Source organism: Nocardioides sp. NPDC059952 (assembly GCF_042730435.1).
In the GTDB taxonomy this organism is placed as follows: Bacteria; Actinomycetota; Actinomycetes; order Propionibacteriales; family Nocardioidaceae; genus Nocardioides.
Window position 1 is genome coordinate 8,485 of sequence record NZ_JBHWLY010000030.1, and the last position, 56,667, is coordinate 65,151.

51 protein-coding genes (1 of these 51 only partly in view) are annotated in these 56,667 nt (G+C 70.4%); 26 read left to right on the plus strand and 25 right to left on the minus strand.

Going from position 1 to position 56,667, the window contains the following annotated elements; all coding sequences use genetic code 11:
• Positions 1 to 123: 123 nt before the first annotated feature.
• Together ACFV9G_RS15310 and ACFV9G_RS15315 are read right to left on the minus strand one after the other, a co-directional pair.
• Positions 124 to 1,002: an acyl-CoA thioesterase gene (locus ACFV9G_RS15310; RefSeq protein WP_378728326.1), complete on the minus strand. Its 879-nt coding sequence runs from the start codon at positions 1,000 to 1,002 to the stop codon at positions 124 to 126.
• Between the two features lie 15 nt (positions 1,003 to 1,017).
• Positions 1,018 to 1,977 (minus strand): proteasome assembly chaperone family protein, encoded by a 960-nt coding sequence (locus ACFV9G_RS15315; RefSeq protein ID WP_378728327.1) that lies wholly within the window; start codon positions 1,975 to 1,977, stop codon positions 1,018 to 1,020.
• A gap of 310 nt (positions 1,978 to 2,287) precedes the next feature.
• Between ACFV9G_RS15315 and ACFV9G_RS15320 the strand changes: the two genes are divergently transcribed.
• A complete protein-coding gene (locus ACFV9G_RS15320) occupies positions 2,288 to 3,487 on the plus strand; it encodes an acetyl-CoA C-acyltransferase (RefSeq protein ID WP_357337854.1) in 1,200 nt (399 codons plus the stop codon).
• Between the two features lies 1 nt (position 3,488).
• Positions 3,489 to 5,582 carry a 3-hydroxyacyl-CoA dehydrogenase NAD-binding domain-containing protein gene (locus tag ACFV9G_RS15325; RefSeq protein ID WP_378728328.1) on the plus strand — a complete coding sequence of 698 codons (2,094 nt, stop codon included), beginning with the start codon at positions 3,489 to 3,491 and terminating at the stop codon, positions 5,580 to 5,582.
• 89 nt (positions 5,583 to 5,671) lie between these two features.
• Here the strand turns inward: ACFV9G_RS15325 and ACFV9G_RS15330 are convergent, their stop codons facing one another.
• The 9 genes from ACFV9G_RS15330 to ACFV9G_RS15370 form a co-directional block, all read right to left on the minus strand.
• Complete coding sequence (locus ACFV9G_RS15330; protein ID WP_378728329.1) at positions 5,672 to 5,893, minus strand: hypothetical protein; 222 nt, start codon at positions 5,891 to 5,893, stop codon at positions 5,672 to 5,674.
• Positions 5,894 to 6,039: 146 nt separating this feature from the next.
• Entirely contained in the window at positions 6,040 to 7,938 is a 1,899-nt protein-coding gene (dxs, locus tag ACFV9G_RS15335; RefSeq protein WP_378728330.1) for a 1-deoxy-D-xylulose-5-phosphate synthase, read from the minus strand.
• 11 nt (positions 7,939 to 7,949) lie between these two features.
• On the minus strand, positions 7,950 to 8,402 hold the full coding sequence (locus tag ACFV9G_RS15340; protein ID WP_378728331.1) for an NUDIX domain-containing protein: 453 nt from the start codon (positions 8,400 to 8,402) through the stop codon (positions 7,950 to 7,952).
• A gap of 52 nt (positions 8,403 to 8,454) precedes the next feature.
• Positions 8,455 to 8,802, minus strand: a complete 348-nt coding sequence (locus ACFV9G_RS15345) for a type II toxin-antitoxin system PemK/MazF family toxin (protein ID WP_378728332.1) — start codon at positions 8,800 to 8,802, stop codon at positions 8,455 to 8,457.
• Positions 8,803 to 8,819: 17 nt separating this feature from the next.
• On the minus strand, positions 8,820 to 9,815 hold the full coding sequence (locus ACFV9G_RS15350) for a zinc-binding dehydrogenase (RefSeq protein ID WP_378728333.1): 996 nt from the start codon (positions 9,813 to 9,815) through the stop codon (positions 8,820 to 8,822).
• Positions 9,815 to 10,684, minus strand: coding sequence for a phosphonate ABC transporter, permease protein PhnE (gene phnE, locus ACFV9G_RS15355; protein ID WP_378728334.1), 870 nt, complete (start codon positions 10,682 to 10,684; stop codon positions 9,815 to 9,817). Before phnE ends, ACFV9G_RS15350 begins: the two co-directional genes overlap by 1 nt.
• The gene (locus ACFV9G_RS15360; protein WP_378728335.1) at positions 10,681 to 11,478 is read right to left on the minus strand and encodes a phosphonate ABC transporter ATP-binding protein; all 798 of its coding nucleotides are present in this window, start codon (positions 11,476 to 11,478) and stop codon (positions 10,681 to 10,683) included. Before ACFV9G_RS15360 ends, phnE begins: the two co-directional genes overlap by 4 nt.
• A gap of 79 nt (positions 11,479 to 11,557) precedes the next feature.
• A complete protein-coding gene (locus tag ACFV9G_RS15365) occupies positions 11,558 to 12,502 on the minus strand; it encodes a phosphate/phosphite/phosphonate ABC transporter substrate-binding protein (RefSeq protein ID WP_378728336.1) in 945 nt (314 codons plus the stop codon).
• 18 nt (positions 12,503 to 12,520) lie between these two features.
• Positions 12,521 to 13,678 (minus strand): TIGR03364 family FAD-dependent oxidoreductase, encoded by a 1,158-nt coding sequence (locus tag ACFV9G_RS15370; RefSeq protein WP_378728338.1) that lies wholly within the window; start codon positions 13,676 to 13,678, stop codon positions 12,521 to 12,523.
• A 168-nt stretch (positions 13,679 to 13,846) separates the two neighbouring features.
• Between ACFV9G_RS15370 and ACFV9G_RS15375 the strand changes: the two genes are divergently transcribed.
• Genes ACFV9G_RS15375 through ACFV9G_RS15385 form a run of 3 tightly spaced genes read left to right on the plus strand, consistent with a single transcriptional unit; the run spans position 13,847 to position 15,551 of the window.
• Positions 13,847 to 14,605 (plus strand): GntR family transcriptional regulator, encoded by a 759-nt coding sequence (locus ACFV9G_RS15375; protein WP_378728339.1) that lies wholly within the window; start codon positions 13,847 to 13,849, stop codon positions 14,603 to 14,605.
• Complete coding sequence (locus tag ACFV9G_RS15380; RefSeq protein ID WP_378728340.1) at positions 14,602 to 15,294, plus strand: phosphonatase-like hydrolase; 693 nt, start codon at positions 14,602 to 14,604, stop codon at positions 15,292 to 15,294. Before ACFV9G_RS15375 ends, ACFV9G_RS15380 begins: the two co-directional genes overlap by 4 nt.
• A 47-nt stretch (positions 15,295 to 15,341) precedes the next feature.
• Complete coding sequence (locus ACFV9G_RS15385) at positions 15,342 to 15,551, plus strand: hypothetical protein (protein ID WP_378728342.1); 210 nt, start codon at positions 15,342 to 15,344, stop codon at positions 15,549 to 15,551.
• Between the two features lie 10 nt (positions 15,552 to 15,561).
• Here the strand turns inward: ACFV9G_RS15385 and ACFV9G_RS15390 are convergent, their stop codons facing one another.
• Both ACFV9G_RS15390 and ACFV9G_RS15395 read right to left on the minus strand, forming a co-directional pair.
• Entirely contained in the window at positions 15,562 to 16,212 is a 651-nt protein-coding gene (locus tag ACFV9G_RS15390) for a PucR family transcriptional regulator (protein ID WP_378728343.1), read from the minus strand.
• Positions 16,209 to 16,781 carry a hypothetical protein gene (locus ACFV9G_RS15395; RefSeq protein WP_378728344.1) on the minus strand — a complete coding sequence of 191 codons (573 nt, stop codon included), beginning with the start codon at positions 16,779 to 16,781 and terminating at the stop codon, positions 16,209 to 16,211. Before ACFV9G_RS15395 ends, ACFV9G_RS15390 begins: the two co-directional genes overlap by 4 nt.
• Positions 16,782 to 16,929: 148 nt before the next feature.
• Between ACFV9G_RS15395 and ACFV9G_RS15400 the strand changes: the two genes are divergently transcribed.
• The 4 genes from ACFV9G_RS15400 to ACFV9G_RS15415 all read left to right on the plus strand — a co-directional run bounded on the left by ACFV9G_RS15400 (position 16,930) and on the right by ACFV9G_RS15415 (position 22,738).
• Positions 16,930 to 18,249 (plus strand): MFS transporter, encoded by a 1,320-nt coding sequence (locus ACFV9G_RS15400; protein ID WP_378728345.1) that lies wholly within the window; start codon positions 16,930 to 16,932, stop codon positions 18,247 to 18,249.
• On the plus strand, positions 18,246 to 19,736 hold the full coding sequence (locus ACFV9G_RS15405; protein WP_378728346.1) for a long-chain fatty acid--CoA ligase: 1,491 nt from the start codon (positions 18,246 to 18,248) through the stop codon (positions 19,734 to 19,736). The genes ACFV9G_RS15400 and ACFV9G_RS15405 overlap by 4 nt, the downstream gene beginning before the upstream one ends.
• A gap of 179 nt (positions 19,737 to 19,915) precedes the next feature.
• Positions 19,916 to 22,237 (plus strand): molybdopterin cofactor-binding domain-containing protein, encoded by a 2,322-nt coding sequence (locus ACFV9G_RS15410; RefSeq protein ID WP_378728347.1) that lies wholly within the window; start codon positions 19,916 to 19,918, stop codon positions 22,235 to 22,237.
• Positions 22,238 to 22,246: 9 nt separating this feature from the next.
• Entirely contained in the window at positions 22,247 to 22,738 is a 492-nt protein-coding gene (locus ACFV9G_RS15415; RefSeq protein WP_378728348.1) for a (2Fe-2S)-binding protein, read from the plus strand.
• Positions 22,739 to 22,747: 9 nt separating this feature from the next.
• On the opposite strand, the gene ACFV9G_RS15420 is transcribed toward ACFV9G_RS15415, so the two are convergent.
• Positions 22,748 to 26,977 (minus strand): BTAD domain-containing putative transcriptional regulator, encoded by a 4,230-nt coding sequence (locus ACFV9G_RS15420; protein ID WP_378728350.1) that lies wholly within the window; start codon positions 26,975 to 26,977, stop codon positions 22,748 to 22,750.
• Positions 26,978 to 27,119: 142 nt separating this feature from the next.
• Here ACFV9G_RS15420 and ACFV9G_RS15425 point away from each other — a divergent pair, with 142 nt between their 5' ends.
• A complete protein-coding gene (locus tag ACFV9G_RS15425; RefSeq protein WP_378728351.1) occupies positions 27,120 to 27,380 on the plus strand; it encodes a hypothetical protein in 261 nt (86 codons plus the stop codon).
• A 20-nt stretch (positions 27,381 to 27,400) separates the two neighbouring features.
• Here ACFV9G_RS15425 and ACFV9G_RS15430 read toward each other — a convergent pair whose 3' ends face one another.
• Positions 27,401 to 27,706 carry an MTH1187 family thiamine-binding protein gene (locus ACFV9G_RS15430; RefSeq protein ID WP_378728352.1) on the minus strand — a complete coding sequence of 102 codons (306 nt, stop codon included), beginning with the start codon at positions 27,704 to 27,706 and terminating at the stop codon, positions 27,401 to 27,403.
• Positions 27,707 to 27,793: 87 nt separating this feature from the next.
• Here ACFV9G_RS15430 and ACFV9G_RS15435 point away from each other — a divergent pair, with 87 nt between their 5' ends.
• On the plus strand, positions 27,794 to 28,021 hold the full coding sequence (locus tag ACFV9G_RS15435; RefSeq protein WP_378728353.1) for a hypothetical protein: 228 nt from the start codon (positions 27,794 to 27,796) through the stop codon (positions 28,019 to 28,021).
• Positions 28,018 to 28,704, plus strand: a complete 687-nt coding sequence (locus ACFV9G_RS15440; protein WP_378728354.1) for a hypothetical protein — start codon at positions 28,018 to 28,020, stop codon at positions 28,702 to 28,704. The genes ACFV9G_RS15435 and ACFV9G_RS15440 overlap by 4 nt, the downstream gene beginning before the upstream one ends.
• Before the next feature lie 376 nt (positions 28,705 to 29,080).
• Here the strand turns inward: ACFV9G_RS15440 and acnA are convergent, their stop codons facing one another.
• A complete protein-coding gene (gene acnA / locus ACFV9G_RS15445; RefSeq protein ID WP_378728355.1) occupies positions 29,081 to 31,768 on the minus strand; it encodes an aconitate hydratase AcnA in 2,688 nt (895 codons plus the stop codon).
• Between the two features lie 286 nt (positions 31,769 to 32,054).
• Between acnA and ACFV9G_RS15450 the strand changes: the two genes are divergently transcribed.
• Together ACFV9G_RS15450 and ACFV9G_RS15455 are read left to right on the plus strand one after the other, a co-directional pair.
• Positions 32,055 to 32,426 (plus strand): hypothetical protein, encoded by a 372-nt coding sequence (locus ACFV9G_RS15450; protein WP_378728356.1) that lies wholly within the window; start codon positions 32,055 to 32,057, stop codon positions 32,424 to 32,426.
• The gene (locus ACFV9G_RS15455) at positions 32,413 to 32,838 is read left to right on the plus strand and encodes a hypothetical protein (RefSeq protein WP_378728357.1); all 426 of its coding nucleotides are present in this window, start codon (positions 32,413 to 32,415) and stop codon (positions 32,836 to 32,838) included. The genes ACFV9G_RS15450 and ACFV9G_RS15455 overlap by 14 nt, the downstream gene beginning before the upstream one ends.
• Here ACFV9G_RS15455 and ACFV9G_RS15460 read toward each other — a convergent pair.
• Entirely contained in the window at positions 32,835 to 33,653 is an 819-nt protein-coding gene (locus ACFV9G_RS15460) for an arylamine N-acetyltransferase (RefSeq protein WP_378728358.1), read from the minus strand. The genes ACFV9G_RS15455 and ACFV9G_RS15460 overlap by 4 nt on opposite strands.
• A 101-nt stretch (positions 33,654 to 33,754) precedes the next feature.
• Between ACFV9G_RS15460 and ACFV9G_RS15465 the strand changes: the two genes are divergently transcribed.
• Positions 33,755 to 34,732 carry a TAXI family TRAP transporter solute-binding subunit gene (locus ACFV9G_RS15465; protein ID WP_378728360.1) on the plus strand — a complete coding sequence of 326 codons (978 nt, stop codon included), beginning with the start codon at positions 33,755 to 33,757 and terminating at the stop codon, positions 34,730 to 34,732.
• On the opposite strand, the gene ACFV9G_RS15470 is transcribed toward ACFV9G_RS15465, so the two are convergent.
• Complete coding sequence (locus ACFV9G_RS15470) at positions 34,671 to 36,083, minus strand: ATP-binding protein (RefSeq protein WP_378728361.1); 1,413 nt, start codon at positions 36,081 to 36,083, stop codon at positions 34,671 to 34,673. The two genes, ACFV9G_RS15465 and ACFV9G_RS15470, sit on opposite strands and share 62 nt — an antisense overlap.
• 9 nt (positions 36,084 to 36,092) lie before the next feature.
• On the minus strand, positions 36,093 to 36,746 hold the full coding sequence (locus tag ACFV9G_RS15475; RefSeq protein ID WP_378728362.1) for a response regulator transcription factor: 654 nt from the start codon (positions 36,744 to 36,746) through the stop codon (positions 36,093 to 36,095).
• A gap of 116 nt (positions 36,747 to 36,862) precedes the next feature.
• On the opposite strand from ACFV9G_RS15475, the gene ACFV9G_RS15480 reads away from it, so the two are divergent.
• The 7 genes from ACFV9G_RS15480 to ACFV9G_RS15510 all read left to right on the plus strand — a co-directional run bounded on the left by ACFV9G_RS15480 (position 36,863) and on the right by ACFV9G_RS15510 (position 45,358).
• Positions 36,863 to 39,004, plus strand: a complete 2,142-nt coding sequence (locus ACFV9G_RS15480) for a TRAP transporter permease (protein WP_378728363.1) — start codon at positions 36,863 to 36,865, stop codon at positions 39,002 to 39,004.
• Between the two features lie 26 nt (positions 39,005 to 39,030).
• Positions 39,031 to 40,020 (plus strand): TAXI family TRAP transporter solute-binding subunit, encoded by a 990-nt coding sequence (locus tag ACFV9G_RS15485; protein WP_378728364.1) that lies wholly within the window; start codon positions 39,031 to 39,033, stop codon positions 40,018 to 40,020.
• 107 nt (positions 40,021 to 40,127) lie between these two features.
• Entirely contained in the window at positions 40,128 to 41,306 is a 1,179-nt protein-coding gene (locus ACFV9G_RS15490; protein WP_378728365.1) for an acyl-CoA dehydrogenase family protein, read from the plus strand.
• Entirely contained in the window at positions 41,303 to 42,427 is a 1,125-nt protein-coding gene (locus ACFV9G_RS15495) for a CaiB/BaiF CoA transferase family protein (RefSeq protein ID WP_378728366.1), read from the plus strand. Before ACFV9G_RS15490 ends, ACFV9G_RS15495 begins: the two co-directional genes overlap by 4 nt.
• Positions 42,424 to 43,638: an L-2-hydroxyglutarate oxidase gene (gene lhgO / locus ACFV9G_RS15500; RefSeq protein ID WP_378728367.1), complete on the plus strand. Its 1,215-nt coding sequence runs from the start codon at positions 42,424 to 42,426 to the stop codon at positions 43,636 to 43,638. Before ACFV9G_RS15495 ends, lhgO begins: the two co-directional genes overlap by 4 nt.
• On the plus strand, positions 43,635 to 44,570 hold the full coding sequence (locus ACFV9G_RS15505) for a dihydrodipicolinate synthase family protein (protein ID WP_378728369.1): 936 nt from the start codon (positions 43,635 to 43,637) through the stop codon (positions 44,568 to 44,570). The genes lhgO and ACFV9G_RS15505 overlap by 4 nt, the downstream gene beginning before the upstream one ends.
• Before the next feature lie 2 nt (positions 44,571 to 44,572).
• Positions 44,573 to 45,358 carry an SDR family oxidoreductase gene (locus tag ACFV9G_RS15510; protein ID WP_378728370.1) on the plus strand — a complete coding sequence of 262 codons (786 nt, stop codon included), beginning with the start codon at positions 44,573 to 44,575 and terminating at the stop codon, positions 45,356 to 45,358.
• Here ACFV9G_RS15510 and ACFV9G_RS15515 read toward each other — a convergent pair.
• Together ACFV9G_RS15515 and ACFV9G_RS15520 are read right to left on the minus strand one after the other, a co-directional pair.
• Positions 45,309 to 46,541 (minus strand): class I SAM-dependent RNA methyltransferase, encoded by a 1,233-nt coding sequence (locus ACFV9G_RS15515; protein WP_378728371.1) that lies wholly within the window; start codon positions 46,539 to 46,541, stop codon positions 45,309 to 45,311. The genes ACFV9G_RS15510 and ACFV9G_RS15515 overlap by 50 nt on opposite strands.
• Positions 46,538 to 48,553, minus strand: a complete 2,016-nt coding sequence (locus ACFV9G_RS15520; RefSeq protein ID WP_378728372.1) for an APC family permease — start codon at positions 48,551 to 48,553, stop codon at positions 46,538 to 46,540. Before ACFV9G_RS15520 ends, ACFV9G_RS15515 begins: the two co-directional genes overlap by 4 nt.
• Positions 48,554 to 48,674: 121 nt before the next feature.
• Here ACFV9G_RS15520 and ACFV9G_RS15525 point away from each other — a divergent pair, with 121 nt between their 5' ends.
• The 4 genes from ACFV9G_RS15525 to ACFV9G_RS15540 are packed head-to-tail and all read left to right on the plus strand — an operon-like array spanning position 48,675 to position 53,546.
• Positions 48,675 to 49,337: a potassium channel family protein gene (locus tag ACFV9G_RS15525; protein WP_378728373.1), complete on the plus strand. Its 663-nt coding sequence runs from the start codon at positions 48,675 to 48,677 to the stop codon at positions 49,335 to 49,337.
• A gap of 2 nt (positions 49,338 to 49,339) precedes the next feature.
• Positions 49,340 to 50,011: a TrkA family potassium uptake protein gene (locus ACFV9G_RS15530; RefSeq protein WP_091041412.1), complete on the plus strand. Its 672-nt coding sequence runs from the start codon at positions 49,340 to 49,342 to the stop codon at positions 50,009 to 50,011.
• Between the two features lie 41 nt (positions 50,012 to 50,052).
• Positions 50,053 to 51,807, plus strand: a complete 1,755-nt coding sequence (locus tag ACFV9G_RS15535) for an ABC transporter ATP-binding protein (protein WP_378728374.1) — start codon at positions 50,053 to 50,055, stop codon at positions 51,805 to 51,807.
• Entirely contained in the window at positions 51,804 to 53,546 is a 1,743-nt protein-coding gene (locus ACFV9G_RS15540) for an ABC transporter ATP-binding protein (protein ID WP_378728375.1), read from the plus strand. Before ACFV9G_RS15535 ends, ACFV9G_RS15540 begins: the two co-directional genes overlap by 4 nt.
• Before the next feature lie 59 nt (positions 53,547 to 53,605).
• Here ACFV9G_RS15540 and ACFV9G_RS15545 read toward each other — a convergent pair whose 3' ends face one another.
• The 4 genes in view from ACFV9G_RS15545 to ACFV9G_RS15560 are tightly spaced (each overlapping or abutting the next) and all read right to left on the minus strand, a layout consistent with a single transcriptional unit that may run on beyond the window.
• Complete coding sequence (locus ACFV9G_RS15545; RefSeq protein ID WP_378728376.1) at positions 53,606 to 54,619, minus strand: ABC transporter substrate-binding protein; 1,014 nt, start codon at positions 54,617 to 54,619, stop codon at positions 53,606 to 53,608.
• Positions 54,616 to 55,407 (minus strand): ABC transporter ATP-binding protein, encoded by a 792-nt coding sequence (locus tag ACFV9G_RS15550; protein WP_378728377.1) that lies wholly within the window; start codon positions 55,405 to 55,407, stop codon positions 54,616 to 54,618. Before ACFV9G_RS15550 ends, ACFV9G_RS15545 begins: the two co-directional genes overlap by 4 nt.
• Positions 55,404 to 56,537, minus strand: a complete 1,134-nt coding sequence (locus tag ACFV9G_RS15555; protein WP_378728378.1) for a FecCD family ABC transporter permease — start codon at positions 56,535 to 56,537, stop codon at positions 55,404 to 55,406. Before ACFV9G_RS15555 ends, ACFV9G_RS15550 begins: the two co-directional genes overlap by 4 nt.
• Positions 56,537 to 56,667, minus strand: partial view of a prolyl oligopeptidase family serine peptidase gene (locus ACFV9G_RS15560; RefSeq protein ID WP_378728379.1) — the 3' end only. 1,567 nt of this gene lie beyond the right edge of the window; 131 of the gene's 1,698 nt are visible here — the last part of the coding sequence; the start codon falls outside the window, past its right edge — the gene reads right to left on this strand; the stop codon is at positions 56,537 to 56,539. Before ACFV9G_RS15560 ends, ACFV9G_RS15555 begins: the two co-directional genes overlap by 1 nt.

Here is a 56,667-nt window from a genome sequence, read left to right on the forward strand (position 1 = left end):
CCCCTGTGGTGCCCCCCGGGGCCCGGTGGGCTCACACCCACCCACACCCCCCCGCCGGGGGGCCGTTTATTCCCCCCCCCCCCCGACGCCAGATCCGGTCAGGACGAGCCGGGTCGGCGGGGGTCAGGCGCGAGGCGGGCGGATGAGGCCCTCTTGCGCGACCGTGGCCGCGAGGGTGCCGTCGGCGGTGAAGACCCGACCGATGGACAGGCCGCGGCCGCCGTAGGCCGAGGGGCTCTCCTGGTCGTAGAGCCACCACTCGTCGGCGCGGAAGGGGCGGTGGAACCAGATGGTGTGGTCGAGCGAGGCCATCTGGATGCCCTTGTGGTCCAGCGAGTGGGCGGCCAGGGAGGCGCCCAGGAGGGAGATGTCGGAGGCCCAGGTGAAGGCGCCGCGCTGGATGTCAGGATCGTCGGGGAGCGAGGCGCCCAGACGGATCCAGAGGCGCTGCTGCGAGGGGTGTGCCGGGTCGGGCTCGAGGCCGAGCAGCGAGTTGCCGACGGCGCGGATCTCGACCGCCTCCCACTCGCGCGCCAGCGAGACTGCCTCGGGGCTTCCGGAGTCGGCCATCATCTTGAGGAAGTCGATGCACTTCTCCGGCGGCGGCACCGACGGCATCGCGTCCTGGTGCTCGAAGCCGGTCTCCTCGCGCTGGAAGTTGGCGGTGAGGTAGTAGATGTCGCGCCCCTTCTGGCGCGCGCTCACCCGCCTGGTCTCGAAGGAGCGCCCGTCGCGGATCCGCTCGACGTCGTAGACGATCGGGTAGGACGGGTCGCCCGGCAGCAGGAAGTAGGAGTGCATCGAGTGCACAGTGAAGGCCGGGTCGGCCGACCGCACCGCGGCCATCAGCGCCTGGGCGGCCACCTGGCCGCCGTAGGCGCGGCCCCGCGAGTTGCGGGTCGTGGTGGCACCGTGGAAGAGGTCCTTGTCGATCTCGACCAGGTCGAGCACGCCCACCAGCTCGGCCACTGCCTGATCCGCCGCTACGGCGTCGGTCGTCATGTGAGTGAGTGTCTCTCAATCCTTCTCAGGGTTGTCATCGGGGTCGGGGCCGTTCAGCCCGGCCAGGAACTGCTCGAACTGCTCGCCGAGCTCGTCTCCGGTCGGCAGCGGCTCGTCGGGAGCCAGGAGCGAGCGTCCGGACTCCTCCCCGCGCTGGAAGGTGTCGTACTGCTGCTCGAGAGCGGCCACGACCTCCCGCACCTCCGCATTGTCCTCGATATAGGAGGCGATCTCCTCCTCGCGGCGCTGGGCCTCGGCCTCCAGGTCAGAGACCGGGATCGTCAGCCGGGCCGCACGCTCGAGCGCCTCGACGAGCACGACCGCCGCTGCCGGATAGTCGCTCTGGGCCAGGTAGTGCGGCATGTGCACCACGAAGCCGCCCGCCGGGTGGCCCCACTCCCCCAGGCGTACCTCCACCAGGGCCTGGGCCGAGGCCGGGATGCGGATCTCGCCCTTCCAGGGGCTCTCCCAGACCTGGCCGGTGAGCTCCTGCGCCGGGTCGTTGGCGTGCCTGGTCGTGGTCAGCGGCCGGGTGTGCGGCACCGCCATCGGCACCGAGGCGAGCGCGATCACCTCGGTCACCCCGAGGCGCTCGACGACCTCGCGTACGGCGCCGGCGAAGGCCTCCCAGCGGTTGTCCGGCTCGGGGCCGTGCAGCAGGAGGTAGGGGGCATCGCCGGTGTCCTTGAGCAGCCGGACGACCAGCCGCGGGGCGTCGAAGGACTCGTAGTGGTCGCTGACGAACGAGATCGCCGGGCGTCGGGCCCGGTAGTCGTGGAGCTCGTCGACGTCGAACGTCGCCACCACCGGCGCGCGCCTCGATGTCTGGACCAGATGGGCCGCGGCCCGCTCGGCGGCCTTGCCCGCATCGAGGAAGCCGTCCAGGACGACCACCAACGGCAGCTGGTCACCACCGGCAAGGATGATCTCCTCGGGCAGGTCGTCCACGATGTGCACCAGTCGTGATCCGGCCATCGGTGTCTCCTCCCGTTGCGTACGGCCCTCGCGGACCTCGTCGTCGCTCGCCTCGCCAGGGATCGCGACCCTGGGGCTCAACCTTCTCAATACACGCTTCCACATGACGACAGCGCAGCATTCTGGACGCCCACGTTATTCCCAAGCCGACGCGCGGAGACCGGCGACCTCCGCTGCGGCAGGCGATGTGACCTCCCCCTCGGTGCGGCCGTTGTTACTAGCGGGTAATGTAGGCGACGGGCACCACCCGTGCCCGCACCACCAGCGTTGCCAAGCGGCAACCGACCGGCAACCCACATGGAGTGACACGGTGACCCGACAGCTGCGAGAAGTCGTCTTCGTCGACGGCGTACGCACACCTTTCGGCAAGGCCAAGGGCCAGTACGCCGAGACCCGCGCAGACGACCTGGTCGTCAAGCTCATCCGTGAGCTCACGCGCCGCAACCCCGAGCTTCCCCCCGAGCGGATCGACGAGGTCGCCATCGCCGCGACCACCCAGATCGGCGACCAGGGCCTGACGATCGGGCGCACCGCGGGCCTGCTCGCCGGGCTCCCGCAGTCCGTCCCGGGCTACGCGATCGACCGCATGTGCGCCGGCGCGATGACCGCCGTCACCACGACCGCCGGCGGCATCGCCTTCGGCGCCTACGACGTCGTCATCGCCGGCGGTGTCGAACACATGGGCCGCCACCCGATGGGTGAGGGCGTCGACCCCAACCCGCGGATCATCTCCGAGAAGCTCGTCGACCCCTCCGCGCTCGTCATGGGCAACACCGCCGAGAACGTCCACGACCGCTACCCGGCGATCACCAAGGAGCGCACCGACGCGTTCGCCGTCCGCTCCCAGGAGCTGGCGGCCAAGGCGTACGCCGACGGCAAGATCCAGCCCGACCTGGTCCCCGTCGCCACCCGTTCGGCCGAGAACGGCTGGGGCCTGGCCACCACCGACGAGCCGATGCGTCCCGGCACCACCACCGAGGACCTGGCCAAGCTGAAGACCCCGTTCCGTCCGCACGGCCGCGTCACCGCGGGCAACGCGGCGGGCATCAACGACGGCGCGACCGCCTCGCTGCTGGCCTCCGAGGAGGTCGCCCGCGAGCTCGGTCTGCCGATCAAGATGCGACTGGTGTCGTACGCCTTCGCCGGCGTCGCCCCCGAGGTCATGGCCGTCGGCCCGATCCCCTCGACCGAGAAGGCGCTGGCCAAGGCCGGGCTCACGATCGACGACATCGAGGCCTTCGAGGTCAACGAGGCGTTCGCGATCCAGGTGCTCGCGTTCCTGGACCACTTCGGCATCGCCGAGGACGACGAGCGCGTGAACCCCTACGGCGGCGCGATCGCGTTCGGTCACCCGCTGGCCTCCTCCGGTGTGCGGCTGATGATCCAGCTCGCGCGCCAGTTCGAGGAGCGCCCCGAGGTCCGCTACGGCCTCACCACCATGTGCATCGGCCTGGGTATGGGCGGCACGGTCATCTGGGAGAACCCGAACTGGAACGGCAAGGAGGCCTGACATGACGGACATCAACACGCTCCTCGCCGACGTCGAGAAGCTCTTCACCGACGACGAGGTCGTCACCGCGGCCAAGCTGGCGAAGATCAACCTGCCCTCCGGCAAGGTCCTCGGCCTGGTCACCCTCGACAACGGCCACGACCACACCCGCCCGAACACCTTCGGGCCGAAGTCGCTGGTCGAGCTCAACACCGCGTACGACGCGGCCCTGGCCGACTCCGAGATCGACGCGATCGCGGTGACCGGCAAGCCGTTCATCCTCGCGGCCGGTGCCGACCTGACCTCGCTGCAGGCGGGCGGCCCCGACGGGATCCGTACGATCGCCGAGCTCGGCCACGCGGTCTTCCGCAAGCTGGGAGACGGCAACGGGACGGCGAAGAAGCCCTCCTTCGGCTTCATCAACGGGCTCGCGCTCGGTGGTGGCCTCGAGGTCGCGCTGCACGCCGACTACCGCACGATCCAGGACTCGGTGCCGGCCGTCGGCCTGCCCGAGGTCATGCTCGGCCTGATCCCCGGCTGGGGCGGCGGCTACCTGCTGCCGAACCTGATCGGTCCGGCCAAGGCCGCCAAGGTCTTCATCGAGAACCCGCTCAACAACGGCAAGGTGCTCAAGGGCACCGAGGCCTTCGACCTGGGCATCGCGGACGCGATGTTCGGTGGCGCCGACTACCTCGAGCAGTCGCTGCTGTGGGCCGACAAGGTGCTGACCGGTGACGTCACCGTCGAGCGGGCCGAGATCGACCGGGGCGAGGGCTGGGACGAGGCCGCCAAGAACGCCGGCTTCTTCGCCTGGGCCAAGACCGGCGACGCCTCCCCGGCCGCCAAGAAGGCAGTCGAGCTGCTCACCCTGGCCAAGACGGCGACCCGCGACGAGGGCTTCGCGGCCGAGGACGACGCCCTCGTGGCGATGTCGAAGACCCCGCAGCTGCTCGCCTCGCTCTACTCCTTCGACCTGGTGCAGAAGCGCGCCAAGCGTCCCGCCGGCGCCCCCGACAAGGCGCTTGCGCAGAAGGTCACCAAGGTCGGCATCATCGGTGCCGGGCTGATGGCCTCGCAGTTCGCGCTGCTGTTCGTCCAGCGTCTCAAGGTGCCGGTCGTCATGGTCGACCTCGACCAGGAGCGTGCCGACAAGGGTGTGGCGTACGTTCACGCCGAGCTCGACAAGAAGCTCGCCAAGGGACGCGCGAGCCAGGATGCGACCAACCGCCTCAAGGCACTCGTGACGGCTTCGGTCGACTACGCCGAGGCTTTCACCGACGCCGACTTCATCATCGAGGCCGTCTTCGAGGAGATGGGCGTCAAGAAGACCGTCTTCGCCAACGCCGAGGCCGTCGCGCCGGAGACCGCGGTCTTCGCCACGAACACCTCGAGCCTCTCGATCACGGAGATGGCGGCCGACCTGAAGAACCCCGAGCGGGTCGTGGGCTTCCACTTCTTCAACCCGGTCGCGGTGATGCCGCTGCTGGAGATCATCCGCGGCGAGAAGACCTCCGACGCGGCCCTGGCCACGGCGTTCTCGGTCTCGAAGTCGCTGAAGAAGACCTCGATCCTGGTCAAGGACAGCCCGTCCTTCATCGTGAACCGGCTCCTGGGTCGCTTCATGGGCGAGGTCTCCAAGGTCGCCGACGAGGGCACCCCGGTCGACGTCGTCGAGTCCGCCTTCGCGGGGGTCGCGCCGATGGGCCCGTTCGCGCTGATCGGCCTGGTCGGTCCGGCGATCGCGTACCACAACAACGAGACGCTCGCGAAGGCCTTCCCCGACCGGTTCTACCTCTCCGAGAACCTCCACCGGGTCGTCGAGGCCAAGAAGAGCTCCTTCTTCGGTCCCGACGGGCGCACCCTCGATCCCGAGGTCGAGGCCCTGCTGGTCTCCGGCGACGTGGTCAAGACCGCCGAGGAGGCCCGCCAGCAGTCCCTGGAGGCCATCGCCGACGAGATCGGCCGGATGCTCGAGGAGGGCGTCGCCCAGGCCGCCGAGGACATCGACCTGGCGATGATCACCGGTGCCGGCTTCCAGTTCTGGAACGGCGGCATCACCCAGCTCCTCGACCGCGAGGGCATCTCCGAGAAGGTCACCGGCAAGAAGTTCCACTGACCGACGCAAGTCCGCCCCCGACCGATCTGATCGGTCGGGGGCGGTCCCATGCTGGGCCGGGCCGGGCCCGGACGCACATCAGCAGGGACTCAGGCCTTGTCGGTGGCTACCTTGCCGCCGCCGACCGCCTTCTCCGGCGTGCCCACGTTCTGCCGCGCGCGGGGCCGCTGCTGGCGGCCTGGGGCCTGCGCCGAGCCGCGCCGGCCCTCGATCTTCCTGCGGATCTGTTCATCCGCCGCTCGCAGATCGAACGGCGCCGACATCTGCTCAGGTGACCAACGGAATTCGGCCACGAGGTCGTCATAGAGCATTGGATCCCCCGAGTGCTGTGTGGTGACGTTACCGAGAGCCCTCGTCGCCCCCGACGGACCCCACTCTAAGCCCACACCGGCCGAACTTCGCCAGGGGCTCGACCAGAGAGACCGACTCCCCCGAGTCAAAATTCGGCGTCTCGGCGTCAGAAACTGACGTCTCGGGGCAGGGCGGCGGGGGTCAGGGAACCCAGACGCTCGATGGTGTCGAGCGCGACCGCCTGGGGGGTCAGGCCGATGCTCTCCAGGATCTTGGGGCGCTTGGCGTGGTCGAGGAACTCCTGCGGGATGCCGTGGATCTTCACCGGCGTGCGTACGTCCGCGGCGGTCAGCGCCTGCAGGAAGGACGCGCCCACGCCGCCCGCGACGCCGTTGTCCTCGATGGTGACGACCAGGCTGTGGTCGGCGGCCGCCTCGATGAGCGCCGGGTCGATCGGCTTGACCCAGCGCGGGTCGACGACGGTCACGCCGATGCCCTGGGCGGTGAGCCGCTCGGCGACGCCCACGGCGACCTCGGCCATGGAGCCGACACCGAGGACCAGGACGTCCTTGGTGCCGTTGCGCACGATCACGTCGGCGTCACCGAGCTTGGCGATGGTGGGGATGTCCTCGGGCGGCGGGCCCTTCGGGAACCGTACGACGGTGGGCGCGTCGTCGATATCGACGGCCTCGTCGAGGAGCTCGTTGAGGCGAGCGATGTCGCGCGGCGCGGCCAGGCGGAGCCCGGGGACCACCTGGAGGAGCGACATGTCCCACATCCCGTTGTGGGAGGCGCCGTCGTCGCCGGTGACCCCGGAGCGGTCGAGGACGAACGTCACCCCTGCCCGGTGCAGGGCGCAGTCCATCAGCACCTGGTCGAAGGCGCGGTTGAGGAAGGTCGCGTAGACCGCGAAGACCGGGTGCAGGCCACCCATCGCCAGGCCGGCCGCCGAGGTGGCTGCGTGCTGCTCGGCGATCCCGACGTCGAAGGTGCGCTCGGGGAACCTGGCCTGGAACGCGTCGAGGCCGACCGGGTGCATCATCGCCGCGGTGATCGCGACGATGTCCTGGCGGCTCTCCCCCAGCCGGATCATCGCGTCGGAGAAGTGGTCGGTCCAGATCCGGCCCTTGGGCTTCTCGGCGCCGGTCTGGACGTCGAAGGGACCCGGCGAGTGGAACTGGTCGGCCTCGTGGCGCTCGGCCGGGTCGTAGCCGTAGCCCTTGCGGGTGAGCGCGTGCACGATCACCGGACCGCCGAACCGCTTGGCCGAGGTCAGCGCCTGCTCGACGGCGTGCCGGTCGTGGCCGTCGACAGGGCCGACGTACTTCAGGCCGAGGTCCTCGAACAGGCCCTGGGGCGCGACCGCGTCCTTGAGCCCCTTCTTGACCGCGTGCAGCGCGTCGTAGGCCATCGAGCCGATCCCGGGCACCGCGTTGAGGCGGCGCTTGACCATGTCGAGGAGCACCTCGTAGCGGGGGTTCGTCCGCAGCGAGGTCAGCGCCGTCGCCAGGCCACCGATGGTCGGGGTGTAGGAACGGCCGTTGTCGTTGACCACGATGACCAGCTTGGAGTCGTGCTGGATCGCGATGTTGTTGAGCGCCTCCCAGGCCATCCCGCCGGTCAGCGCGCCGTCGCCGATCACGGCGACCACGTGGCGGTCCTCACCGCGGATCGTGAAGGCCTTGGCCAGCCCGTCGGCGTAGGAGAGCGCCGTGGAGGCATGCGAGTTCTCGACCACGTCGTGGTCGGACTCGGACTGGCTCGGGTAGCCACTCATCCCGCCCTCGCGGCGCAGCGTGCCGAAGTCGCCGGCCCGTCCGGTGACGAGCTTGTGGACGTAGGACTGGTGGCCGGTGTCGAAGACGATCTTGTCGCGCGGGCTGTCGAAGACCCGGTGCATGGCGAGGGTCAGCTCGACCACGCCGAGGTTCGGTCCCAGGTGGCCGGTGTTGGTGGCCACGGTCCGGATCATCAGGTCCCGGATCTCGCTCGCGAGGAGCTCGAGCTGGTCGTCGGAGAGATCACGAAGATCCTGCGGCGCGGCGATGCGTTCGAGGAGACCCATAGGAGGGGATTCTACGTCTCCACCCTGAGGGGCCTCGACCCGGATAGGGCCGCGTGCTGGGGCGATCCGAGGAAGGGTGTCAGCCCGATCCGGGCCGAGTCACTGAGGTCCAGGTCAGACACGGTCGCGGGGTCCACGAAGACGATCTGGCGGCCCTCGTGGCACACGATGTCGGCGTCGGTGAGGTCGACAGCCGCGGCGTACAGGTGGATCTTGTCGTTGCTGCCGGTCTCGGGATGGCGAAGCTCGTGGACACCGACCAGCTCCAGCGCCTCGGGCGCGAGCCGCACCTCGGTCTCCTCCTCGAGCTCACGCACCGCGCCGGCCAGTGGCTCCTCCCCCGGCTCCAGGTGGCCGCCGCTGAACGCCCACTTCTCCGGAGCGATCACGGGGCGCTCGTCACGTTCCTGGAGCAGCACCCAGCCACGTCGGTCGACAAGGATCACGGCGGCGAACTCGGTCATGGGGCGCGAGCCTAGTACTCCGGTCCGGATCGTGATCTGGGCGCTGTTCTCCCTACCCGATTCCGCCGAGACGGAGGGCATCGTCGACCTCGCCGAGCTTCGCGGAGGTCAGGACACCTGCTCGCTCGATCAGGTCCTCCCGGGACAGGGTCGTGAGCCATGTGCAGGGTGTCGCGCCCGGGCGCGGCAACGCGACCCGGAGCACGCCTTCGAAGGGCAGTCCTTCTCCGGCACCTACCGCCACCTCGACGGCCAGGCCGGTGATGTCGACACCCGCCGGAGCGACGACCTGCATCACCTGGATCCCGGATGCGTCCTCTCCCGAGAGCAGCACGACCGGACGCCGCTCGTCGAACTCCACCCACCAGACTTCACCACGTTGCAGGTGTCCTCCTGACACAGGACGGGTGGCCGATGCTAGCGCTGGTCGCTGCTCGGACGCACCGATGCCCGCGGTCTACCCGGCTCGCTCGTCAGTACGTCACCGACCTGCTCGAGCCCGACGGGCTCCTCGACCAGCTCCGCCCATGGGCGCTCGGACGCGGCGAGGAAGGCGACCGCCTGCTCCAGGTGGCGCGGCTCGTAGTTGTGTACGCCGCTGACCGACCGCCAGCCCCGCACGATCGCCTCGGGGTCGACCGAGATCGCGCGCCCCGGGGAGACAGAGCCCACCAGGACGAGGGAGCCGCCGATGTCGAGCGCCCCGAACGCCGCCTCCACCGCCGACGCGGCGCCGGAGAAGTCCAACGCCACATCGACCGGCGCAGGCGCCTGACCCGCGAGGAGCGTCGACGTCGCACCGAAGCCGACGGCCAGCTCCAGCCGGGCGGGCTCGACGTCGCTGGCCACGACCTCGGCCGCCCCGGCGTCCGCCGCTGCGGCCACCGCGGTGAGCCCGAGCATCCCGGCACCGACCACCAGCACCCGTCTCCCACGCAGCGAACCGGCCCGCTCCAGGGCCGCCATCACCGTGGCGGTGGCGCACCCGGCCGGCGCGGCGACCTCGTCGGCCACGGTGTCGGGGACCGGCACGACGGCGGTGCCGGCGGGTAGGAGCACGTGGGTCGCATAGGTGCCCGACAGCGGCCAGGCCGGCTCGTAGGTCTCGTGCCCGAGCTTGCGCACCGAGCGGCACTTCGCGGTGAGCCCCCGAAGGCAGCGGTCACAGCGCCCGCACGAGACGGTGACGCCCCAGACCACGCGTCGGCCGGTGCCCACGACCCGCCCGACGCCCTCATGGCCGAGCACGCTCGGGCACGCACCGGGACGACGGCCGGAGACCGTGTGGTGGTCGGAGCCGCACACCGTCGCCAGGTCGATCTCGACCAGCGTCTCCCCCGGACCCGGTACCGGCAGGTCCACGGTCTCCAGCGTCACCTCGGCGCCACCGCTCCACACCGCGAGCCGCGCCATCAGACCGCACCGACCTTCCGGCGCAGCCAGGCGCTGAACAGGTCGATGACGATGATCAGGACGATCACCATGCAGACGTACGTCATCATCGTGTCGAAGTGGAAGCTGTCCACCTCGGTCTTGATGAAGAATCCGATGCCGCCGGCGCCGACGGTGCCGAGGATCACGGAGGACCGTACGTTGGTGTCGAACCGGTAGAGCAGCAGACCCAGCAGCGAGGGCATCACCGAGGGCAACACCGCATGAGCGGCGGTCTGGACCGGCGAGGCACCGGCGACGCGCAGCGCCTCCACCGGCCCCTGGTCGACCTCGTCCATCGACTCCGACCACAGCTTGCCCATCACCGCGACGTTGTGGATCGCCAGCGCGATCACACCCGGGAAGGCCCCGAAGCCGACCGCGGCGATGAACATCAGCGCATAGACCGTCTCGGGAATCGCGCGCAGCACCGACATCACCGCGCGCCCGGCCAGCCACAGCGGCACGAACCGGTTGGTCGTACGCGAGGAGATGATCGCGAACAGCAGCGCCGCCGGGATCGACAGGGTCGTGCCGAGCAGGCCGATCCAGATCGTCAGCAGGCAGTAGGCCAGGCCGGGGCGGATCGTCTCGGACCAGCGCAGATCGAGGGGGAAGGCGCCGTCCTGGTGGATCGTCTTGCCGTTGGGGAAGGTCTTGTCGAGGCCGAACAGGAAGTTCCACAGGCCCCGCCAGCCCTCGATCAGCTCCTTGGGCGAGGTGTTGGTCTGCACCGCGGCGTACCAGTGCACGATGACCAGACCGAGAGTGATCGCCACCCCGACCGCGATCCCGGACGGCCGGAACCGGGGCGGGACGGCCTGCTCGGGCGGCCGTGTCGCGATGCTCATGCGAATTCCTTCGTACGGGCGGCCTCGGCCGCCTCCAATGCCTCCAGAGCGGGCCGGTAGAGCCCGGCAACGGTGTCGTCGTCGACCTCGGCCGCGGGGCTGTCGAAGACCAGGGACCCTCCGGCCAGGCCGAGGATCCGGTCGGAGAAGCGTCGTGCCAGGTCGGGCTGGTGCAAGACGGCGGCGACGGCCAGGCCGTCGTCGTCGGCCAGCGAGCGGAGCAGGTTCATGACCTGCTCGGAGGCGGCCGGGTCGAGCGCGGAGACCGGCTCGTCGGCGAGCAGCACTTTGGCCCGCTGGCACAGCGCCCGGGCGACGGCGACCCGCTGCTGCTGGCCCCCGGAGAGGCGACCGGCCTTCTCCCGGGCCCGGTCGGCGAGACCGACCCGGTCCAGGCAGGCCATCGCCTCTTCCTGAACCTCGCGCGGGAAGGCGAGTACGGACCAGGACCGGCTCAGGCCGAGCCGTCCCAGCGCGCCTGCGCAGACGTTGTCGAGCACACTGCGGCGGGGCACCAGGTGGATCTTCTGGAAGACCATCGCGACCGTCGGCATGGCGTAGCCGGGCTTGCCGGTCACGCCGTCGACCATGATCGTGCCGGCGTCGGGGCGCTCCAGGCCGACCACGCAACGCAGCGACGTGGACTTGCCGGAGCCGTTGGCGCCCAGGAGGCTGACCACCTCCCCGGAGGAGACGTCGAACGCGAGGCCGTCGAGGACCGTCTTCTCGCCGAACGCCTTGCGCAGCCCGTCGACCCGCAGCATCGCCGCGGCAGGGAGATGGTCAGCGCGCATCACGCCGACACCTCCGTTGCGCAAGCGCCATCGTACGGAGGCGCCGGCGTCCGCCCCATGGTTCGCTCGCTGCGCTCGCTCACAGGTCGTCCGTGGTCAGGTCGAGGGCCTCGGCAAGCTCGGAGACCGGCTGGTAGTCCTCGTCGGTGACCGCCACCAGCGCCGGCTTGCCGGCGGGCGGGGTGAAGTCGAGGTACTCGCCGATCTCGGCGACCGCGTCGGCCGGCAGGTTCAGCAGCGCCTCCTGGACCGCCTCGGAGACCTCCGGGGTCATGTTCGGGCCGGCCGCGATCGGGTCGTTCAGGATCGGCTCGGACTCCCAGACCTGGCGGAAGGCGGACTCGTCGAACTGGCCCTCGGCGGTCGCGGAGGCGAGCGTCTGGCTGTTGATCTCAGCGGCGTCGACCTTGCCGTTGACCAGGGCCAGCAGCGCCTCGGTGTGGCCACCGGCGTACTCGGCCTTGACGTCCTTCTCGATCCCGGCGTCGATGAGCGCCTTGCGCGGCACCGCATCACCGGAGGTGGAGCCGGACTCCGAGAGTGCCAGGGTCGTCCCCGCGAGGTCCTCGACGGACTCGATCGGCGACTCCTTGGGCACCCAGATGCCACCGGTGTAGGAGGAGACCTTGCCGTCCTCGCCCGCGAAGGAGGCCAGCGGCGTCGCGCCGGCCTGCTTCTGGGCGAAGACGTAGCCCAGCGGCCCGAACTGGCCGATGTCGAGCTTGCCGTTCTGCATGGCCAGGATCTCGGCGACGTACGTGTCGGAGATCTGCACCTCGACCTCGCAGCCGAGCTCTTCGCCGAGGGCCTTGCCCAGGGTCTCGTAGACGGGGATCAGGGTCGTGGGGTCCTCGAAGGGCTCGACCCCCATCGTCAGGGTGCCGTCGGGACAGATCTGGTCGGGGCCGACCTCGCCGCCTCCGGTGGCAGCCTTCTGGGTCGTCGTCCCGCTGCCGCAGGCGGCCAGGGCGAGGGTCAAGGTGGCGGCGCCGGCAAGGGCGGTGAGGGAGCGCAGCGTGGACATGTTCGGTTTCTCCTGTGGTCAGAACAGCTGGTCGAGGACGGTGGGCGCGAGGCCCAGCGCTGTGGTCATGCCGATGCCCGACGTCACCGAGACGACCCGGAGGCCCGGGAACGGCTCGCTGTCGAGGAAGTCGGTCCGCGGGGAGTCCGCGTAGACCCCTCGCCAGCGACGTCGGACGGTGAGCGGAGCCCCGAGCAGCCGCGCCCCTTCCCGCAGCACCAGCTCGGCGACGTGCTCGTCGTCGAAGGGCAGGTGCGTGCGGTCGTAGTGGTGGGTGTCGCCCAGGACGATCGAGCCGGGTCGGCCGCCGCTCCCGGGGCGCTGGGTGAGCATGAGGTTCATCACGACGTCGAGGAGCTCGGGGCTGGTGGCCTCGATCTCCTGCCGCAACTGGGTGGCCGCGGCGGTCTCGGCGAAGCCGCCGTAGCGCAGCATGGAGAGCCCGGTCAGCACCGCCGGCCCGATCTCGACGTCACCCGGAGGCGCGACCTCGAGCATCTGCAGCCGGCAGCGGCGTACGCCTTGATCCTCTGCGACCTGTGGGAAGAGCCGGTCGACGTCGTGGCCGGCGGCGTGGACGACGTGGGCGGAACGGATCGTTCCGCGGCTGGTGCGGACGTCGATCCCGCCGGCGACCGGGTCGATCGCGCCGACGTGGGTCGACCAGCTGAACCGGACGCCCTCGGACTCCAGCCACGCGGCGATCGCGGGCAGCGCCTCGCGCGGGTCCACCCGCAGGTCCAGCGGCAGGTGCGCGCCGCCGAGGACGTCCGCGGCGGCCGGGGCGAACAGGGCGCGCGTGGCACCTGCGTCCAGCAGCCGTGCCTGCTCGGTGCCGCGGGCGTCCGCGAACTCCTCGAGCACCGCCATCTCGGCCTCCGTGCGGGCGAGGACCACCGTGCCCGTCTCCCGGACCTCGAAGCCCGCCTTCGCGCCGAGAGCACGCCAGCGCTCCCGGGCCGGGAGGGCGTAGGTGAGCGCCTGACTCGACTGCACGGTGGTGCAGATGTGTCCGAAGTTGCGGATCGAGGCGCCGACGGCGCGCTCGTCACGTTCGATGACATGGACCTTCAGACCGCGCGCGAGCCCTTCGACGGCGTGCGCGAGGCCGACGATCCCGGCACCGACGACGACGAGATCGGCGGCACCGTCGGGGGTGGTCGTATGAGTTGGCACGGCCCGAACACTTCTGTCTCCCGACCGCCTCGGTCAACAGTCCTGACCAACATGTACAGACAAGTTAACCGGTCGTTTTCCTGCGCAGGGTTTGCTCTTCTGAGCGTTTTCCGGGCGTTCACGAAGCGCTTCATCACACTTGTCTGATCAAGTTGTAGCCTGCTGCCCATGAGTAGCCCGCTCCACGTCCAGGTCGCCGAGGCCATCCGCGCCCGGATCATCGCCGGCGAGCTGCCGACCGGCGCCCCGATCCCCTCCGAGGCGCAGCTGTGCGAGCAGTTCGGCGCTTCCCGCGGCACGATCCGCACGGCGCTGGCGAGCCTGCGTCGCGAGGGCCTGCTCAGCGGCGGCCAGGGACGTCCTCCGACTGTGCGTGACACCGCGCTCGGTCAGCCCTTCGAGCAGCTGATCTCGTTCAGCGCCTGGGTGCGGCAGATCGGACGCACTCCGGGCCAGCGCACCATCGAGGTCGCCCGTCGCGGCGCCACCGCGACCGCCGCCGAGGCGCTCGGCATCGAGGAGGGCGACCCCGTCGTCGACGTCCTCCGGCTCCGCCTGCTCGACGGCCAGCCCGCGATGCTCGAGCGGAGCACGTTCGTCGAGCGCGTCGGACGGCTGCTCTTCGACTTCGACCCCGACACCGGCTCGCTCTACGGATACCTGACCGCCGCCGGCGTCGACCTGCACGGCGCGCGCCACACCATGGACGCCGTCGCGGCCGACGAGACCGACGCCGACCTGCTCGACATCGAGGTGGGCAGCCCGCTGCTGCGCGAGCGCCGACGGGCGACCGCCGCCGACGGCACCCCGCTGGAGTACGCCGATGACCGCTACCGGCCCGACCGCGTCACGTTCACCATCGACAACACCCGCCCGTCCGCGGCGGGGATCCGCACCGACGTACGCATCCTCAAGGAGATCTCGTGACCACGACCGCCTTCCAGCTGGCCGCCCTCGACATGGCCGGCACCACCGTCGACGAGGGTGGGCTGGTCTACGACGTGCTCGAGTCGACCGTCGCAGACGCCGCCGGCGAGCCGGTCCGCCACGACCTGCTGCTGCGGTGGAAGGGCACCTCGAAGTGGGAGGCGATCCAGGGGCTGCTGCGCGGGCTCGGCCAGGAGCCGAGCACCGCCCAGGTCGACAAGATCTTCGACGGCTTCGGCGAGCGCCTCGTCACCGCCTACCGGGAGACCCCGCCGCAGCCGTTCCCGGGTGTGCCCGAGATGTTCGCGACTCTGCGCTCACGAGGGGTGAAGGTCGCCCTGCAGACCGGCTACTCCACCGAGATCGCCGCCGCCATCCTCGACGGCCTCGGCTGGACCGTCGGCCCCGGCCCCGAGTCGACCGTCGACGCCCTCGTCGCCTCCGACCTCGTCGCCGCCAGCCGTCCGGCTCCCTACCTCGTCTTCCGCTGCATGGAGGCCACCGGCGTCCAGGACGTACGCCGTGTGCTGGTCGCCGGCGACACCCCCAACGACCTCGGCGCCGGCACCAACGCCGGGGCCGGCTTCGTCGTCGGCGTCGCCACCGGCTCCTTCACCCACGACCGGCTCGCCACCGAGCCGCACACCCACCTCCTCCCCTCCACGGCCGACCTGCCGACACTCCTGTGAGACGTGGGTTCCTTGACTGGACACAAGCCAAGGCAAAGACTGGCTCCATGGCACTGACCAAGAAGCAGAAGGCGATCCTGACCACCAGCGCGCTCGTGGCCCAGGCGGCAGTCGCTCCGGTGATCCTGCGTGACCTGCAGACGCGCTCGGACGACGAGATCCGCGGACCGCGGACGTTGTGGCGGCTGTGGGGCAGCACCAACCTGCTCGGCGCGGCGGTCTACTGGGTCTACGGCCGCAAGCCGGTCTCCGCGTAGGGCGTGCCCTTCACGACACGCCGCGAGGCTTGGTGAGGAGCCGGATCGCGAAGATCAGCTCCTCGACGTCGGCGAACCGGCGCAGGTCGCAGCCGGTGCGCTCGGCGATCCGCTCGAGCCGGTAGTAGGCGGTGTTGACGTGCATGTGCAGCCGCTCGGCAGCGAGCTTGGCGTTGAGGTCGCTGGCGACGTAGGCAAGCATCGTCTCGATCATCGCGCCATCGCGCGCGAGGTCGTCGGTGACGAACTGACGTAGCTCGGGACGGATCAGCCGACGCACGGTGGGGTCCTCGCGCAGCACCAGGTAATCGACCGTCGAGAGCATGGGCAGGGCGACCACGCCCGGCTCCTCCGCCAGGGAGTCGCGGGCGATCCCCGCCTCGGCGTACGCCGCGGGGACCGACGCCCATCCGGGGTGGACGGTGCTGACACCGACCGCCAGGTCGATGCCCTGACGGGCGAGCTGGCGGTGCACCCGGCGTAGATCGGGCACGAGCGCCTGCACGTCGTCGGTGGCCATCGGCAGGATCCCGATCATCTGCTCCTGCTGGATCACCGCAACGCCCTCCTGGGCCGGGCCGAGCTCGGTGCGGATGATCCGGAGCGCTTCGCGCAGACTCTGGCCGACACGTAGCGGGCGCACCGGGGCCGCGATGATCACGGCCGTCCGTCCGTCGCGCTCGAGCGGGCGACCTCGAGCCGAGGCCCCGCAGGGACCTCGCGTCCGGCCAGGAGATCCTCGACGAGGTCCCGCCGGATCCGGTCGCCCTCGGCAAGCTCGAGCTGCTGGGTGTTGAGATAGGCCTCGGCCGCGACCGTGCTGCCCACCTCGATCACCTGCATCACGTGCGAGGCCGTGGCCAGCGCCGCCTGACTGGTCTCCGGGTCGGGGGCGGCGATCTCGACGATGCGCTCCCACAACGCGACCTGACCGAGACGGAACGCCTGCAGGAAGTCAGCGAGCGCGACGCCCTGGCGCACCCGGTTGGCCGCCTGGCCCGCGCTCAGGTGGAAGTCCTCACGGACCGCGTCGCGCCCCTCCTCGAGGGTGATGAGCACCGCCCGGAAGACCGCCTCGGCATGGCTGGCGACATCGCTGCGCAGGTTGGGGTCCGGGCTGGCCGCATAGGCCGGCACCTGCTCCCAGGTGCGGGTCAGGAAGACCTCGACGGTCCCCGGCAGGCCGTCTCGGACGCCGGCGACGATGCGTTTGATCGGATCGGTGCTCATCTGGACCTCCTCGTCCGACGTTGTGGGCCGGCCACAACGAGGTCTGTGGCTCGTCCTCGTGGCCCCGAGGCCCGCCGCGGCCGCACAGTGATGCCTGTCACACCCGGCATCCTGCCGCACCTGGCGGGACGGACACAGAGGCAGGCACATGACCACAACGACCCAGCCCCGGTCGATGTCACGGATCGCGATGGCATCGCTGGTCGGCACGACCATCGAGTTCTACGACTTCCTCATCTACGGCTACGCCGCCGCGCTGGTCTTCGCTCCACTCTTCTTCCCCTCGCTCGGCACCGCCGCCGGCACCTGGGCATCCGTCGCGACCTTCGGTGTCGCCTTCGTCTTCCGCCCGCTGGGCGCCGTGGTGTTCGGGCACTTCGGCGACCGGCTGGGCCGCAAGCGCACCCTGGTGACGACGCTGCTCATGATGGGCGGAGCGACCTTCGCGATCGGCCTGATCCCGACGGCCGCCGCGATCGGTGCGGCGGCGCCGCTGCTGCTGGTGCTCCTGCGGGCGACGCAGGGCACCGCCCTCGGCGGCGAGTGGGCGGGCGCGGCGCTGCTCACCTCCGAGTACGCCGCGGAGGGCAAGCGCGGACGCTACAGCCTGTTCCCACAGCTCGGCCCCGGCCTCGGTGTGATCCTCGCCAGCGGGACCTTCCTGCTCACGATCCAGGTGATCGGCCTGGCGGCCTTCCAGCAGTGGGCCTGGCGGGTGCCGTTCCTGGTCAGCATCGTGCTCATCGCACTCGGCCTCTGGGTCCGGCTCAACATCGCCGAGACGCCGTCATTCTCGAGGGTCACCGCCGCGCGGACCACGGTGTCCTTCCCGTTCGCCGCCGCGCTGCGCGACCAGTGGCGGCAGATCCTGCTCGGCGGCGGAATGCTGGCGATGACGTTCGGTGCCTTCTACCTCGCCGTGGTCTTCCTCGGCGGCATCGCCACCAGGCCGCCCGAGGAGAACGGGCTCGGTCTCACCCTCAACCAGATGCTGAGGGCCAACATGGTCGCCGGTCTCGTCCTCTGCCTCGCAGTGATCGGGTCCGCGCTGCTCTCCGACCGGGTCGGGCGACGAGCCGTGCTGATGAGCGGGACGGTCTTCGGCCTGGTCGCCGGCCCGGTGGCGTTCGCGATCCTGACCCCCGGCGACGCCGGCTCCTTCACCCTGGCGATGGCGGTCCTGATGATCGCGATCGGCATCCCGTACGGGCCGGCCGCGGCGTACCTTCCGGAGCTCTTCCGGGCGGAGTACCGCTACACCGGGGCCGGGATGGCCTACAACCTGGCCGGGATCATCGGCGGCGCACTGCCGCTCGTGATCGGCGGTGCGTTGCTGGAGCGCTGGGGCACGAGCGGCCTCGCCGGCTTCGTGACGGTCCTGGCCATGCTCAGCACCGCGTGCCTCCTCGCCCTGCGCGAGACCCGCGGCCAGGTCCTCGACGCCGAACCCGCAGGAGTCCTCCGGTGAACCTTGCCCACCACCTGATCGACGCGGCGCAGCGGCATCCGGACCGTCCGGCCGTACGCCTCGACGACGACGTGCTCGACTACACCGCTCTCCTGGCGCAGGCCTCGGCGGTCGCCCGATGGCTGCACGCTGAAGGCCTTGAGCCGGGCGACCGGGTCGGCCTGGTCCTGCCCAACGTCCCCGCCTTCCCGGTGCACTTCTACGGGGTGCTCCTCGCCGGCGGCGTCGTCGTGCCGATGAACCCGCTGCTCAAGGCCAGGGAGATCGAGTTCTACCTCGAGGACTCCGGCGCCCGCTTCCTGTTCGTCGGTGAAGAGCTGAAGGACGAGGCGTACGCCGCGGCGGCCTCCCACGGGGTGCGGGCGGTCACCGTGGCCCCCGGAACCGCCCACCTCCCGGCAGCGGAGACGACGCGCCGGCCCGTGCCACGGAGGCCAACCGACACGGCGGTGATCCTCTACACCTCCGGCACCACCGGCCGCCCGAAGGGCGCCGAGCTGACCCACGACAACCTCGGCGGCAACGCCGCACTCACCCGCGACACGCTCGTCGAGATCGGGCCCGAGGACGTGGTGATGGGGTGCCTGCCGCTCTTCCACGTCTTCGGCCTCACCTGCGGTCTGAACGCCGCCGTCCAGGCGGGCGCCTGCCTGACCCTCGTCCCCCGCTTCGACGCCACCGCCGCGCTCGAGGTGATCGGCCGGGACAGGGTCACCGTCTTCGAGGGCGTCCCGACGATGTACGCCGGCATGCTCCACGCCGCCGACGTCGGCTCCCACGACGTGTCCAGCCTGCGCACCTGCATCTGCGGCGGGGCGCCGCTGCCGGTCGAGCTGCTCCACGAGTTCGAGGAGACCTTCGGCTGCACGATCCTCGAGGGCTACGGCCTCTCCGAGAGCTCACCGGTGGCCTGCTTCAACCACCCGCACATCGAGCGCAAGGCGGGATCGATCGGGGTGCCGGTGCGCGAGGTACAGCTCAGGCTGGTCGCCGAGGACGGCAGCGAGACCGCCCCGGGCGAGGTCGGCGAGATCCTGATCAAGGGTCCCAACGTGATGAAGGGCTACTGGCAGCTGCCCGAGGTCACCGCCGAGACGATCGTCGACGGCTGGCTGAGGACCGGCGACCTCGGCCGGCGTGACGAGGACGGCTACTACTACGTCGTCGACCGCAAGAAGTCGCTGATCATCCGCGGCGGCTACAACGTCTACCCGCGAGAGATCGAGGAGGTCGTCTACGAGCACCCGGCGGTGCTCGAGGCCGCCGTGGTCGGCGTTCCGCATCCCGATCTGGGCGAGGAGGTGGCCGCGGCGGTCGCGCTCAGGGCCGGAGCGACGGCCTCGGCGCAGGAGATCCGTGCCTTCGTGAAAGAGCGAGTCGCGGCGTACAAGTACCCGCGTCACGTCTGGATCATGCCGGAGCTGCCCAAGGGACCGACCGGCAAGATCCTGCGCCGCGAGATCGATCCGCCGACCGTTCTGATATGACCTCGAAATTGGATACCCAGGGCGGCATCCGAGCCCATTTATAGCCCGTCACCAGCCGATTTATAGCGAACTCACACATTTCCCGACGCGCCCTTCCCAAACGCGCCACGGCTGCTGAATGGTGCTATGTGTCGTGGGTCACAAATATCTCGGCCTGCCCAACCAGGAGTGAGCACACCATGGAGAACCACCCCACTGAGGGCCCGTCTCGGGTCTCCAGACGTTCGTTCGTCGGATACGTCATCGGCGGCGCGACACTGATCGCCGCCGCCGACCTCGGCCTGACGCCGTCCGCGGCCCAGGCGGTGCCGGTGCCGTCGGTGCCGCAGATCCCTGAGATCTACGATCTCAACGACTTCCTGAGCCACTGCGCGATGCCGACCTCGAACCTGATCGCGATCGAGGTTGATGAGAAGGGGCACGCCCACTTCGCGCTGCCGCGGATGGAGGTCGGCCAGGGCATCACCACGGCGGTGGCGATGTTGATCGCCGAGGAGCTCGATCTTCCGGTCGACGACGTGCACGTCACGCTGGCGCCGGCTCGCCCCGAGCTGCTGTTCAACCAGCTGACCGGCGGCTCGAACACGATCGTCTCGATGTACACCCCGGTGCGTGTGGCTGCCGCCATCGCCCGCAAGGCGCTGCTCGAGGCTGCCGCGATCCTCCTCGGGGGCACCGTTGCCCAGCTGGTCTCCAAGGGTGGCGTGATCAGCGCCCCGGACGGGTCCTCGGTGACCTACGGCGAGGCAGCCGCGAAGGCGGCGAAGCCGACGACCGAGAAGGTCGAGGTCGAGCTGAAGGAGACCTCCGAGCACGCCGTCGTCGGGAAGCCTCACCGGCGCGTCGACGCGCGCGAGGCCGTGACCGGCAAGAAGAAGTTCGCGATGGACCTCGACGTTCCCGGCGCGCTGCCCACGATGGTCTGCCGCGCCCCCGAGCTCAACGGCACCGCCGTCGAGATCAAGAACAAGGGCGACGTCGAGACGATGCCCGGCGTCACTCACGTCGCGATCATCCCCACCGGCGTGGCGGTCCGGGCCAAGACGTTCGGGCAGTGCATCGACGCCGTTCGCGCCCTGGACGTCACCTGGAACTCCGGCACCGTGACCACGATGTCGGCGAAGGACGTCCGGGCCGAGCTCAAGGCCGGGCAGATCCCGCTCGCGGTGCCGAAGATCGGCGCCACCTCGGTCGAGGGCGAGTTCACCTTCCACTTCCGCAGCGGATCGGCCCTCGAGCCCAACTGCGCCGTCGCCGACGTACGCGACGGGAAGGCCACCATCTGGGGCGGGCTCAAGTCGCCGATCACCGCCCAGGAGAAGATCGCCGCCGCTCTCGGCCTGCTGCCGACCGACGTGAAGGTCAACGTCGTCCAGGGCGGTGGCTCCTTCGGGCGCAAGCTGTTCTTCGACGCCGCGCTCGAGGCAGCCCACGCATCGAAAGCGTTCGGAGCGCCGGTCAAGCTGATGTGGCACCGTGCCGACGAGCCGCGCCAGGGGCGGGTCCACCCGATGGCGGTCTCCCGGGTCCGGGCGACCGTACTGGCCGGCAGCGTGCTCACCTTCGAGCAGCGCCACGCCAGCGTGGCCACCGACTTCACCCACGGACTCGGGGAGCGGCTGACCGCGGAGGCGGCGGCGCTGCCGACCGGTCTGTCGAACCTGACCTTCTCGGAGTCGATCTTCCTGCTCGCCACCGAGATGCCCTACAACTTCGGGGTGGTCACCCAGCTGCTCAACGAGCCCAAGCCGGCGGTCGACCGGTTCAACACCAGCTCGGTGCGCAACATCTACTCCCCCGATGTGGCCACCGCCAGCGAGCTGATGGTCGACCAGCTGGCCAAGAAGCTGAAGCAGGACCCGGTCGCGTTCCGGCGCAGGTATCTCAAGAGCGACGTCGTCAAGCGGGTCCTCGACCGGGCCGCCGAGCTCGGCGACTGGGGCCGTTCGATGCCCGCCGGCACGGCCCAGGGCATCGCCATCCACAAGGAGTACAAGGGCGCCACCGCCGTCCTCGTCGAGATCGACTGCCGTCCCGAGACGGTCAACCGCGAGGTACGCGACGCGGTCACCGGCCCTCGGATCACCAAGGCCCTCGTGGTCGCCGACGTCGGCCTGGTCATCAACCCGGCCGGGGTGAAGGCCCAGATGATGGGTGGCTTCTCCGACGGGATGTGCCAGGCGCTGACCTACAGCAACCACCTGGTCGGCGGTCAGTTCCTGGAGGCCAGCTGGGACAACTCGGCCTACACCAGGCAGTGGAACGTGCCGTTCGAGTTCGAGTGTGAAGTGATGGAGTCGCACGGCAGCCAGCCCGGCGGTGTCGGCGAGGCCGGCGTGGCCGCCTCGATGGCAGCCGTCGCCTGTGCCTACGCCCGCGCGAGCGGCGAGATGCCCACGGAGTTCCCGATCAACTTCCACGAGCCACTCCACTTCGAGCCCAAGTCCTTCATCCCCTCCGTCCCCGAGTCGCCGACCGACGGCCTCGCCTACACGTTCTGAGGTCCTGCGATGCCTTCACACACCTTCCAGCTCAACGGCGAGACCGTCACCGTCGACGTCGAGGACGACGTACGCATCCTCTGGGTCCTGCGCGACGTCCTCGGTGTCACCGGCCCCAAGTACGGCTGCGGCATCAACGTCTGCAAGGCCTGCACCAGCCACATCAACGGCAAGGCGTTCAACCCGTGCTCGGTGAAGGTCGCCGACCTCGGCGCCGACGACGAGATCACCACCATCGAGGGGCTCGCCGACACCGCTCCGGGCGACGGCCTGCACCCGATGCAGGAGGCCTGGCTCGAGCACGACGTCGCCCAGTGCGGCTACTGCCAGCCCGGCCAGATCATGACCGCGGTCGCCCTCGTCAACAAGGTCCGCAAGGAGGGCCGCGCCATCACCGAGGCCGACCTCGACACCATCCGCAACGTCTGCCGCTGCGGGACGTACTCCCGGATCCGGGAGGCGATCAAGACCGGACAGGACGCGATGGCCCGAGGGCTCTAGCCGAGCCTCTCACTCGTCCGGGCAGACGGGCCGGTAGGGCTCCTCGGGCAGGAACTCGTCCCACTCCTGCTCGGTCAGGTCCCGGCCCGCCATCCGGCACGCGAACTCGACGGCACGGTCGATACCGGTCTCCCACCGATGGACCGTGCCGTCGTTCGACGCGATCGCCACGTCGTGGCTGTCGCCGATGAACTGCGCGTCGGCCGGGACCGGGTCGCCCTCGTGGGGTGGACGCACGGTGCCGAGCGGGTCCAGGGTCGTGGCATCCCACAGGCTGACGCGGCCGTCGTCGGCCGCGGAGACGAGCAGTTTGCCGTCGTCCGAGTAGTCGAGCCCGAGCACGGCAGCACCGGGACCGGTGGATCGCTGCAGCGTCTCCCCGGTCGAGACGTCGGTGGCGACGATCTCGCCGGTCTCCCCCGCGACCGCAACCGTGGAGCCGTCCGGCGAGGCGGCCGAGGCGTACCTCGCGATGTCCAGGCTCCCCTCCGTTCGGACGTCGCCGGTCCGCACGTCGATGACCTGCCACTGCTCGGAGAGTCCGTCGGCGGAGACGCCGCCGACCATCGCACTGCTCCCGTCCCCGATCGGGACGATGGTGGAGGCGGGAAATTCGAATGGATCGTCTCGCGGTTGCAGTGTCTCGGCGTCGACGACGACTGTCCCTGCCATGCCACCGACGAGCAGGCTGCGCCCTTGGTCGACGTACGCGAGCGAGATGATGTCGTCCTCGAGGACCTCGCGCCTCTCCACCGTGCCGATGGCGGGGTCCAGCACCACCGCTTCCCCGCACTCGCCCGTGACGCAGGTGGCGACGTACCGCTCACCCTCGGGGTGCCAGGTGCCGCTGCCCCAGGGGCCTGCGATCACCGGCACGCGGGCGGGCGGCGTCGCCTTCCCGGTGGCGGTGTCGACGAACCTGACCCATCCGGTGTCCCCGTCGGTCCAGCTGTAGGCCACCCGCCGCCCGTCCGGGGAGAGGTCGGCGTGCGCGTACACCTCGGCATCGCCGACCCGACTCGTACGCCGCAGGTAGGTGTCCTGCCCCGACAGGTCCCAGGTGCGCACCATCGAGGGGCCCCCGCCCTCGTAGACCAGGTCGCCGTCCGGGCTGAAGTCGACGCCCCACTCCGACGTGCTCTCCCACCGTGCCAGCAGCCGGCCGGTGGCGGTCTCCCAGGCGATGAGCTCGCCGTCGCTGGAGTGCGACACCACCAGCGAGCCGTCGGGCGAGAAGCCGACGTCGCGGACCTGATCCTGGTGGCCCCGCAGCGTACGGACCGTCGTGCCGTCGGAGGCACGCACCAGGAGCACGTTCCAGCTCCGCTCCGAGCGTTCCCGCATGTTCGCCTCACCCGTGTCCGTGAGCGCCAGCAGGGTGCCTTCGGGGTTGAGGTCGGAGGAGGCGTACGACCTGATCTCCTCGCGCTGCCAGATCCGCTCACCCGAGGCCACGTCGTACGCCGCCAGCGGCCAGTCCGAGTAAAGGATCCGACCGTCCCGGCTGAGCCCGGCTCCCGACGGGACAGTGCCGGTCGGCATCCGGACGGGCGCCTTGGCCGGCGCGCGGAGGTCCCAGACCAACGTGTAGCCCTCGTCCTCCCACTCTGGAGCTGTCGGCCAGTCGGACGGATACACGCTGCCCGCCAGGTAGCGGCCTCCGGCGCTGAACCGGACATCGACTCCCCAGACCTTCCTGCCGCCGGGGAAGGCCAGCTTCGTCGTCGGCTCCATCGTGCTCGTGTCCAGCAGTCGCACCGGGTCCCTGGAGCCCTGGCCGTTGGGGATGACGGCGAGATGCTTGCCGTCCGGGCTGAACGCCGCGAGCATCCACCCGGCTCCTGAGGGCTGGACCGGGTCGTAGGTGTCCACCAGCCGGCCGGTGGCGGCCTCGTAGAGGTGCACCCGGTTCTGACCGTCCGAGGTGGCCATCCAGCGGCCGTCACGACTGACGTCCAAGGTCTCCACGTAGTCCCCCTCGGCAGGCGCCGAACGGACGAGCTCCGGACGCATCGCCAGCGCGGCCACGAGGTTCGCCCGGGTCTCCGGCGAGTCGTCGAGCCGCGCACCGGCGGCGGCGAGCAGCAGCGAGAGAGTGACGTCGTCGGCGAGCAGGGCACGGGCGCCGACCCGCCCCGCGTCCGCGGCGACGGCGGCGTGCTCGGCCCGGGCGGCGTTCTCGGTCGCCCGGTCGGACTGGACGACCGCCAGCGCCCCGGCGACCAGGGCGATGACGAGGAGTGCGGCGCCGCTGGCGAGCGCGATCCGGAGGCGGCGGATCAGCCGGGTCTGGGCGCGTGCGCGTTCGTGGATGCTGCGTTGTTCGTCTTCGGCGTGGTGGGCGGAGGCCTGGAGGAAGGCGTGCTCGATCTCGGTGAGGGTGGTGTTCTCGCCGGTTCGCCATTCGAGTGCCCGGGCCAGTCGTACGCCGCGGTAGAGCTCGCTGTCGGGGCGGCCCAGTGCTTCCCAGGAGTCGGCGGCGGTGGAGAGGTGGTGTCGGATGCGTTGGCCCTCGATGTCGTCCTCGAGCCAGCCGCGGAGTCGGGGCCAGGCGCGGGTGAGGGCCTCGTGGGTGATCTCGAGGGCGTCGTCGTCGGTGGTGACCAGTCGGGCGGTGACCAGCATCTCGATGAGCTGGTCGTGTTCGGGGTCGGTGCCGACCAGGCGGCGTGGCACCCGGGTGCGGACCGGTTCGCCCTCCGGGCCCGGGGAGACCAGCCGCAGGACGAGGTCGCGCAGCAGGTGGCGGCGTTCGACCTCGATCCGGGAGTAGAGACCTTCGGCGGATTGGGCCACGGCTCCGTTGATGCCGCCGCTGGCGCGGTAGCCGGCCACCGTGAGGGTGTTGCCCTCGCGTCGTTTCCAGGTCTCCTGCAGCGCGTGCGACATCAGCGGTAGCGCCCCGGGGTCGTTGCCGACCTCGCGGACCAGGAGGTCGACCAGACCGGGCTCGATCAGCAGCCCGGCCTGGCGGGCGGGGGTCTCGATCGCCGAGCGCAGACCGTCCTCCTCCAGCCCGCCGACCAGATACATGCCGCGCTCCACGAGCCGACTGAAGCCGGGGTAGGCGGCGAGGTCGGCCAGGTGGTCGGCACGCAGCGCGAGGGCCACGGTCCGGTCCGCGGCCTCGGCGGCCACGACACCGAGGAACCTCTCCCGCTCCTCGGTGTCGTGGCACAGCGAGAACAACTCCTCACACTGATCGATCAACAGCGCCGCGCCCCGCGGAGCCTGCGTGAGCGCGGTCAGTGAGTCCATCGGGTGGGGACCGGGCGTGATCGTCACGCTGGGCTGTCCGCGGCCTCGCAGGGCCGCGGCCACCCCGGCGCGGAGCAGCGAGGACTTGCCCGACCCCGAGGGCCCGACCAGCGCGAGCACCGAGGTCCGCGCCACGATCTCCAGGCAGGCGGCCACATCCGGGTCGCGCCCGAAGAACCATTCCGCGTCCTCGACACCGTAGGCCCGCAGACCCAACCAGGGACAGGTGCCCGACGGGGTAGGTGCATCGGCGACCAGCAGCGAGGCGTCCTGGCGAAGGATCGAGGTCTCCAGCGCGACCACCTCGGGGCCCGGATCGATGCCCAGATTCTCGGCCAGAACGGCCCGGAGCTGGTGGATCGTACGCAGCGCCTCGGCCTGCTGGCCGGACTGGTACTGCGCCCGGGCCAGCAGCACCCACCGGTACTCACGCAGCGGTGCGGCGCGTACCAGGCTCTGTGCCTCGGAGAGGATCTCGCGGTACCGCCCGGCCCGCAACAGCGCCTCGATCCGCAGCTCCTCGGCCTCCAGACGCAGCTCGGAGAGCCGCGTACCGGCGGCGACCGCCGGCTCCCAGCTCTCCAGATCAGCGAAGGGCTCCCCGCGCCACAGGGCCAGCGCGTCGCTCAGCAGGTACGCCGCCCGGTCGGCCTCCCCGAGCGTGAGCAACTCCTGGGCCCGACCGACCTGGTCCTCGAACCGCAACGAGTCGACCTCCTCGACCGGGAGATGCAACGCATAGCCCTGTGCCGAGGTCCGCACCACGTCGCGACCCAGCAGCTTGCGCAGCCGGACCACGCAACCCTGCACGATCTTCCCGGCCGACGCCGGCGCACCCTCACCCCACAGCGCATCGAAGAGCTGGTCGGCGCTCACCGGATGACCCGGATCGGTCGCCAACGCTGTCAGAACCACTCGGTCCCGCCGACCCAGATCCCCCGAGCCGTCCACCGTCAGTGGGCCGAGAACGCCAATGCCCACCCTTCAAGCGTCGCACCGAGCATCGACACCGTCAACGCGGCCGATACCGGCGCGATACCGAGCCCCGACCACCGCGATACCGACCGATGTCAGAACGGAGACCTACACCGGGGCCCACCAGCCCACGACCAAGGAAGGCACCATGAACACCACCACCCACCGCACCGCGACCACCCTCGCCGCTGCCACCGCCGTCGCCGGCGCACTGACCATCATGTCCGCCGTCGCGCCCACGGCTGCCAGCGCACGCCGCGTCGACCCTGTCGCCGACCCGGCCGCGCGCTGCGCCGTCAGCACCGGCGAAGCGTCCAGCACCGCGCCGATGGACATCGCCGAGATCGTCACGATGCTGAAGGTTCGGAGGGCGAAGTACCTCTTCGACCACCCGTACCTGCTCCACTGAACCGCCGACCTATCGCCCGCTCAGCGCTCTCGCAGCACCGACTCGATCCGCTCCACCTTGGCGCTCAGCTGGCCCTCGTAGCCGGGCCGGATGTCGGCCTTGAACACCAGCCCGACCCTCGGGGAGACGGCGGCGACCGCGTCGACGCACTGCTTGATGACACCCATGACCTCGTCCCACTCCCCCTCCAGGTTGGTGAACATGGCATTGGTCTCGTTGGGCAGTCCGGACTCGCGGACGATGCGGATCGCCTCCGCGACGGACGCGGCCACCGAACCATCGGGGTCGTCGGTCGTTGTCGGGGCGATGGAGAAGGCGACGAGCATGTCGAGACACTATCCAAATGCCTCCTGGGGCTGCATATAGTGGCGCCGCCGGGGGCCGAAGGTGCCTCACCCGGCGGGAAGGAACCGATGAGTGAGGGACTCGACCGGCTCGCTGCCACGCTGCGCGTGCCGGCGACGCGGCTCGCGCCGCTGGAGGCGTACGACGACCAGCAGCTGGGCCGGTTCGACGATCTGGTCCAGGGCGCGATGGCAGCGGAGGACAAGGCGTTCGACGCTTCCCTCGACGAAGCGCTGAAGCTGGTGCCGAAGATGCTGCGCGGAGTCGTCCAGAAGATGCTCGGAGGTAGTCGATGACCGCCCTGACCAGCTCGCTGGAGATCGCCAAGCTCGCCCACGAGATGCACGTGGACGAGTCCGAGCTCGCCTTCCTCGCCACCACCTCCCCCGACGACCTGCGTGATCTGCGCGGGATCGTCTCGCACGCGATGTTCAGCCGTCACGAGTCCCGGGTCAAGGGGCTGGCCGCGGTCAGCAAGAAGCTCCCCGCGGCGGTCACCGCGAAGATCACCGAGATCGCGATGGGCCCCATGCTCAGCGCCCGGGTGGCTGCGGTGATGGACCCCGCTGACGCCGCGAAGCTCGCCGGCCACCTGAAGCCGGAGTTCCTCGCCGAGCTCTCGGTCCATCTCGACCCGAGCCGGGTCGAGGGCATCATCGCCAAGCTGGACAGTGCTCTGGTCGTCGAGGTCGGTCGCCGGCTGCTCGCCCAGGGCCACCTGATGGCGCTGGCCCGCTTCACCGGCGTGGTCAGCCCGGCGACCTCGCTCGAGGTCGTCGACGGCGCCTCGGGCGCCCAGATCCTCCAGCTCGCGCTCTTCATCGACGAGCCCTCCGTGGTCGACCCGATCCTCGCCGGCCTCCCCGACGAGACCGTCGCCGAGATCGCCGCCGCGACGGCCGATCGCGGCGAGGCCGCCGATGCGCTCCTCGCCGCGCTCCACGAGGACAGCCGCGCCAGGATCGCCTCCCTGACCTGAGCCGAGGCGTCCGGTACGTCGGCCGAAGCGTCACTCCCGTCGGCCGAGACGTCACTCCCGTCGGCCGAAGCGTCACCCGCGTTGGCCAAGGCGTCAGGTGCGTCAATCGAGGCGTCACCCGCGCAGGCCGAGGCGTCACGTACGTCGATCGAAGCTCACCCACGCTGGCCGAGGCGTCACTGCGGTGGATTGAGGCGTCACGGCATGCCATCTCGACCGCCCTAACTGACATGTCGTCCGACGTACGTGACGCCTCGTCCGACGTACGTGACGCCTCGTCCGACGTACCTGACGCCTCGCCCGACCTACCTGACGCCTCGACGGGATGCGAAACAGCCCGCCACCCTTTCGGGTGACGGGCCGTTCGTGGGTCGGATCAGGCGTTGACCAGGCTGCGCAGGACGTACTGCAGGATGCCACCGTTGCGGTAGTAGTTGGCCTCACCGGGGGTGTCGATGCGGACGACCGCGTCGAACTCGACACCGGTGTCGGTGGTGACCTTGACCGTCTTGGGGGTGACACCCTCGTTGAGCGCGGTGATGCCGGAGATCGAGAAGGTCTCCTCACCGGTCAGGCCGAGGCTGTCGGCGGTCTGGCCCGCGGGGAACTGCAGCGGGATGACGCCCATACCGATCAGGTTGGAGCGGTGGATGCGCTCGAACGACTCGGTGATGACGGCCTTGACGCCCAGGAGCGAGGTGCCCTTGGCGGCCCAGTCGCGCGAGGAGCCGGAGCCGTACTCCTTGCCACCGAGGACCACGAGCGGGGTGCCGGCCGCGGCGTAGTTCTGAGCAGCGTCGTAGACGAACGACACCGGGCCGTCGGCCTGGGTGAAGTCGCGGGTGTAACCACCCTCGGTGCCCGGGGCGACCTGGTTCTTGATCCGGATGTTGGCGAAGGTGCCGCGGATCATGATCTCGTGGTTGCCTCGGCGCGAGCCGTAGGAGTTGAAGTCACGCTGCTCGACGCCGTGCTCGATGAGGTACTTGCCGGCGGGCGAGTCCTTCTTGATGTTGCCCGCGGGGCTGATGTGGTCGGTGGTGACCGAGTCGCCCAGCTTCAGCAGCACGCGCGCACCCTCGATGTCGGCGACCGGGGCCGGGGTCTTGGCCATGCCGTCGAAGTAGGGAGCCTTGCGGACGTAGGTCGACTCCTCGTCCCAGGTGAAGGTGTCACCGGTCGGGGTCGGCAGGTTCTGCCAGCGCTCGTCGCCCGCGAAGACGTCGGCGTAGTCCTTGGTGAACATGTCGGAGTCGATCGCGGCGGCGATGGTCTCCTCGACCTCGGCCGGGGTCGGCCAGATGTCCTTGAGGAAGACGTCGTTGCCGTCGTGGTCCTTGCCGAGGGAGTCCTCGAGCAGGTTGACGTTCATGTTGCCGGCCAGGGCGTAGGCGATGACCAGCGGCGGCGACGCGAGGTAGTTCATCTTCACGTCGGGGTTGATGCGACCCTCGAAGTTGCGGTTGCCGGAGAGCACCGAGACGACGGCGAGGTCGTTGTCGTTCACCGCGGCGGACACCTCGGGGATGATCGGGCCCGAGTTGCCGATGCAGGTCACGCAGCCGTAGCCGACGAGGTTGAAGCCGACCTTCTCCAGGTAGGGGGTCAGGCCCGACTTGTCGTAGTAGTTCGTGACGACCTTGGAGCCCGGCGCCAGGGTGGTCTTCACCCACGGCTTGCGGGTCAGACCCTTCTCGACGGCCTTCTTCGCCAGCAGCGCGGCGCCGATCATGACCGACGGGTTGGAGGTGTTGGTGCAGGAGGTGATCGAGGCGATCGTGACCGCGCCGTTCTCCAGCTCGAACTCGGTGCCGTCGGCCAGCGTGACCGGGACCTTCGCGTCGGCCTTGGAGGTGTACGTCGGGAGGTGACCCTCGAAGGAGGTCTTGGCGTCGGTGAGCTGGACGCGGTCCTGCGGGCGCTTCGGGCCGGCGATCGAGGGGACGATCGTGGAGAGGTCGAGCTCGAGCTTCTCCGAGTAGCGCGGCTCGGCAGCAGGGTCGTGCCAGAGGCCCTGGTCCTTGGAGTACTTCTCCACCAGGGCCAGCTGCTCCTCCGAGCGGCCGGTGAGGCGGAGGTAGTTGATGGTCTCCTCGTCGACCGGGAAGATCGCGACGGTGGAGCCGAACTCGGGGCTCATGTTGCCGATGGTGGCGCGGTTGGCCAGCGGCAGGGCGGTCACGCCGGCGCCGTAGAACTCGACGAACTTGCCGACCACACCGTGCTTGCGCAGCATCTCGGTGATGGTGAGCACCAGGTCGGTGGCGGTCGAGCCCTCGGGCAGGTCGCCGTGGAGCTTGAAGCCGACCACGCGCGGGATCAGCATGGAGACCGGCTGGCCGAGCAGCGCGGCTTCGGCCTCGATGCCGCCGACGCCGAAGCCGAGGACGCCCAGGCCGTTGACCATGGTGGTGTGGGAGTCGGTGCCGACGCAGGTGTCGGGGTAGGCCTGCAGCTCGCCGTCGACCTCACGGGTGAAGACGGTGCGGGCCAGGTGCTCGATGTTGACCTGGTGGACGATGCCGGTGCCCGGCGGGACGACCTTGAAGTCCTCGAACGCGGTCTGGCCCCAGCGCAGGAACTGGTAGCGCTCGCGGTTGCGCTCGTACTCGATCTCGACGTTGCGCTCGAAGGCCTCCGGGGTGCCGAAGACCTCAGCGATCACGGAGTGGTCGATGACCATCTCGGCGGGCGAGAGCGGGTTGATCTTGGTCGGGTCGCCGCCGAGCTCGGCCGCAGCCTCGCGCAGGGTCGCCAGGTCGACGATGCAGGGCACGCCGGTGAAGTCCTGCATGATCACGCGCGCCGGCGTGTACTGGATCTCCTTGTCGGGCTCGGCGGTCTCGTCCCAGCCCGCCAGCGCCTTGATGTCGTCGGCGGTGATGTTCGCGCCGTCCTCGGTGCGCAGGAGGTTCTCCAGCAGCACCTTCAGCGAGAAGGGCAGCGACGCGACGTCGAGGCCCTCACCCTTGACCGCATCCAGGCGGAAGATCTCGTAGGACTTACCGTCCACGTCCAGGGTGCTCTTGGCACCGAAGCTGTCCTTGCTGGCCAACGCGTTCATCTCCTTGCTCGCGTCCACAGTGACGTACGAATTCAAGTCTTTGAGGCCCATCCTGCCCCGGCCACGTACGCCGGGAAAACAAAGGCTCACCTAACCTTTTACGACGGGCAGGCCCGTCGATCTCTTGATATCAAGATACATGATGTCGAACGACATTTCGAATCACCCCGGCGCGCCGTGTTGTGACCACCGCCGCTGACAGCGATCCTCGGATGCTCCATGATTGGTCCGACCGGGCCACCCGTCGGGCCGCTACTCGTCGGGCACTAGTGATTCGAGGAGAGCCTTGAGCACCCTGATCGCCGTCGTGGCGCTGGTGATCGCCGTGGCCGCCGCTGCTGTCGCGTGGCGTCTGCGGCTCGCCAACAAGGCGCTGCGTGCCGAGACCATCGGTCTGCTGTGGCGACTGGAGCAGGCCGACATCTCGGCCCCGCGCACCGCCTACGCCGAGCTCCCGCCCGAGGACAGGCTGCTCAGCATCCGCATCCTCAACCCGCTCGAGCTCGCCTCGGCCCAGACGAAGGCGGCCACGATGCTGCACAAGGTGCGGCCGGCGCTGCTCTCCAAGATGGTCTACGACCAAGCCGCCGACTCGCTGCGCGAGCGGCTGGCCGACGAGGGCGTGGTGGCGGAGGTCAAGGTCCATGCTGGTCGCTAGCCTCGCCCTCCTCGGTGTGCTCGGCGCCGGCGTCGTCGTCGCTCTCGCCCACCTGGAGCAGCGTCGCCTGGAGCAGGCGCTGGAGGACGTACGTCTCGCGGACCTGAAGGCGCGCACGTCCCTCGCCGAGGCCGAGCGCGCCACGGACTGGCTCGGTCCCATCACCGACCCGATCACGGCACCGTTCGCGGGAGCCACCCGGTCGGTGGCCGGCGCGCTGGCCCGGGTGGTGCCCTACTCCGGCCGGCGTACGCCGCGGGTGCTCAACGCGATGCCGGCCACCACGACCGGCGAGCTGCTCGGCACGCTCGGCCCGCACCTGGACGAGGCCGTCCTGGACCGCCGGCAGCTGATCACCGACCTCTCCGACGACCCGACGATGGCGATGCGGATCGTCGTCGACGAGCGTTAGCCGAGCGCCCTCAGCCGCTCGCGCAGGCGGGCCCGCTCGTCGTCGGTGAGCGGCACCGCGAGCTCCTCGACGTAGGCCATCACCTCGTCGAGCCCGATCTCGTGGTGCTCGGTCTCCTCGCCCTCGCGGCGGATGGTGACGGTGTTGTCGGTGAGGCTGAGGTGTTGGTCCTCGCGGAGCCCGGTCACGATCAGCCGGTGACGGAAGTGCACCGTCGGGTGGGTGCTGGTGTAGTGGTGGCCGATCGCGACGTCGCTCGGCACAACCAACGCCTCGTCGTGGGTGTGCATCAGCTCCCAGCCGTCGTCCTTGGCCCGCTCCAGCGCCCAGCCGTGCTCGCCCCACCGCACCCGGTGGCTGATTCCCCGGACCTCGTCGACCGCGCCGTCGACCAGCGGGATCGGCCGCCACACGCTCAGCCCGAACCCGGGATCGGCCAGCAGCCGCTCCCCGTCCAACTCGACCACGGCCACCAGATGCGTACGTCCCGCCGCGGTCGGGTCGGCGCCCACCCGCGCGAGCCGGCGCTCGACGGCGAAGCCCAGCCGGTCCAGCACCGCGGCGAACAGCGTCCCGTGCTCGAAGCAGTAGCCGCCCCTCCCCCGACCCACGAACTTCTGCTGCACCTCGGGCAGGCCGACACCCGGATGCTGGTCGAGCAGCACGTCGATGTTGTCGAAGGTGAAGGTCCGCAGGTGGGCGTCGTAGATCTCCTCCAGCGCCTCCCGCGACGGGCCGGGCGGCTCGGTCACCCCGATCCGCTCCAGATACGCCGTCAGGTCGAGCCGGCCGGTGCCCCACAGGTCATCGCTCACGGCAGCATCTCAACGCCGATCGGCGAGCCGCGCAACCGATATCGGACGAGCTGGATCGCTTCGCGTGCGCCGGTGGAGGCTCGATGTGAAATGCTGATGGCGTGATCCGCACGACATTCACCTCGCGCCGGGCGTTGCTCGCGGGGGCGGTGGGTGGTCCGCTCGTCATGGCGCTCGGCGGCTGCGTCGGGCAGTCCTGGGACAAGCTGCCGGGAACGAGTCTGTCGATCGCCACCGGCAACCGAGGAGGTGTCTTCGACCGTTACGGCAACGCGCTGGCCGCCGTCCTGGAGGAGCGCCTCGACGGCGTCAGCGTCACCGCTCACAACACCAACGCCTCCCTGATCAACCTGAGCGAGGTGGCCCAGGGCACGAGCGACATCGGCTTCGCGCTCGGTGACGCGGCCGCGGACGCGATCCGGGGCACCGGACCGTTCGCCGATCCGATCGACCTGGCCGCCTTGACCCGGACCTACGACAGCTTCGTGCACCTCGTGGTGACGGCCGACTCGCCGGTGCAGGAGGTGGCCCATCTCCGCGGTCGTCGCGTCGGCCTCGGCAACCGGGGGTCGGGGACGAGGCTGGTTGCCGGGCGCATCCTCGCCGCTGCCGGTATCGCGTCGGACGAGGTCACCGGCACCGACGACAGTCTGGAGCAGTCGGCCGACGGACTCCGTCGCGGGCGGCTGGACGCGTTCTTCTTCGTGAGCGGCATCCCCAACACCGCCGTGGCCAAGCTCTCCGAGAGCGTGCCCATCCGGCTGGTCGACCTGGGGACGTTGCTCCCCGAGCTGACGGAGGCGTACGGACCCGAATACACCCTGGGCCCGGTGCCGACCTCGAGCTACGGCCTGCCCCGTGCGGTCGACGCCGTGAGTGTGAAGAACTACCTCGTGGTCCACCCCGATCTCGACGAGGAGCTCGCCTATGCGGTGACGCGCGTGATGTTCGAGGCGCAGGACCGGGTCGACCGGATCTCGCCTCAGGTGCGGCAACCCAACCTCGGAGCCGCGATCTTCACCTCACCCCTGCCCCTTCATCCGGGGGCAGAGCGATATTACCGAGAGCGTCGCCAGTAACGGCGGGTAGCACCACCGCCACCTCGAGGCCACCGTCGCTCGGCGTCGAGACGACCATCGACCCACCCAGGTCGTCGACGCGGGCCCGCACGATCGCCAGGCCGAGACCGGTGCCGGGTACGTTCTGGTGCTGTCTGCCCCGGAAGAATCGCGCACCGACCTTGGCGACGTCGTCGGGATGGAGTCCCTGACCGTGGTCCCGGACCCGCACCTCGATCTCTTCTGCCGCGACGTCACCACCGGTCACCGTGACCTCGACCGGCGAGTCCGGGGCGAACTTGGCGGCGTTGTCCAGGAGCGAGTCCAGGACGACCTCGACGACGTCCGGCGAGCTCATCGCGAGGGCCCTGTCGGGTAGATCGACACGGAGGCTGGAGAAGACGGGTTCCCACATCGCACACCGCTCGCGCACGATCTCAGCCACATCGACCTCAACCGGCGCGACCCGATGCGCGCCGATCTGGCTCAGCCTCAGCAGCGACTCGACGATGCTGCTGAGCCGGTCCGTCTCCTCCAGGACGGGTTCGACCGCAGCGACCGGCGACCCCGTCGCGGCCAGGTTCTCGACGCGCAGCCGTAACGCGGTGAGCGGGTTGCCGAGCTGGTGGGCCGCGTCGGCGACCAGCTCGCGCTGCTGGCGCTGGGACATCTCGACGTTGTCGACCATCGCGTTGAAGGATCGGGCGAGATGGCGCAGCTCGGGCGGTCCCAGCTCGTGGGCACGGGAGGACAGGTCTCCGTCGGCGAGGTCCTTCGCCGCATGCTCGAGGTCGTCCACCGGCCGGAGGATCCAGCCCACGAACGGCACCACGGCGCCGAAGACCATCAGCAGCACGACCACGAGTCCAGCCGCCACCAGCCAGGCGAGCCCGCTCGCGACGCTGCTCTTGACGGCGCTCGTCGGAGCGACGACCACGACCGCTCCGAGCACCTGGGCATCCCTGCCGACCGGCGACCCGATCACGACGTCGTCGCCGCTCCAGGGCCAGACCGTGGCGGGTGGTTGTGAGCCGGCACCCGAGAGCGCACGGTCGATGGTCTCCTGCACCTCGGGATCGTCCCCAGCCGTCTCCTCACCCGCTTGCGCGACGACCTGACGGTCCGCGTCGGTGACCAGCACCGACCCGCCGTAGACGTCCACGTAGCGCTCGAGGTCGACGCTCAGCTCCTCGGCGAGTCCTGACTCGAGGGCATCCTCCGCCACGACCGCGAACCGGGTGACGTCGCCGAGCCGACTCACGAACATGGCCTGCGTGCGGTCGGAGGCGTACGTCGCGATCAGCGGCACCATGAGCGCGAGGAGCAACAACCCGATCAGAGACAGGGACACGAGGAGCAGTCGGCGGCGCACGTGTCACTCCTACGTGGTGACTCGGTAGCCCACGCCACGGACCGTTGCCACCAACCCCGGCCGACCGAGCTTGGAGCGCAGCGCCGACACGTGGACGTCGAGCGTTCGCGAGGCGCCGACCCAGGCTGTCTCCCAGATCCCCTCCATCAGGGTCTCCCGGGTGACGGTGTCTCCGGCGGCCTGCACGAGCATGGAGAGCAGGTCGAACTCCTTGCGGGTCAGGGCGACCTCCTCCCCCGCCACCGTCACCCGGCGCGACCCGTGGTCGAGATGCACGTCACCGACGTGCTCGACCAGCTCGGTCGACCGCTGCCCCACGCGTCGCATGACCGCATCGATCCGGGCGAGGAGCTCGGCGAGCCGGTAGGGCTTGGTGACGTAGTCGTCCACGCCCGAGCGCAGAGCGGAGACCACGGTGAGCTCGTCCCTTCGTGCCGTCACCGCGATGATCGGCACGTCGACCCGGGTCCGGAGCTGGCGGCACAGGGCCAGCCCGTCCTGGTCGGGCAAGCCCATGTCGAGCAGGATCAGATCCACTCCCCCGAGGAGCTGCAGGGCCTCGGCTGCGGTGCCGGCCCGGCGTACGTGGAGGTGGATGCGTTGCAGGGCAGGCATCAGCGCCGCAACGACGCGGTCGTCGTCCTCGACGAGCAGGACTCGCATTTCACCTCGCTTGCCCGACGCACGCGCCAGGGGCTCGATCGGCCAACGTTAGAACTCTGTAAAGTCTCGCGGCCGAACCGGCAGGTGTGACGCACGACACTTCTAGGTTACGCAGCATGCCAGCCCCCACCCCCACCCCCCAACCGGGCTCCCAGGTCGACGTCGACAGCCTCGTCGCGGACTACGACGAGGAGAAGCCGTCCCGGAACCTGTCGCCGCGCCTGGAGCTCGTCGTCGGGCTGTGGTGCTTCCTGGTCTCCCTGTTCGTGCTCCGTCAGGTCTTCGACCCGCTCGATCTGGGCAGCCAGTACTACCTGATCCTCTTCCTCGGCATGACGCTGCCTCTGGTCTTTCTGACCTACCGGATGCGAGGGCGTCGCGATCCGGCGAAGGCCCATGCCGACAACCCCGGTGTCGTCGACTGGCTGCTCGCCGCCACGGCCGTGATCGTGGGCCTCTACCCGGTGCTTCCGTTCCCGCTGACGGACGTCGGCCTCGGCGGGTTCGGCGAGTTCCTCGACCGTCAGGGCTCGCTGCTCCCGCTCGACGTGGCTGCCGGGACCGTGTTGCTGCTGCTGGTGCTCGAGGCCACCCGTCGGACGACGGGGCTGGTTCTGCCGGCCGTCTGCGCCGTCTTCTTCGCCTACGCCTACTTCGGCGGCTACCTGCCCATCGGCTGGAGCATCAGCCACATCGGGCTCGACCTCGATCAGATCATCAATGCGCTCTACAACGAGGCTTCGGGCTTCTTCGGCGTACCCCTCGACGTCGCGGCGACCTACATCGTGCTGTTCACGATCTACGGTGCGGTGCTCGACCGCATGGGAGCCGGCCGCTTCTTCGTGGAGTTCAGCTTCTCCCTGTTCCGCAGGTCCGGGTCGGCCCCTGGTCGCACCGTGGCCACGTCCGGGTTCCTGCTCGGCACCGTCTCCGGTTCGGGAACGGCGACCGCGGTCACCCTCGGCTCGTTCGCCTGGCCGATCCTCAACCGGGCCGGCTACCCGAAGGAGGCAGCCGGAGGCATGCTGGCCGCATCCGGCATCGGCGCCATCCTGTCGCCGCCGACCATGGGAGCGGCGGCGTTCATCATCGCCGAGTATCTCGGGGTCTCCTACGTATCCGTACTGGTCTGGGCGATCGTTCCGACCCTCCTCTACTACCTCGGCATCTTCTTGGCCGTCGAGATCGATGCCCGCCGGTTCGGGGCGCATCGCGTCGACCTCGCCATCGGGAACGCGCTGCAGCTGCTGGCCCGCTCCGGATACCACTTCATCAGCCTCGGCGTGATCGTGTTCTTCCTCGCCATCGACATCCCGCCGTTCCGCGCCGTCGTCTACGCCACCGGCGTCGCCGCGCTGTTCGGACTCCTCGAGGCGGTGCTGTCGCGTCGCCCGGTGGTCAGCGGCTTCGACGACCACGACGTCGAGCAGGAGCGGATGGAGCTCGGGGAGTCGCTCCGGGACTACGCCCGCCGCGTGTACGACGCGCTGAGCTCCGGCATCCGCTCGGCGTTGCCCGTCATCGCGGTCTGCGCCGCCGCGGGCGTCATCACATCGGTCATCGCCAAGACCGGCCTGGGCCAGGTCCTGTCCGCCGTCCTGGTCGACCTGGCCTCGCTGCTGTCCTTCAACGAGGCGTCTCTGCTGGTGCTCTCGGCGCTGTTCTCCGCGTTCGCGATCCTGCTGCTCGGCCTCGCGGTGCCCGTGACTGCGTCGTTCATCCTCAGCTGGGTCATCATCGGCCCGGCACTGATCTCGCTCGGCGTGGACGCCCCGCAGGTGGCGATGTTCATCTTCTACTACGCGGTCCTCTCGGAGGTCTCCCCGCCGACGGCGCTCGCCGCGGTGGCGTCGGCCGCCATCACCGGCGGCAAGGTCATCCCGACGATGATGCAGGCCTGCAAGTACACGCTTCCCGCCTTCCTGGCCCCGATCGCCTTCGTGGTCACCGACAACGGCGCGCATCTTCTCGCCCGCGGTGACTTCATCGACATCGTCTGGACCTTCCTGGTGGCCGGATGCGCGGTCGGCGCCCTCGCCATCTGCACGACCGGATGGATCCTCGGCCCGACCAACCTTCTCGAGCGCGCCCTGTGCCTGCCCGCCGCACTGCTGCTGCTCTACCTGGTCCCGACCTCCATCGCGCTGGGCTTCGCCCTGCTCGCCATCGCACTGGTGCTCCATCTCATACGTCGCAAGGCGACCGGCGCGACGGCCGGCGAGCAAGACCACACCAGCCCCGACCCGACGTACGCATGACCCCAACCCCCAAGAAAGGCACCACCATGAAGCGCATCACCCCGCTCGCCGGGATCGCGGTCGCCGCGGCCCTCGTACTGACCGCCTGCGGCGGCCAGCAGAGCCGGCAGGAGGCAGGCTCCGGAGCAGACGAGAACAGCTGCGATGCCGGCACGGGCCGCATCTCGATCGCCACCGGAAACTCCACCGGCGTCTACTACGTGGTCGGCGGCGGCATGGCCCAGGTGATCAACGACGAGACGAAGCTGAAGGCCACCGCCGCGGAGACCGGTGCCTCGGTGCAGAACATCGAGCAGGTCGTCGCCGGCAACTACGACGTCGGCTTCTCGCTCGCGGACTCCGCCGCCGACGCGGTCAACGGCGAAGCCGACTTCGACAAGGCGCAGGACGTCTCGACCCTGGGCCGGATCTACTCCAACTACACCCACGTGGTGGTCCGCAAGGACGCCGACATCGACTCCGTCGAGGACTTCGCCGGCAAGGCCATCTCGACCGGGTCGCCCGAGTCGGGCACCGAGGTCATCGCCAACCGGCTGATCGAGTCCGCGGGCCTCGAGGTCTCCGATGTGAAGGCCCAGCGCCTGGACCTGACCAAGACCGTCGACGGCATGAAGGACGGCTCCATCGACGGGCTCGTGTGGTCCGGCGGCCTGCCCACCCCGGCGATCACCGACCTCTTCACCTCGATGGGCGACAAGGTCGAGTTCATCGACATCACGCCGCTGCTGCCGAAGATGCAGGAGGTCAACGAGGTCTACGAGGAGACGTCCATCCCGGGCGACACCTACGAGCTGGCCGAGGACATCCCGACCATCGTCGTGCCCAACGTGCTGGTCGTGAAGAACGACATGCCCGAGAACCTGGCCTGTGCCCTCACCACGCTGTTGGTGGAGCAGAAGGACAAGCTCGTCCAGGTCCACCCGGCCGCCAACGAGATCGACGCCGCCACCATGGCCGAGACCGGCCCGATCCCGCTCCACCCGGGTTCCGAGCGCGCGCTGGCGGACCTCGGCTGACCGCCCGCCGGGTGGGTCGGCACCGCCGGCGCTGTGCCGACCCACCCTTCTTCCCGAGTCCACCGCACCGACACGAGCCCACCACCTTTCAAGGGAGAGACCGCCCCGTGACCGCCCGCACCACACAGACCCCACTCCAGCTGTTCGACACCGACTCGCTGATCGGCGAGGAGGATCGAGCGATCCGCGACACGGTACGGCGATTCGTCGAGGACCGGATCAGGCCGGAGATCGCCGACTGGTACGAGTCGGGCTCGATCCCGGCCCGCGACCTGGCCAAGGAGCTCGGCGCGCTCGGCGTGCTCGGTATGCACCTGGACGGCTACGGCTGCGCGGGCACCAGCGCCACGGCGTACGGCCTGGCCTGCCTGGAGCTGGAGGCCGGCGACTCGGGGCTCCGCTCCCTCGTCAGCGTCCAGGGGTCGCTGGCGATGTTCGCGATCTGGAGGCACGGCAGCGACGAGCAGAAGCAGGAGTGGCTGCCTCGGATGGCCGCGGGCGCTGCCATCGGCTGCTTCGGTCTGACCGAGCCGGACTTCGGCTCCAACCCCGCCGGCATGCGGACACGCGCGGTCCGGGACGGGACGGACTGGCGGTTGACCGGCAACAAGATGTGGATCACCAACGGCTCGGTGGCCGATGTGGCGGTGGTGTGGGCACAGACCGACGACGGGATCCGCGGGTTCGTCGTCCCCACCGACACGCCGGGCTTCTCGGCGCCGGAGATCAAGAAGAAGATGTCGCTGCGCGCCTCGGTCACCTCCGAGCTCGTGCTCGACGACGTCCGGCTCCCCGCCGACGCGGCGCTGCCCGAGGTCACCGGCCTGTCGGGGCCCCTCTCGTGCCTCAACGAGGCCCGCTACGGGATCGTCTTCGGCGCGCTGGGCGCTGCCCGTGACAGCCTCGAGACGGCGATCGCCTACTCGAAGGACCGCGACATCTTCGACAAGCCGCTGGCGGCCTACCAGCTGACCCAGGCGAAGCTCGCCGACATGTCTCTGGAGCTCGGCAAGGGCATGCTGCTCGCGCTGCACCTGGGCCGCCTCAAGGACGCCGGCTCGCTGCGGGCCGAGCAGATCTCGCTCGGCAAGCTCAACAACGTGCGCGAGGCGATCGCCATCGCCCGCGAGTGCCGGACCATTCTCGGCGCGGCCGGCATCACCCTCGAGCACCCCGTCCTGCGGCACGCCAACAACCTCGAGTCCGTGCTGACCTACGAGGGTACGAGCGAGGTCCACCAGCTCGTCATCGGTCGCGCCCTGACCGGAGAGGCGGCCTTCCGGTGACCCCAGGAGCACTCACCGGCGTACGCATCGCCGACTTCAGCCGGGTGCTGGCAGCTCCGTACGCCACGATGCTGCTGGCCGACCTGGGTGCCGAGGTGGTCAAGGTCGAGCGACCGGACGGCGGGGACGAGACCCGCTCGTGGGGACCGCCGTGGTCCGAGGACGGCGAGTCGACGTACTTCCTCTCGGTCAACCGCAACAAGGAGTCGCGTGCGATCGACCTGCGCTCCGCGGAGGGCCGACGTGAGGCCCATGACCTCGTCGCCGGGTGCGACGTCCTCGTCGAGAACTTCCGCGACGGCACGATGGAGCGACTCGGCCTGGGATACGCCACCCTGTCCGCGGAGCACCCGGGGCTGGTCTACTGCTCGATCACCGGCTTCGGCTCGCGCGAAGGGGCCTCGCTCCCCGGCTACGACCTGGTGGCCCAGGCCGTCGGCGGGCTGATGTCGGTGACCGGTACGCCCGAGTCCGGGCCGGTCAAGGCCGGCGTGGCGCTGGTCGACGTGATCACCGGCCTGCACGCGACCGTCGGGATCCAGGCCGCCCTGCGCCACAAGGAGCGCACCGGGCAGGGGCAGCGGGTCGAGGTCAACCTGCTGTCCTCGCTCCTCTCCGCGCTGTCGAACCAGGCATCCACCTACGTCACGACCGGCCAGGTGCCCCAGGCGCTCGGCAACGTACACCCCAGCATCGCGCCGTACGAGCTGCTCGCCACCGCGGACCGGCCGCTGGCCGTCGCTGCGGCGAACGACAAGCTCTTCGCCCTGTTCGCCAGAGGTCTGGGCCGGCCGGAGCTGGCCGAGGACCCACGCTTCGCCACGAACGCCGACCGGGTGGCCCACCGTGCCGTGCTGGTGGCCGAGCTCGAGGACGTCCTGCGGGAGCAGCCGGCCGACCACTGGTTCGCGGTGCTGTCGGAGCTGGGGGTCCCGTGCGGCCCGATCAACGACCTGGGCCAGGCCTTCGCCCTCGCCGAGCGGCTCGGCCTCGCACCGGTCGCCGACATCCCCGGCGACGGCCGGGACCCGGTCCCGACCGTGGCACACCCGATCACGCTGTCGGCCACCCCGGCGGTCTACCGGATCCCACCCCCGCGCCTCCCCGGTCGTGCGGTGTGACGGGCCTCCGGGTCGCCGTGGTCGGCGGCGGCATCATCGGCGCGGCCGTCGCGCGGCACCTGGCCCGCCGCCACGACGCCGCGGTCACCCTGCTCGAGAAGGAGACCCAGCTGGCCGCGCATCAGAGCGGCCACAACAGCGGCGTGGTCCACGCCGGCCTCTACTACGAACCGGGCAGCCTCAAGGCGAGGCTGTGCCGCCGAGGTGTCGATCTGCTGCAGGAGTTCGTCAGCGAGCACACGATCGCCTACGACGAGTGCGGCAAGGTCGTGGTGGCGCTCTCGGAGAACGAGGCCGGACGTCTCGACGCGCTTCACAAGCGCGCGGTCGCGAACGGCGTGCCGGGCGTCCGTGTCGTCGAGGCCGACGAGCTGCGAGCCATCGAGCCGCACGCCGCCGGGGTGCGAGCGATCCACTCGCCGCGGACCGCGATCGTCGACTTCCCTGCGGTGACCGAGGCACTCGCCGCCGAGCTCCTCGACGCCGGCGGCTCGGTGCTCTTCGGTCACGAGGTGACCGCCATGACGGAGCGCACCGACGGCGTACGCGTCGAGACGACGAGGGAGGACGGCGACTACGACCTGGTCGTCGTCTGCGGCGGGTTGCAGAGCGACCGGCTCGCCGCCCTGGTCGGCGAGCGCCGTGAGCCGCGGATCGTCCCGTTCTACGGCGACTACTTCGTCGCCGACGCCGGTCAGCGCTCGCTGGTGCGCGGGATGATCTACCCGGTGCCGGACCCGCGCTACCCGTTCCTCGGCGTCCACGTCACCCCGAAGACCGACGGCACCCTGACGCTCGGCCCCAACGCGTTCCTCTCGCTCGGCCGCGAGTCCTACGAGCGGGGCAAGGTCGTCCCGCGCGACGTACGCGATGCCGTCGGCTTCCCCGGCTTCTGGCGCTTCGCCTCCCGAAACGTCGCCGCAGCGGTCCGGGAGTCCCGCACCGCGCTGAGCTCCCGCCGGTTCATCGAGGAGGCCCGCAGGTACGTGCCCGGCCTCGACCCCGCCGGGGTCCGGCGCGGCGGCCGTGGGGTCCGCGCCCAGGCGATGGACGACGCCGGCCACCTCGTCGACGACTTCGTGATCACCGGCACCGACCGGGTGGTGCTGGTCCGCAACGCACCGTCTCCCGGAGCAACCTCCGCCCTCGCCATCGCCGAGCACGTGGTCGACGAGGCGCTGCGGCGCCATCACGGAAGGACAACCCGATGACTCCCCCACCCCTCTCCTCCGGCCTCTGGGGCATCCTGGCCACGCCGTTCCACGGCGACCGGCTCGCGGTCGACCTCGCCTCGCTGCGCGCCGAGGTGGACCTCTACCTCCGCGTTCCTGCTGAGGGCCTGGTCGCTCTCGGCGTCTTCGGCGAGGGGAACGCCCTCGACTCTGCCGAGCAGGCCGCGGTCGTCTCCACGGTCGCCGAGCAAGCACCCGGCCTCCCCCTGACGGTCGGACTGTCCGCGCGGACGACCGCCATGGCGGTCGAGCAGGCGCGCACGGCCGCTGCAGCCGCCGGGCCTGCCCTGGCCGCGGTGATGGTGCAGGCGAACACACCCGACCCGGCGATGCTGGGCCGCCACCTGAGGACGATCCACGACGAGGTCGGCGCCGGCATCGTCCTGCAGGACTACCCGGTGGCATCCGGGGTCCGGTTGACCGACGCCCAGGTGCTCGAGACCGTGAGCGCGTGCCCGTTCGTGGTGGCGGTGAAGTCCGAGGCACCGCCCACATCTCTCGCGATCGCGCGGCTGAGTGCGCACACCGACATCCCGGTCTTCGGCGGACTCGGCGGCGTGGGGCTGATCGACGAGCTCGCTGCCGGAGCCGCCGGCGTGATGACGGGGTTCTCCCATCCCGAGGGGTTGCGGGCAGCCCTCGACGCCTGGCACGAGGGAGGGTACGACGCCGCCCGGGCGGCCTTCGCGCCCTGGCTGCCGCTGGTCAACTACGAGGCACAGCCCGGCATCGGTCTCTCCTTGCGCAAGCAGATCCTGGCCAGGCGCGGCATCATCGCCGAAGGCGCGGTGCGACCACCGAGCCCCACCGCGCCCGAGGAGCTCCTACGCCTGGCGCCGGACCACCTGGCCGCGGCGCGAGAGCTGCTCGCCACGACAAGCACGACACGCACGACACGAGAGCGGAGCTGACCATGGACACCGGACTCACCGGACGCACCGTGCTGGTGCCTGGATCCACCTCGGGTCTCGGGCTCGCCAGCGCCCGGGCCTTCGCGGCGGAGGGCGCCAACGTCGTCATCGCCGGGCGCCGGGCCGAACTCGCGGCGTCCGAGGCCGAGGCGCTCGCCTCCTCACCCGGGGCGGCCGTCGGCATCGAGTGCGACCTCACCGTCACCGGTGCCGCGGAGCGGCTGGTCGAGCAGACCACCGATGCCTTCGGCGCGGTCGAGGTGCTCGTCCTCAACAGCGGTGGCCCGCCGGCCGGCTCGGCGCTCGACGCCACTCCGGAGGCGGTGGAGTCGGCGATGCTGACGCTCGTCCAGCAGCAGGTCCGGCTCGTACGTGCCGTGCTGCCCGGCATGCGGCAGCGGGCCTGGGGCCGGATCGTGGCGATCGGGTCGAGCGGCATCCAGCAGCCCCTCGACAACCTGGCGCTGTCCAACACCGGTCGCGCCGCGCTGGCGGGTTACCTGAAGACGCTGGCCGGCGAGGTGGCGGGCAGCGGGGTCACGGTCAACATGGTCCTGCCCGGCCGGATCGACACGGACCGCGTCGCCACGCTCGATCAGGCTCGCGCCGACAAGACCGGAGCGAGCGCGAGCGAGGTGCGGCGTACGGCCGAGGCCGGCATCCCGGTGGGCCGGTACGGCACCCCCGAGGAGTTCGCCGTCGCCGTCGTGTTCCTCGCGTCGACGGCCGCCTCCTACATCACCGGGGAGCAGCTTCGGGTCGACGGCGGTCTGGTGCGGTCGTACTGATGTCGGTCTTCGTGAGCAGCGCGACGGCCTCGACGTGGTGGGTCATGGGGAAGAGGTCGAAGGCGCGCAGCGTACGCAGCCGGTAGCCGTGCTCGGCGAAGATCGCGACGTCGCGGGCGAGCGCGGCGGGGTCGCAGGCGACATACGCGACCGCACGAGGTGACCGGGCGACGACGCTCTCCACGACCTTCCGGCGGGCGCCCTCTCGGGGCGGGTCGAGGACGACGAGGTCGAACGCGCCCTCCTCGAGGCGGCCCAGCACTGTCGCCACGTCACCGGCGGCGACCTCGGCGGAGGGGACGTTGCCCACCGAGAGCGCCGAGGCGGTCGGGTCGCCCTCGACCGCGACGACGCGCCCGGTCGGACCGACGCGATCGGCGAGGAAGGCGGAGAAGAGACCGACGCCGGCATAGAGGTCCAGAACGGTGTCGCCCGGGGCCGGGGAGAGGGCGGAGAGCACCGCGGAGACCAGGGCCTCAGGCGCGCCGGGATGGACTTGCCAGAAGCCGTCCGCGGCGACCTCGAAGGAGTGCTCCGATCCCGCGACGGCGACCTGCTCCACGACCGTCCCGGCACCCGGCTCGCGGGCGTCGGTGGTGGCGATCAGGCAGTCGTCGACGGGGATGACGTCATGGGAGCGATACTTCCGCATGCCTCGGCCGCCACCGGGGGCGGTCGCGTAGCGCTGACGGGTCCGCCAGCGCAGCCCCTCCTCGTCGCCGGGTACGTCCTCGACGACCAGGTCCGCGACCAGCGGGTCATCGGCGGACAGGCCACCCAGGCGGACCAGCTGCTCGCGCAGCACCGCCGCCTTCAGCTCGCGCTGGCCGGACAAGGAGACGTGCTGGAAGTCGCAGCCGCCGCAGAGGCCCGGGCCGGCGTAGGGGCACGGCGGAACGACCCGTTCCGGTGCGGCCGAGAGCACCGAGACCGCGTCCCCGCGCCAGAACCGGTCACCGGCTGTTCCCTCGGTGATCTCGACGACCACCTGCTCGCCGGGCAGCGCGTGGCGTACGAAGACGACGCGGGAGCCGTCTTCGAAAGGCACCCGCGCGACGAAGTGGCCGCCGTGCGCGACCGGGCCGACCTCGACCTCGAAGCGTCGCCCGACGTAGGACTCGCCCTTGGCCGCCTTCGGGCGCGGCCGCCGGCCGCGCGGGGCCGGACGACGGGGGCCGCTCATCGCCGGCCGCTTCCACGGCGCAGGCCGGGCGCGAGCCAGTAGTCCTCGCGCAGCTCCTCGGCGCGCTCCTTGCCGGAGGCGAGCTGGTAGGGCACCGAGATGACCATGACGCCCGGGGTGAACAGCAGCCGGCCCTTGAGCCGCAGCGCGGTCTGGTTGTGGAGCAGCTGCTCCCACCAGCGGCCGACGACGTACTCGGGAATGTAGACGGCCACGACGCCACGTGGGTTGGCGTCACGGATCGCCGAGGCGTACTCGACGACCGGGCGGATCAGCTCGCGGTAGGGCGAGTGGAGCACCTTCAGCGGCATCGGCAGGTTGCGCTCGTCCCACTGCTTGAGCAGCTCGGCGGTGTCGGAGTCGGTGGTCGAGACCGTGACGGCCTCGAGCGCGTTGGGTCGGGTCGCCTGGGCGAAGGCCAGCGCCCGCAGAGTCGGCTTGTGGAGCTTGGAGACCAGCACGATGGCGTGGACCCGGGTCGGCATGACCTTGTCCTGCTCGTCGGCGGCCAGCTCGCGGGCGACGTTGTCGTAGTGGCGCCTGATCCCCAGCATGACCAGGTAGAAGAATGCCATCGCCAAGATGGTGATCCAGGCGCCGGCGAGGAACTTGGTGATCAGCACGATCACCAGAACGACCGAGGTCATCCCGAGACCGAAGGTGTTGATCGCTCGCGAGCGCTGCATCCGGCGCCGCTCGCTCGGGTCTCGCTCGGTGGCCAGGTGGCGGGTCCAGTGGCGGATCATGCCCAGCTGGCTGAGGTTGAAGGAGACGAAGACGCCGACGATGTAGAGCTGGATCAGCTTGGTGGTCTGCGCCTCGAAGATGATGATCAGAGCGATCGCCAGCACGGCCAGGAAGACGATGCCGTTGCTGTAGGCGAGCCGGTCGCCACGCGCCCCCAGGGACCGGGGCGCAAAGCCATCCTTGGCCAGGATCGAACCGAGGACCGGGAAGCCGTTGAACGCGGTGTTGGCGGCCAGGACCAGGATGATCCCGGTGACGGTGATGACGAAGTAGAAGCCCGCCGGGAAGTCGTTGAAGACCCCGGCCGCGATCTGGGAGATCACCGGGTGCTGCTCGTAGCCGGCCGGCACGGCATCGCCGGCGGCGGTGCGGAGGTTCTCGAGAGCGTGCGGGTCGACGTAGCGGATGCTCATCTGATTGGCCAGCACGATGATGCTCATCATCATCGTGATCGCGATCAGGCCGAGCAGCAGCAGCGTGGTGGCGGCGTTCTTGCTCTTCGGCCGCTGGAAGGCGGGTACGCCGTTGGAGATCGCCTCCACACCCGTCAGCGCCGCACATCCGGACGAGAACGCACGGGCGAGCAGGAAGATCATTGCCACCTGGTTGAGCGTGCCCTCCCAACCCTCCTCGGGCCGGATGTCCAGGGCAGCGCTCTCGGCCAGCGGCAGGTTGCCGCTCGCCAGCAGCACCAGCCCGTAGACACCCATGCCGAGGATGGCGAACATGAACAGGTAGGTCGGGACCGCGAAGAACGTCCCGGACTCGCGTACGCCGCGCAGGTTCATCGCGGTGAGCAGCACGATCGCGATCGACGCGACCAGGACCTCGTGGCCGATCAGGCCGGGGATCGCACTGGCGGCGTACTGAGCGGCGTTGGAGATCGAGACCGCCACCGTCAGCACGTAGTCGACCAGCAGGGCGCTGGCCACGGTCACGCCCGCCTTACGCCCCAGGTTGACCGTCGCGACCTCGTAGTCGCCACCGCCGCTCGGATAGGCGTGCACCGTCTGCCGGTAGGAGGTGACCACGGTCAGCATCACCAGAGCGACGACCAGGCCGATCTTCCAGGACCAGGCATAGGCGGAGGCTCCCGCCACCGCCAGCATGATGAAGATCTCGTCGGGCGCGTAGGCCACCGAGGAGAGCGCGTCGCTGGCGAAAACCGGTAGCGCGATGCGCTTCGGCAGCAGCGTCTCGCCCAGCTGAGAGCTTCGAAGCTTGCGACCGATCAGGATCCGCTTGGAGACATCACCGACACCCACAACCGCAGACGCTACGGCACATCGCCGCTACCGCGCGCTTCCGGATCGCCACACGCACCCGAACACGCCAACTTCGAGGGCGTAGGCGACGCGCGGCCCCGGCGAGTGCAATCATGACACGGTGCACGTAGTGATCATGGGCTGTGGCCGCGTCGGCTCGACCCTGGCCAGGAGCCTCGAGGACCGCAACCACACGGTCTCGGTCATCGACCAGAACTCCGAGGCGTTCCGGCGGCTCGGGCCAGGGTTCAACGGTGACAAGGTCGCCGGGATGGGATTCGACCGCGAGGTCCTGCTCAAGGCCGGCATCAAGCGGGCCGAGGCGTTCGCGGCGGTCTCCAGCGGTGACAACTCCAACATCATCTCCGCCCGGGTGGCGCGCGAGGAGTTCGGCATCCAGCAGGTGGTCGCCCGCATCTACGACCCCGGCCGCGCGGAGGTCTACCAGCGTCTCGGGATCAGCACCGTGGCGACCGTGAAGTGGACCGCCGACCAGGTGCTCCGCCGGCTCCTTCCGGCCGGCGCCGAGCCCGACTTCCGCGACATGTCGGGCAACATCCGCATCGACCAGGTCATCATGCCCGAGTCCTGGGTCGGCCAGCGGACCATCAAGTTCCAGCGCCAGTCCAACAGCCGCATCGCCTGGATCGACCGGCTCGGTGAGGGCGTCCTCCCTGTCCTCGAGAGCGTGATCCAGGAGGGCGACGTGCTCCACATCGTCATGCGCGAGGAGAACACCGCGCAGGCGTACAAGACGATCAAGAACGGCCCCGAGGAAGACTGACGATGAGAGTTGCTATCGCCGGGGCCGGGGCCGTCGGCCGGTCCATCGCCCGTGAGCTGATCACCAACGGCCACGAGGTGCTCCTCATCGACAAGAACCCGGGCTCGATCAAGCCCGAGCGGGTCGCGGACGCGGAGTGGCTCCTCGCCGACGCGTGCGAGCTCTCCTCGCTCGAGGAGGCCAGGCTCGACAACTGCGACGTGGTGATCGCCGCGACCGGTGACGACAAGGCCAACCTGGTCTGCTCGCTGCTGGCCAAGACCGAGTTCGGCGTGCCCCGCACCGTGGGCCGGGTCAACCACCCCAACAACGAATGGCTCTTCACCGAGGCCTGGGGCGTCGACGTCAACGTCTCCACCCCGCGGATCATGTCCGCGCTGGTCGAGGAGGCCGTCACCGTCGGCGACCTGGTGCGCCTGTTCACCTTCCGGCAGGGCCAGGCCAACCTGGTCGAGATCACCCTGCCCGCCGACTCGCCCTACGTCGGCAAGCCCACCGGCCTGGTGCCGTTCCCGGAGAACTGCGCGCTGGTCACGCTGCTGCGGGACGGCCAGGTCTACGTACCCACTCCCGAGCAGCCGCTCGAGCAGGGCGACGAGCTCCTCTTCGTCGTGCCCACCGAGAAGGAGGACGAGCTCGAGCGTCTCCTGGCCCCCACGGGCCACGGCGGCTAGGGCTCGTACGCAGCAACCCCTCGATCTCGGCAGGACAACAGTTGGCTCGCTCTCCCCTCCTCCAGACGCTTCGTCCTGTCCGGGGAAGGCTGGTCGCCAGCCTGCTGCTGATGGTCGTCTCGACCGTCGCCGGGCTGGTGCCGCTGGTCGGGATCGTCGAGCTCGCCCGGATCCTGCTGCCTGCTGCCGACGGCTCACCTGTCGACGCCGACCTGGCCTGGGTCGTGGTCTGGGTGAGCGTGGCCGCGTTGCTGGTACGCCTCGCGACGGTGCTCGGCTCGTCGTGGCTCTCCCACCTCGCCGACCTCGACCTCTCCATCCACCTGCGGCGGCTGATGGTCGCCCGGCTCGGCCGGGTGCCGCTGGCGTGGTTCACCGAACGCAACTCCGGCACCGTCAAGAAGGCCGTGCAGGACGACGTCGCCGCGCTGCACCATCTCGTCGCCCACTCGGTCATGGAGCTCACCGCCGCGATCACGCTGCCCTCGGTCGTCGCCGTGTATCTCTTCGTCGTCTCCCCGCCGCTCGCTCTGGTCACGCTGGTCCCGCTCGCGCTCGGGCTGGTCGGGTTCCGGATCTCGATGCGGGGCGCCGCGGCTCTCTACCGCGACTACGACGCCGGGCTGGCCGAGCTCGCGGCGGCCACGGTCGAGAACACCGGCGGGATCGCGGAGATCAAGACGTTCGGCGCGACCGGACAGGCCCACCGGCGGCTGGCCGAGGTCGCCACCCGGTTCGGCGGGTTCAACCGGTCCTGGATGCGGCACTCCGCCCTGGGGATGCTGCTGATGGAGCTCGCGCTGACGCCGGCACTGACCCTGGTGCTCGTCCTCGGTGCCGGGGTCTGGATGCTGCGGGCCTCGTGGATCACGGGTCCTGACCTGGTCCCGTTCCTGGTCCTCGGACTGGCCATGACCGCACCTGTCACCGTCGCCGGCTACGCCGCCCGCGAGCTGCGCGAGGCGACCGAGGCGGCCCGGCGCATCCAGCGGCTGCTGGCCGAGCCCGAGCTGCCCGAGCCGGCCGTGGCCGCGGCCGCTCCCGCCATCTCACGCGTCGAGATCCAGGACGTCTCCTTCGCCTACTCCCCCGGCGCGCCGCCGGTGCTCCACGACATCGGCCTGGTCCTCGAGCCGGGGACGGTGACCGCGCTCGTGGGCCACTCCGGCTCGGGCAAGTCGACGCTGGCCAAGCTGCTGCCCCGCTTCGCCGACCCGACCGCCGGCCGGATCACCATCGCCGGAGTGGACCTTCGGGAGATGACCAGCGCCCAGCTCTACGAGCAGGTCTCCTTCGTCTTCCAGGACACCGGGCTGCTGCGTACCTCGATCCGGGACAACATCCGTCTCGCCCACCCACAGGCACCCGAGGAGGACGTACGCCGCGCGGCCGAGGCCGCGCAGATCGCCGACCGCATCGAGGAGCTCCCACGCGGCTACGACTCCGTGGTCGGTGAGGACGGCCAGCTCTCCGGTGGTGAGCGGCAGCGGGTCGCGATCGCCCGCGCGCTGCTGTCCGACACCCCGATCCTGGTGCTCGACGAGGCCACCGCGGCAGCCGATCCCGAGTCGGAGGCGCTCGTCCAGCGGGCCCTGTCCCGCCTCGTCGCCGGACGTACGCTGCTGGTGATCGCGCACCGGCTCTCCACGGTCACCGCGGCCGACCAGATCGTGGTCCTCGACGCGGGCCGGGTCGCCGAGCTCGGCACCCACGAGGAGCTCCTCGCCCGGGGCGGGCGCTACGCCCGGCTCTGGGCCGCCGACCAGCGCGCCCACCCGGTCGGAGGTCACGCATGATCGCCATCGTCCGCCTGCTCGCGGCTCTCGTGGACCTCCCCCACCGGCGCCAGCTCGCCCGTGTCGTCGCGATGTTCGTCACCACCGGCGTACTCCAGGGTCTGGCCTTCGCCTGTGTCGTGCCGGTCCTGGACGCCGCGCTGCGCCAGGACTGGGACGCCGCGACCACCTGGCTGGGTGTGCTTGCCGGACTCTTCGTGGCCCATCACGTGGCCCTGACCGTGGGCAACCTGGACGGCTACGACCTGGCCTGCGACCTGCTCGACATCACCCTTGCCCGGCTCGGTGACCACACCGTGCGGCTGCCGCTGGGCTGGTACGACCGGGACCGCACCGGGCAGCTCTCTCGGATGGCCTCCAAGGGCGCGACCGACATCGCCTCCGTGCCGGGACATCTGCTGCGGCCGTTGATCGCCGCCGTTGTCAGCCCGATCACCGTGGTCGTCGCGATGGCGTTCCTGGAGTGGCGCCTGGCGCTCGCGCTCCTCGTCGGCGTCGTCGCGGTGCTGGCCACCACCCGCCTCCTGGCGACGATCGTCGGCCGTGGCGAGGGCGCCTATGACGCCGCGATGGCGGAGGGATCCGCGCGCGTGGTCGAGTTCGCGCTCAACCAGCCGGCGCTGCGGGTGTTCGGACGCACCGTCCACGGCAACGAGCTCGTCGAGACCGCGCTGACGGAGCAGAAGCGGGCCTCACGACGGCTGCTGGTGACCGGGTTCGGCGGCCTGGGGATCCAGCTGCTCTCCATCCAGGCGCTGCTCACCTTGGTGATCGCGCTGACCGTCCACCTCAGTCTCGGCGGCACCCTCTCCCCGGCGACGGCGATCGGACTCCTCGTCCTCACGGTGCGGTTCGTGGAGTCGCTCATCGACTACGGCGAGCTCTCCAGCGCGCTGCGCATCGCCGAGGGCTCGTTGCGACGTGTCCTCGACGTGCTCGCGCTCTCGCCGCTTCCCGAGCCGGCCACGCCCGGCGAGCCCGCCGACAGCGGCATCGAGCTGCGCGGCGTGGGCTTCGGCTACGACGGCTCCACCCGGGTCCTCGACGACGTCTCCCTCACCGCTCCCCCGCGCTCGCTGACCGCCGTGGTGGGGCCCTCGGGGTCCGGGAAGAGCACCCTGCTGCGCCTGGTGGCCCGGTTCCACGACGTCACGGACGGCTCGGTGATGCTCGGTGGCGTCGACGTACGCGATCTCGGCACCGAGGCCCTGATGCGGCGCGTCTCGATCGTCTTCCAGGACGTCTACCTCTTCGAGGGCACCCTGCGCGAGAACGTGATGATGTCGCGCCCCGACGCCACCGACGACGAGCTGCGGGAAGCCGCTCGGCTGGCCCGCGTCGACGACATCGTCTCGCGGCTACCGCGTGGCTGGGAGACCCGGATCGGCGAGGCCGGCTCCACGCTCTCCGGCGGCGAGAAGCAGCGGGTCTCGATCGCGCGGGCGCTGCTCAAGGACGCACCCGTCGTCCTCCTCGACGAGGCCACCGCCGCCCTCGATGCCGAGAACGAGGCCGCGGTCCAGGAGGCGCTCACCGCGCTCTCCGCCGACCGGACCGTCATCGTGATCGCCCACCGGCTCCAGACCGTCGTCGCCGCCGACCAGATCGTCGTCCTCGACGGCGGCCGGATCGTCGAGCGGGGCTCCCACTCCGAGCTCCTGGCTCACGGTGGGCGCTACCTCGACTTCTGGCGCGAGCGTACGCAGGCCGAGGGCTGGCGGCTTCTTGCCGAGGAGTAGACGGAGAGCTGGCCGCCGGGCCGCCCCGAGAGCGACCCGGCGGCCAGCACACGCCCGACTCAGAAGGCGTCGGGGTGCAGGCCCTCCGCGATCGTCCGCACCGCGGTGACGTTGCCGAGCGTGCCCGGGAACGTGTCCGGGGTGCGTAGCGCGACGAAGCGGTCCTCCTTGACTGCGGTGACGTCGGGGAAGGTCTGGCGCAGGTACGTCTCGACCCGCTCGGCCTCGGCCTGTTCGCGGACGGCGAAGACGATGACGTCCGGGTTACGCGCGGCGATCTCCTCCGGTGAGACGACCGCGGAGAAGAACTGCTCGAAGAGCTTCTCCTCAGGGCTGAACACGTTCTCGCCGCCCGCGCGCTCGATCATGTCGTACTCAACCCCGGCTCCGATCGCGGAAAGCGTCTTGCCCTCGATGTAGAGCTGCGCGACGGTCGGCCGCGGCCGGTCCGCCACCGCCTTCTCGACCGCCTCGAGGTCACTGCGGGTCTCGGCGACCAGCTCGTCGGCGGCGGCCGAGACCCCGAGGATGCTCCCGAGCGCCTCCAGGTCGGTGAACAGGTCAGTGACCTCGCCCGTGGCGCGGCGCTCGGGGCAGCCGCCCGCGGCAACGTACGTCGTCACGCCGGCGTCGGTGAGCTGGTCGATGGTGGCGAAGCCCTGCTCGGCGGTGAACTCGTACTCGGTCGGGGCGACGACGGCGTCGGGCTGCACGTCGAGCAGTTGCTCGCGCGCCGGCGGCGCGTCCGTGCTCAGCTCCGGCACGTCGCTCGCCTTCGCGGCGACGTCCTCGGGGAGCTCGTGCATGGCGGTCTGCGCCTGGCCGACGAGCCGGTCGGCCACCCCGAGACGGACGAGCAGCTCGGTCTGGGCCGGGCTGAGCCCGACGATCCGCTCGGGCGCGGACTCGACCGTGACCTGGCGCCCGCAGTTCGCCACGGTCACCGGGTAGCCCTCTGTGGCCTCACCGGCAGCCGCCGCGTCGTCGGTGACACCGGTGCCGCCGCATCCGGTCGCGGCCAGGAGCATGAGCGCCGCGACCGGGACGGCGCGCAGCAGTGGGGTGGTGTTCATGTGTTCCTCTCTCGGGCCCGCGCGGACGTCCCGCGCAGGAGCAGGTGGGGGGTGCCGGCCTCCGGATCGGTGATCCGGCTGGCCTCGACACCGAAGACCTCACGCACCAGGTCCGGGGTGAGGATGTCGGCGGGCTCGCCGAGCGCGACGACGCGTCCGCGGTCGAGCACGGCGACGCGGTCGCAGTAGGCCAGCGCGAGGTCGAGCTCGTGCAGGGCGACCACGGTGGTGATCCCGAGCTCCGCGACGGTGTGCATCAGCTCGAACCGGTAGGAGACGTCGAGATGGTTGGTGGGCTCGTCGAGCAGCAGGAGCTCGGCCTCCTGCGCGATCGCCCGGGCGAGCAACGTACGCTGCCGCTCCCCGCCCGAGAGCCGGTGCACCGGCCGGTCGGCGAGCGCGGAGACGCCCGCCATCGTCATCGCCCGGTCCACGACCAGCCAGTCCGCGGCACTGTCGCGGCCGAGCACGCCGCGGTGCGGGGTACGTCCCAGCAGCACGCTCTCGGCGACGGTGAGCCCGAACTCGTCCGGCGGCTCCTGGGCCATCACCGCGACCCGGCGCGCGATCTCGCGACGGCCCATCGTGGCGACGTCGATGCCGTCGAGGTGGACCCGGCCCGAGGCCGGCCGCAGGGCACCGAAGCAGGCCCGTAGGAGCGTCGACTTGCCGCTGCCGTTCGCGCCCAGCAGGCCGAGCACCTCGCCCGGCTCGACCATGACCGACGCCGCGGTGACGACCTCGCGGCTGCCCCGGTTCAGGGTGAGGTCCAGCGTCTCGAGCCTCATCGCGCCATCCCCTGCTCGTCGGCGGCCCGGCCGCGCATCAGCCACAGGAAGAACGGCACCCCGATCAGCGCGGTGATGATGCCCAGCGGCACCTCGGCGGGCGCCGAGACCGTCCGGGCGATCAGGTCCGCGCCGCACAGGAACAGGGCGCCGCCGAGCACCGCCACCGGGACGATCCGTCGGTGGTCGGACCCGACCAGCACCCGGGCGATGTGCGGGACCACCAGGCCGACGAAGCCGATCCCGCCCGCGACCGAGACCACGGTGCCGGTGAGCAGCGCGGCGCAGAGCAGCAGTACCGACCGCAGTCGGTTGACCCGCACGCCCAGCGCGGTGGCCGTCTCGTCACCGACCTGCAGGGCGTTGACGGCGCGTCCGGTGGTGATCGAGACCACGAGCGCGACCGCGAGGGCGACCAGCGGCCCGACCAGGTCGGTCATCGTGGCGGCGGAGACGGAGCCCAGCAGGAAGAACATCACGCTGAACACGTTCTGTGCCTCGGTCGTGAGCGTGAGATAGCTCGTGATCGCGCTGAAGAAGGTGCCCAGCGCCACCCCGGTCAGTACCAGCCGCTGCGGGGCGATACTGCCGTTCTTGTACGCCACCGCGAACACCGCCGCGGTCGCGACCGCGGCGCCCAGGAACGCCGCGGTCCCGATCCAGGCGCCGACCGCCGTTGCGCCCAGGACCACGACGGAGACGGCGCCCACGCCCGCGCCAGAGGAGACGCCGATGATCGCCGGCTCGGCCAGCGGGTTGCGTACGACTGCCTGGATGAAGACCCCGGCCAGGCTCAGCGCCGCCCCGGCCAGCGCAGCCAGCAGGGCGCGGGGCAGCCGGAACTGCCACACCACCTGATCCTGGAGCGCCGTGTAGGTGCCGTCGCTCATCCACGGCATCCCGGGCAGCAGGTGCCCGGTGACCAGCCGGGCGGCATCGAGGGCGGTCAGGTCCACGGTGCCCGACGACGCGGACAGCGCGACGACCACGACCAGCGCGGCAGCGAGGCCGACGGTCAGCAGTCGGGCGCGCCATCGTCGCCGGGCGATGACGGCGGGGACCTGGCCGGAGGCTCGCGGTTTCGCTGCCGGTGCCTGGTCCGTGGTCACGGCGATGTCGGTGGGGGTCATCACGCTCCTGTGGGTTGGTGAGCTGAGTCGAGGGCGAAGTCGAGGACGGCGGCGGCGAAGTCGTGCACGGAGTCGAGGTGGTTGCCGCCATGGCCCATCCGCGGGCGGTGGCTGCGTACGACGTCGGCGC

Bases quoted from the DNA above. Each gene is read 5' to 3' on its own strand.
- ACFV9G_RS15310 (WP_378728326.1), bottom strand. From the start codon at position 1,002: ATGACGACCGACGCCGTAGCGGCGGATCAGGCAGTGGCCGAGCTGGTG.
- ACFV9G_RS15315 (WP_378728327.1), bottom strand. From the start codon at position 1,977: ATGGCCGGATCACGACTGGTGCACATCGTGGACGACCTGCCCGAGGAG.
- ACFV9G_RS15325 (WP_378728328.1), top strand. From the start codon at position 3,489: ATGACGGACATCAACACGCTCCTCGCCGACGTCGAGAAGCTCTTCACC.
- ACFV9G_RS15330 (WP_378728329.1), bottom strand. From the start codon at position 5,893: ATGCTCTATGACGACCTCGTGGCCGAATTCCGTTGGTCACCTGAGCAG.
- dxs (WP_378728330.1), bottom strand. From the start codon at position 7,938: ATGGGTCTCCTCGAACGCATCGCCGCGCCGCAGGATCTTCGTGATCTC.
- ACFV9G_RS15340 (WP_378728331.1), bottom strand. From the start codon at position 8,402: ATGACCGAGTTCGCCGCCGTGATCCTTGTCGACCGACGTGGCTGGGTG.
- ACFV9G_RS15350 (WP_378728333.1), bottom strand. From the start codon at position 9,815: ATGGCGCGGCTCGCGGTGTGGAGCGGTGGCGCCGAGGTGACGCTGGAG.
- phnE (WP_378728334.1), bottom strand. From the start codon at position 10,684: ATGAGCATCGCGACACGGCCGCCCGAGCAGGCCGTCCCGCCCCGGTTC.
- ACFV9G_RS15360 (WP_378728335.1), bottom strand. From the start codon at position 11,478: ATGCGCGCTGACCATCTCCCTGCCGCGGCGATGCTGCGGGTCGACGGG.
- ACFV9G_RS15365 (WP_378728336.1), bottom strand. From the start codon at position 12,502: ATGTCCACGCTGCGCTCCCTCACCGCCCTTGCCGGCGCCGCCACCTTG.
- ACFV9G_RS15375 (WP_378728339.1), top strand. From the start codon at position 13,847: ATGAGTAGCCCGCTCCACGTCCAGGTCGCCGAGGCCATCCGCGCCCGG.
- ACFV9G_RS15385 (WP_378728342.1), top strand. From the start codon at position 15,342: ATGGCACTGACCAAGAAGCAGAAGGCGATCCTGACCACCAGCGCGCTC.
- ACFV9G_RS15395 (WP_378728344.1), bottom strand. From the start codon at position 16,781: ATGAGCACCGATCCGATCAAACGCATCGTCGCCGGCGTCCGAGACGGC.
- ACFV9G_RS15400 (WP_378728345.1), top strand. From the start codon at position 16,930: ATGACCACAACGACCCAGCCCCGGTCGATGTCACGGATCGCGATGGCA.
- ACFV9G_RS15410 (WP_378728347.1), top strand. From the start codon at position 19,916: ATGGAGAACCACCCCACTGAGGGCCCGTCTCGGGTCTCCAGACGTTCG.
- ACFV9G_RS15415 (WP_378728348.1), top strand. From the start codon at position 22,247: ATGCCTTCACACACCTTCCAGCTCAACGGCGAGACCGTCACCGTCGAC.
- ACFV9G_RS15425 (WP_378728351.1), top strand. From the start codon at position 27,120: ATGAACACCACCACCCACCGCACCGCGACCACCCTCGCCGCTGCCACC.
- ACFV9G_RS15430 (WP_378728352.1), bottom strand. From the start codon at position 27,706: ATGCTCGTCGCCTTCTCCATCGCCCCGACAACGACCGACGACCCCGAT.
- ACFV9G_RS15435 (WP_378728353.1), top strand. From the start codon at position 27,794: ATGAGTGAGGGACTCGACCGGCTCGCTGCCACGCTGCGCGTGCCGGCG.
- ACFV9G_RS15440 (WP_378728354.1), top strand. From the start codon at position 28,018: ATGACCGCCCTGACCAGCTCGCTGGAGATCGCCAAGCTCGCCCACGAG.
- acnA (WP_378728355.1), bottom strand. From the start codon at position 31,768: ATGAACGCGTTGGCCAGCAAGGACAGCTTCGGTGCCAAGAGCACCCTG.
- ACFV9G_RS15455 (WP_378728357.1), top strand. From the start codon at position 32,413: ATGCTGGTCGCTAGCCTCGCCCTCCTCGGTGTGCTCGGCGCCGGCGTC.
- ACFV9G_RS15475 (WP_378728362.1), bottom strand. From the start codon at position 36,746: ATGCGAGTCCTGCTCGTCGAGGACGACGACCGCGTCGTTGCGGCGCTG.
- ACFV9G_RS15480 (WP_378728363.1), top strand. From the start codon at position 36,863: ATGCCAGCCCCCACCCCCACCCCCCAACCGGGCTCCCAGGTCGACGTC.
- ACFV9G_RS15485 (WP_378728364.1), top strand. From the start codon at position 39,031: ATGAAGCGCATCACCCCGCTCGCCGGGATCGCGGTCGCCGCGGCCCTC.
- ACFV9G_RS15505 (WP_378728369.1), top strand. From the start codon at position 43,635: ATGACTCCCCCACCCCTCTCCTCCGGCCTCTGGGGCATCCTGGCCACG.
- ACFV9G_RS15510 (WP_378728370.1), top strand. From the start codon at position 44,573: ATGGACACCGGACTCACCGGACGCACCGTGCTGGTGCCTGGATCCACC.
- ACFV9G_RS15515 (WP_378728371.1), bottom strand. From the start codon at position 46,541: ATGAGCGGCCCCCGTCGTCCGGCCCCGCGCGGCCGGCGGCCGCGCCCG.
- ACFV9G_RS15530 (WP_091041412.1), top strand. From the start codon at position 49,340: ATGAGAGTTGCTATCGCCGGGGCCGGGGCCGTCGGCCGGTCCATCGCC.
- ACFV9G_RS15540 (WP_378728375.1), top strand. From the start codon at position 51,804: ATGATCGCCATCGTCCGCCTGCTCGCGGCTCTCGTGGACCTCCCCCAC.
- ACFV9G_RS15545 (WP_378728376.1), bottom strand. From the start codon at position 54,619: ATGAACACCACCCCACTGCTGCGCGCCGTCCCGGTCGCGGCGCTCATG.
- ACFV9G_RS15550 (WP_378728377.1), bottom strand. From the start codon at position 55,407: ATGAGGCTCGAGACGCTGGACCTCACCCTGAACCGGGGCAGCCGCGAG.
- ACFV9G_RS15555 (WP_378728378.1), bottom strand. From the start codon at position 56,537: ATGACCCCCACCGACATCGCCGTGACCACGGACCAGGCACCGGCAGCG.